Origin of the sequence: Methylophaga sp. UBA3603 (genome assembly GCF_002375335.1) — a bacterium.
Classification (GTDB): Bacteria; Pseudomonadota; Gammaproteobacteria; order Nitrosococcales; family Methylophagaceae; genus Methylophaga.
In genome coordinates this window covers 426205-483267 of record NZ_DFMC01000010.1, presented here as the reverse complement: position 1 = coordinate 483267, position 57063 = coordinate 426205, and the positions used below count along the sequence as shown (strand labels likewise).

Genomic DNA, 57063 nt, shown 5'->3' with positions numbered 1-57063 from the left:
CCAAGTTTGGAAAATGATTCAGACGGTCTGGGCGCAGTTGGTGCTTACAAAGCACTGTCTAGCTGGACTAACCTGGGTGGTGTTCTGAGCGTATTTAGCCTGTAATACAGCTAGCAAAAGTCTATAGTTAATAAATAGACAGTTAAGTAAAATTAAGAACCCGGCATCGTTGATGTCGGGTTTTTTTTTGCCTGAAACAAAGTTATCTTACTTTAAAAATCTAAAGTCACTTCCATCAAACAAAATCAGGCTATTTTTCCTGGCACCCATTCAGGAAAATCCTGAACCCCAAGGCGTCAATTGCTGACGCTACTTATTCCACATCACCGTAACATTCACCTACCGTCTGAATAGTTCAGACGGTTTTACTTACAATTAATAGAGAGGAAATTATTATGTGGACTAAACCAGAATATTCAGACATGCGTTTCGGTTTTGAAGTAACCATGTATATCTGCAACCGTTAAGATTTAACGACCAGATATGTGTCCGGGGTTTATCCCCCGGGCATCTTCAACCGACCAGCAAATCAGACTGCTTTACGTTACGATGACTATCTTTAATAAATCAGTGTGATTTGCTGAATAGTCGACAGGAAAGAGAAATATGCACATACATGTCATGGGATCAGGAGCCGGCGGAGGCTTTCCACAATGGAATTGCAACTGCAATAACTGTAAAGGTGTGCGTGAAGGAACAGTAAAAGCAAGCAGACGTACACAATCCTCAATTGCCATCAGCTCAGATGGTGTGGATTGGATTTTGTTTAATGCCTCACCGGATATCAAAAAACAGATGGATGATTTTCCGGCACTGCAGCCGGCAAGAGAAGTTCGTGATACCGCTATCAAAGCCATATTGATTACTGATGCTCAGATTGACCATGTAACTGGTCTGTTGACATTACGTGAACATAATAAACCATGGGATATCTACTGCACTGAAGCAGTACATGATGATCTGACTACAGGGTTTCCGGTATTTAATATTCTTGGTCATTTCCGCGGCATAAACTGGCATGAAATAAAAACAGATTTAGAATCATTTTCCATCCCGGCAGCACCAGGCCTGATATTTACTGCAGTGCCTTTAAAGAGTGAAGCGCCCCCTTACTCACCGCATCGCCATAACACCGTGCCAGGAGACAATGTAGGCATTCGGGTTGAAGATACCCGTACTGGTAAAAATGTATTTTATGCGCCGGGTCTTGGGGTAGTTGAAGATCACGTACTTGAATTTATGCGTAATGCTGATGTAGTTCTGGTGGATGGCACGGTATGGACCGATGACGAGATGTCAAAAGAAGGCATCAGTGATAAACGGGCTCAGGAAATGGGCCATATTAATCAGTCTGAAGATGGCGGCACCATCAGTTTTTTAAATTCGATGGAACGTCCCCGCAAGATTTTGATTCATATTAATAACACTAATCCGATCCTTAATGAAGAATCGGCAGAACGTCAGGTGCTGAACAACGCAGGAATTGAGTTGGCATATGATGGTATGGATATTGAGCTATAACAATCGGGAAAGGGCAAACGATGGCTGACAACACACCTTGGTCAAAAGAAGAATTCGAACAAAAGCTGCGTGATAAAGAGCAGTTCTATCACATCAATCATCCGTTCCATAAATTGATGCATACGGGTAAGTTGAATCAGAAACAGGTTCAGGGTTGGGTAGCAAACCGCTTTTATTACCAAACCGCGATTCCTATTAAGGATGCGGCGATTATGGCCAACTGTGAAGATGCCGAGGTACGTAAACATTGGGTACAACGCATTCTGGATCACGATGGTTTTGAAGGCCAGGAAGGTGGTATTGAAGCTTGGTTGCAACTTGGAGAAGCCGTAGGCCTGACGCGTCAGGAACTGACTTCCTATGAACATGTTTTACCGGGTGTGCGTTTCGCAATTGATGCCTATGTCAATTTTGCTCGCCGTGCACCTTGGCAGGAAGCTGCCGGCTCTTCTTTAACCGAATTGTTTGCACCAAAAATTCATCAGGCACGTTTGGACAATTGGCCGGAAATGTATCCGTGGATAGATGAGCGCGGTTACCGTTATTTCCGTAAACGGTTAAGTGAAGCGCGTCGTGATGTAGAACACGGCTTGCAAATCACGCTGGATTATTGTGATACACGCGAGAAACAACAGCGTGCGCTGGATCTGTTGCAGTTCAAGCTGGATATCTTGTGGACCATGTTGGATGCAATGTGGATGGCGTATATTGAAGATCGCCCACCTTATTGTATGGATGTTGAAAAATGACAAATCGCGTATTTAACGCAGACAGTGTGCCGGTACTGGCACTAGGTTACCGCTTTCAATGGGAGCCCATGCAGGATTGTTATGTTTTATTGTATCCCGAAGGTATGGTCAAACTGAATCCTGCGGCTGGTGAAATATTGAAACGCATCAGTGAGAAAAAACAAACCGTCAGCGAATTAATTGCTGAACTTAAAGTCGCCTTTGATGGCGCAGATTTAGACGATGACGTCTATCAGTTTTTGGAGGAAGCACATGGCAACGACTGGATCAGAGCAGAATAAAGCACCCGGCAGCACCGGTGGTGCTCTGGGGATGAATGTACGTGATGCTATCCGACAGCCTTTATGGCTATTGGCAGAGCTGACTTATGCTTGCCCTTTGCAGTGCCCGTATTGTTCAAACCCGATGGATTTCGCCAAAATCAAAAGCGAATTGACCACCGAAGAATGGATTGATGTATTCAAACAAGCTCGGGCAATGGGGGCAACACAGCTGGGATTATCCGGAGGTGAACCTTTGGTTCGTCCCGATATCATCGAATTGATTCGTGCAGCACGGGATTTAGGTTTTTACACCAACCTGATTACTTCCGGTATCGGGCTGGATGCCAGCAAAGCAAAAGCATTTAAAGAGGCGGGACTGGATCATATCCAGGTCAGTTTCCAAGCGAGCTCAGAAGATTTGAATAACCTGATTGCGGGTACTGATGCCTTTCAACATAAAATTGAAATGGCCAAAGCGGTTAAAGCGGCGGGTTATCCGATGGTTCTGTGTTTTGTTACCCATCGGCAGAATATAGATAAAATCGACGAAATCCTGGATCTGGCAATCAATCTGGATGCAGATTATGTCGAGCTGGCCACCACTCAATATTACGGCTGGGCGATGCATAACCGTGATCAATTATTGCCTTTGAAAGAGCAGCTGGTTCGTGCTGAGCGCATTGCGCATGAGTATCAGGAACAGCAAAAAGGCAACATGAAGATCTATTATGTTGTGCCAGACTATTATGAAGACCGTCCGAAAGCCTGTATGAATGGCTGGGGCAATGTATTCTTGACGGTCACTCCAGATGGTACTGCATTACCTTGCCATGCGGCACGTGAGCTACCTGGGATGACATTGCCAAATGTCCGCGATACTAGCGTGAAGGAAATTTGGGAAGATTCAAATGACTTTAATCGCTTCCGTGGTTTTGACTGGATGAAAGAGCCTTGCCGCAGCTGTGATGAGAAAGTAAAAGACTTTGGTGGCTGTCGTTGTCAGGCGTATATGCTGACAGGCGATCCCGCGATGGCTGATCCTGTTTGCAGTAAGTCACCTGATCGTCATGTGGTTGATGAAGCAATTGAACGTGGTCGCAGGGAGTCTGAAAAATCAACTGAAGTTGCCAAGCCATTGGTTTTCCGTAACCCGAAAAACTCGAAACAAATCAGTGGGTTCTGAGTTTGCGATAAAAACTAGCGGCCTGACCAAACAATATGGTCAGGCCGTTGTCGTTAATGGACTGGATCTGCAGGTCAAAGCGGGTCAATGTTATGGCTTGTTAGGCCCGAATGGCGCTGGCAAAAGTACTACCATCCATATGCTCACCACTATGACTTCTCCATCAGCTGGTGAAGCCTGGATTGCCAATCAGTCCATCTCGGCTGATCCGGTTGCAATTCGGGGGTTGGTCGGTTTAGTGTTTCAGGATTCTGCTTTGGATCGCACCATGACGGTGGATGAAAATCTGCAATTTGCTGCAGCGTTGTATGGCATGACTAAAAAACAGGCCAACGAACGTATCGAAGAATTACTTGCCGTCTTTAATTTAGGTTCACGTCGTAATGCCAAATTGCTGGCGCTTTCCGGTGGACAGCGTCGAGCCGTGGATATTGCCCGCGGTGTATTGCATCAGCCGCAAGTATTATTCCTTGATGAACCAACCATTGGTCTGGATCTGCCGAATCGACGTTCTATTTGGCGATTTGTCGAACAGTTGCGCAGAGATCATGGCATGACAGTCTTTTTAACTACCCATTACCTTGAAGAAGCCGTAGCCTGTGATCATGTTGATTTCATTCAGCGTGGCGTATTACAAAAAGGGGGGAAACCAGTTGATTTGATGCGTCAGTTGGCGGCTTATGTACTTGAAATTGAAACTGTCGATATTGAGCCGGTGGTTACCAAACTAACACCACAGTTTGGCAAACCCATTATTGAGGATGAACAGTTAAGCTTTCTCATAAAGGATGCCGAGACAGATCTTCATTCTTTACAACAATCCCTTGGAGACAGCATTACGGCGATGCGTTGGCGTAAACCCAATCTCAATGATGTGTATCTGTGGAAAGTCTGTCCCCCCGAACAGGAGCAGTCAGCATGAGTTGGTTACCAGTTAAAGCCGTTGTAGGTCGAGAGCTGACAAAATTATTTCGTCAAAAAGCCCGCTTATTCAGCTCAATGGTACGTCCGATGATCTGGTTACTGGTGATTGGTTCGGGTGTTGGCAGCATGCTTAGTGGTGCGCAGCAGGAGGGCTATCTACAGTTTCTGGTGCCTGGCGTATTGGCCATGACGTTATTATTTGCGGCATTGCTATCGGCCTTAACTTTGGTCTATGACAAAGAATTTGGTGTGATGCGAATGATGATGATCGCACCGGTTGCGCATTACTGGATCGTATTATCCAAACTGATTGCTGCGACAATTACTGCCATGGTGCAGGCTTTATTACTGTTAATTATTCTATTACTGATCGGCTTGATTGATTTACAGATTGCCCTATTATTAATTCCACCTGCTTTACTAACAGCAGTGGCCTGTGCGTCAATGGGCGGTTTGATTGCAGTATTTTCCAAAACATTGGATAACTTTGCGGTCATCATGAATTTCTTTATCTTCCCGGTGTTTTTCCTGAGCGGGGCGTTGTATCCAGTGAGTCAGCTGCCTGATTTCCTGCGCTATGTGGTGCTGGTTAATCCGTTCAGTTATGGCGTAGATCTTTTAAAACATGCGGTTCCCGGAGCCCAGTCTGATTTTTCGATTTGGACAGATATGACGGTTCTTGTTACATTTTCTGCGGCTGCGATTGCCATTGCCTGCTGGCGCTTTTCACGTGAATCAGTTCATGAACCGTTATTTCATCGGGCGACCAAGCGCAGTTAAAGTTAATACTCCAGCACTTCTTTTGCTTATAAACTTCGTTATCCATGAACAATCAAATTCTGCTTCGTATACCTTGCATACAGCAGTGGTCAGATAGCAATTAGCAGCGGGCATCTTCAATGCAGATGCGGTTGCACCGCTTTTGGAAAGGTCATATCCTAGCCGATTGATAAAAACAAGCGGCAACCACTTAGGAATTATCCATGACATTCACCATGAATTCAGCGCATTCCAATATGGTCTGGCAGCAAGTGCGGCCCAATGAAGTTTCCAATCCTGAAGTTTTGAAGGCATTACAGCAAATTGATCGGGCACAGTTTGTCTCGGATGATTACAAAGCGTTGGCGTATTCAGACACACGATTACCAATTGGCTGTGGTCAGTTTATGTGGACACCGCTGGAAGAGGGACGAATATTACAATTTCTGCAATTAAAACCATCTGATTCGGTGCTGGAAGTCGGTACCGGCAGTGGATTTTTTACAGCATTGATTGCACAACTGTCATTAAACGTCATTAGTATTGAATATTTTGCAGAATTGTCCACTTTGGCGGGTTCACGATTAAAAGCTGCAGGCTTACAAAATGTAAACTTGCAGTGTGGTGATGCCAGTCATGGCTGGAAATTGGCAGATCGCATTGATGTTATTGTCCTGACAGCCAGCTGTCAGCAGGTACCGGAAGATTACCTCCATGCACTCAAAGTCGGTGGCCATTTAGTCGCTATCACCGGGCAGGCACCTGCAATGCATGTGCAACGCATTACTCGCACAGGCGAGTGGCAATGGCAAACAGAGAATTTATTTGAAACGGTGGTCGCACCATTGGTGCATGCTGAAACAAAACCAGAATTTAACTTTTAACCCAGAGAGCTTGTTATGAAACAAATGTCAGCAACTCAATTAAATGAGTTTTTGCAGGAAAACGCACAGGAAGCGATTCTGATTGATGTGCGTGAAGCACACGAACTTGCCAATGGCATGCTGGAAAATGCGAAACATATGCCAATGAACAGTATTCCGGTACATGTTGAAGAACTTGAATCTGAAAAAGACAGTCCGATAGTGTTGATTTGTCGTTCAGGCCAACGCAGCGCACAAGTCGGTCAATATTTAGAACAATTGGGTTTTACCGACGTCATAAATCTCGAAGGTGGCATGAATGCCTGGGCAGCGCAGATCGACAAAAATATGAGAGTTTATTAAGGATAGATAATGAAAACGCTGTTTATTGCAGTTTTTTTCGCAGCAGTATTTTCCAGGCCGGCATGGGCGGTTCAGGATCTGGTCGATATATATAATTTATCTGTCCAGAGCGATCCGATATTAATGGCACAGGCAGCGTCGCTTCTTGCCACGAGTGAATTAGAAGATCAAGCTGATGCAGCCTTTTTGCCCCAAGTAGATATGGTCGCTAATAACAGTAAAGTATGGACAGACAGCTCTTCCCAACGTTTTGGTGGCTCCAGCGAATATAACGATCATGGTTATACACTGAGTCTGGTGCAGCCGATTTATCGACGTAACAACTTTGTACAATCACGGCAGGCAACTATTGCGATTGAAGGCGCTACGGCTGATTATCAATTTGTCGAACAGGATTTGATTGTTCGTGTGGCTGAGCGCTACTTCGCTGTTTTGGGCGCCGAAGATGATTTAAGTTTTGCTCTGGCAGAACTTGAAGCCATTGAAAAACAACTTGAGCAAGCTGATCAGCGATTTGAAGTTGGCTTGGCTACTATTATTGATGTCACCGAAGCCCGGGCGGCTTATGATCTGGCAACTGCCGCCGTTATTGAAGCTGAAAACTTATTGGCAAATGCTCGCGAGGCTTTACGGGAAACCGCCGGTCAATATCCCAGTGAACTGGCTTAATTAAAGGAAGAAACACCTCTGGTCAAGCCTGAGCCAGAAAATATTGATGAGTGGAGTGAGCAGGCAATCGTCATGAATCCGGTATTACTCTCTGCCAATAGTAATGTTGGACTGGCCAAGGAAAATATAGAATTTGAACGTAGTGGTCATTACCCAACGCTGGATTTGGTCGCGCAGAAGGGTTACACCTCTCAAAGTGACAGCAATTTGAGTGGTAGCAATAAAACGCATCAGAAAATTCTGGGGTTGCAGATCAATATTCCTATCTATGCAGGTGGTGTTGTTAATTCAAGGACTCGCGAAGCCAGTTTCAGGTTGGATGAAGCCATGCAAAATGAAGAAGAACAGCGGCGAGCAATTATACGTCAGACCCGTGCCGCCTATAACAGCGTCATGTCAGGCGTTAGCCGGGTCAATGCGCTGCAGCAGGCGGTATATTCCAATAAAAAGGCACTGGAGTCCACTGAAGCGGGTTTTGATGTCGGCACAAGGACAACCGTAGATGTTTTGAATGCGCGTCGAGAATTATTCAGCGCATTACGTGATTACTCCCGCTCCCGCTATGAATATGTCGTCAATACGTTAAGACTCAAACAAGCTGCTGGTATTGTCAGCGTGAATGATATCGAGCAAATTAACCAATGGCTGGTACCCTGAACCTGAGGAGTGGTTATTGCCATGATGGCAAATTCTGAAAACAGTGTTTTAGTGATAATTGATGTTCAACTGAAATTAGCTCAGGCCATGCCTGATGGAGTACGTGAGCGCCTTAATAAACAGATTAGAATTTTACTTTCTGCCGCCAAGGTGCTGAATATTCCTGTTATTGTGACGGAACAATACCCCAAAGGACTTGGACCTACAGAGTCAGATTTACAGAATAATTTGCCCGTCGGCACCAAAACGATTGAGAAAACCTGTTTTTCCTGCCTGCAATCTGAGGATTTCCGCTTTCAACTGGCTGCAACTAACCGTCAGCAGGTTATTCTGGTGGGAATGGAAACGCATATATGTGTATTGCAAACTGCTTTAGCGTTACAGGCTGAAAACTTCAGTGTTCATGTGGCGGAAGATGGCGTCTGCTCCCGTTCAAAATCCAATCAATACAATGCTATTCAACGCATGCGCCATGCCGGCGTGGTCATTAGTAATGTCGAATCGCTGCTGTTTGAATGGCTTGGCGATGCCAGCCATGCAGAATTTAAAACACTGGCCAAATTGATTGTCTAACGGTTGCGCTGTGCGTTAGCTCTACGCTGCCGCCTTTCTTTGCAGTTGATTACCGTTAGCTGCCTGTCCGCTTCACTCATATTTTCCCAACGTAATATCTCATCCATCGTCCGAAAACATCCCCGACAGATATCCTGTGTATCAAGACCGCATTTGCCAATGCAGGGGCTGGGAGTGAATGATTTATCTGATTCCATATTAGTGTCTGATCGTAGGTTGGCGCTGAGCTTGTGAAGCCCAACATTCAAGGGCAGGGCAGGTTGGGGTGAGGTGCGAAACCCAACATCTTAATTTAACTCATAACCAAATTTGATTGTGAAAACTCAAGCATGAAACCGCTGGCGTTTATTGGCCATACCGACTTTGGCAGGTTTGTTTAACGTTGGCAGCGCTTCATAATCCGGCTGGCCTTTAAGACCGGCACGGGCATAATCCAGCCGCAGATGATCTTTGACCAATTCAACCGGTTGATGCATATCTTCTGTCAGCACAACATAAATCAGTTCAAAAAGACGTTTCAAGGCAATTTTGGCAGTTTGACCAGTACGCTGATAAATCTGATCTGACAGGGTCATGAAATGCCAGAACGGTTGATCATCAAGCAGCAACGGCAGGGTATTGATGAACCGCCCTGAGTTCCCGATCAAATCCCAGTAACGGGCAAAACGATTGACCCGTTGCATGGTGATAAAGTCGATTTCACGGCTGCTGAGCAGGTTATACGGCGGCAGAGGATTAAAGCGTAAATCACTGGGTTCATTATGCCGGTTCAATGGCGCGCCACGCAGACGTTTGAGAATGCCGACCTGAATTTCATGAGGATTCAATGCGATTAATTGATCAAAGCTGTCAGCAAAATTTTCCAGAGTATCGCCGGGCAAACCGAAGATCAGATCGGTGTGTAAATGCGCACCGCTATGTTCACGCAACCAGCGAATATTGTCTTTGCTCTTATCGTTGTTCTGCTTGCGGCTGATTCGTTCCTGGATTTCGCTGTCAAAGGTCTGAATACCAATTTCAAATTGCAGGCTGTTGGGCGGAAATTTCTGCAAGACCGATTTCAATTTATCTGGCAGATTATCCGGCACCACTTCAAAATGCAGATATAAATCATCGCTCATGCGTTCCAGGAAAAACTCCAGAATGGCAATGCTGGTGGTGATTTTCAGATTAAAGGTACGGTCTATAAATTTAAAATTTCGCACACCACGCTGCCACAGCTGATCTATTTCAGCGAGAAATTCATCGAGTGGAAAGGCCGTCGCGGTTTTATCCAAAGCCGATAAACAAAACTCACATTTAAATGGACAGCCACGGGAAGCTTCAACGTAGATCAACCGGTTACGAATATCCTCATCGTTGTAAAAACGATAAGGCAGAATCAACTGTTCCAGTGGTGTTGCTCGGCCATTAATATATTTAGTTGCAGGATTTTCATTGCTCAGTAATTTTTCGCAAAGCTCACGAAAATCCTGTTCACCGGGTCCGGCAATCACATAATCAGCCAGCTCACAAACTTTTGGCAAATCAGGTGAATGACTGACTTCCGGGCCACCGAGAATAATGCGGATTTCAGGCTTAATCGATTTTAATAAGGCAACAACGGCTTCAATTTCACTGACATTCCATATATACACACTGAAACCGATAACCTCAGGCTGATAACTAAGCAATTTTTCAGCAATGCTCAGCGGTTGTTCCTGAATAGTGAATTCGATCAGTTCGGCGGCGGATTGATGCTCACCCAGATTGGCATATAAATAACGCAAACCAAATGCCGAGTGCATATAACGGGCATTCAGGGTGGTGAGCAGGATTTTGGCAGTAGTTGACATGCGCACATTGTAAATCAAACGCGGCTGTTCAATTAGAACTGTTCATTCCTAATGCGATTTGTTGCTCAGTGACATAACGTTGCAAGTCGTCCAAAGTTTGCTGTTGGGCTGCGGTGAGCTCTTGCTGCCGACACTCCGCTAAAGCAGCATTAAATTTTTCAAATGTAAGTCCAGGCGATGCAGTTGCGGTTAATTTGGTCCGACAGAATTGCTGCCATTGTTCTGCTTCACTTTCATTTAATGATTCGGGCCAGTTACGCGCTCGGTAGCGAAACAGCATTTCCGGTAATCGCGAATCGTTAAAAGGTATCGATAACGTGCCCAATTGATCAGGAGCCGCTTCGCGGATCAGGGTCATTTTGTTTTTATCGCTGTCATCAAAGAAACCGCCGCCATATAAGCTGGCATCAACATCGTCTATCTCATCAAATGATTTCTGACTGAAAACTTTCTGCAATTTTTGCTGTAATGATTCACCGGCCTCACGAAGAAGTTGCAGATGTTTATGACTTAATTCCCGATCAATCTGCAGCCGCTCGGCAGCAGCATCATCCAGCGTAGCTGCAGGAACAATGACCGGACATTTATTTATATGCACGGTTTTGATTGCCGGACGCGAAACACCCTCGGGGAGATCTTTGGTTGGGGTAAATAACCATTGCCGAATGGTATCGGCATCCTGCTCCAGTAACGCCGAAGGATCATGGCGCAGATCATAAACAATCACCCCATTATTGTTGTTTGGTTCTTTGGCTAGTGGCACTACCAGTGCCGTATTGCAATATTCAGAAGGGTACATGCGTGAGGTATGCAATACCGGATCCGCCTGATGTAGGTTCAATAACGGAGCGAGCTGCTGTTTTCGGCGTAACTGATAAATATAGTCATACAGTTTTGGCTGACGATCTTTAATCAGTTTTGCCAACGCGATTGTGGCATACACATCCACTAACGCATCATGCGCGCCCTGATGTTCAATACCGTTTGCAGCAGTTAAGGCTTCCAGACGAAAACTGGGCTGGCCGTCTTCACGATTAGGCCACTCGATTCCTTCCGGACGAAGAGCCCGGGTGAGACGCACCATATCAATAATGTCCCAGCGTGAATTACCGTTTTGCCATTCGCGGGCATAGGCATCGTAAAAATTACGAAACAGGGCGAAGCGGGTAAATTCATCATCAAACCGCAAACTGTTATAGCCCACACCGCAGGTACCTGGCTGTGACAGTTCATCATGAATTTGTTTAATGAATTCGGCCTCAGTCAGGCCTTCCTGTTGTGCTTTCTGTGGCGTGATGCCCGTTATTAAACTCGCCATTGGATGCGGTAATACATCGGCTGCCGGTTTGCAGTAAATCATCAATGGTTCACCGATGATATTCAGATCTTCATCGGTGCGCACGCCGGCGAACTGTAGTGGCCGATCAAATCGTGGATCGGTGCCAGTCGTCTCATAATCGTGCCAGTACAGCGTATTCATTTATAAGCTCGCCAAAACCAGCTCTGCTGCTGCCAGAGTGGCTTCAATTTCATCATCACCATGTGCAGCAGAGACAAAGCCTGCTTCAAATGCTGAAGGTGCAAGATAGACCCCACGATCCAGCATGCCGTGATAAAACTTTTTAAAACGTTCCTGATCACATTGGGTGACCTGCTCAAAAAACTCAATGTTGGCTTCTTCGGTAAAGAAAAAGCCAAACATGCCACCCACATAATTGATACTCATCGGAATACCGGCCGCATCGGCTTTTTGTTTCAAGCCATTAGCTAATTTAGCTGTCTGTTGACTGAGGTGATCATGAAAGCCGGGTTGTTGTACCAGCTTCAAAGTTGCAAGGCCAGCTGCCATTGCTACTGGATTCCCTGATAATGTACCTGCCTGATATACCGGACCAAGCGGTGCAATAGAATGCATCACATCTTTACGTCCACCAAAAGCTCCAACCGGTAAACCACCACCGACTACTTTACCCAGCGTAGTGAGATCAGGCTTGATTCCATAATGTTGCTGCGCACCGCCCAAAGCGACCCGGAAACCGGTCATGACTTCATCAAAAATCAGCAGACTGCCGTATTGATCACAGACTTCGCGCAAACCTTTGAGAAATCCCGGAATCGGTGGAATACAGTTCATATTTCCGGCAACCGGCTCGACAATAATGCAGGCAACCTGATCACCGATTTCAGCAAAACATTGTTTGACTGAATCCATATCGTTGTAGCGTAAGGTAATGGTGTGCTCGGCAATCGCTTTAGGCACTCCAGCAGAAGAAGGTTCTCCTAGGGTTAATGCACCACTGCCAGCTTTGACTAATAACGAGTCTGCGTGACCGTGGTAACAGCCTTCAAACTTAACGATTTTGTCACGACCGGTATGGCCGCGAGCCAGACGAATGGCACTCATGGTCGCTTCAGTACCGGAGCTGACCATACGCACCATTTCCATTGAAGGCACTAATTCACAGAGTAAATCCGCCATTTCAGTTTCAATTGCTGTGGGCGCGCCATATCCCAGACCGTTTGCACACATTAGCTGAACGGCCTCAATAACTTGCGGATGCGCATGACCGGCAATCATCGGTCCCCATGAGCCGATATAATCAATATAATTTTTACCTTCAACATCGGTAAGCCAGGCGCCTTTTGCGCTGCTGAAAAATACCGGATCACCGCCGACACCTTTGAATGCACGGACGGGTGAATTGACGCCACCCGGGATATGTTTTTGAGCCTGAAGGAAAAGTTGTTGATTGCTTTGCGCTTGCATTTACAGAGTCCTGATTTGATGATGTGCGATAATTGTAGGTCAATTTGATTTCTCATAGTCGCAACAAACAATGTCGGCTATGAAAGTTCAATAGGCCTTAGCCTATCACAGCGAGATAACTGACCCGACATGAGCCTGAAACTGCGTTTATTGATCATTGTAACCTTGATCCTGGTATTCAACTTTGTCGCCGCTGGCTATTTTATGATTCAGAATGCCCGTCAGGCAGTCGCGGCCGAAATGGCATCCAGTACTCAGTTGGCACGTGGATTATTGATCAATGCCTTGCCGACCTTACGTTTTTCCAACGACTTGAGCGAGCGGGTAACCCTGATTGTTGACAGTGTGCGTCATACAAGACACATCCGCGCCTGGTTTGAAGACATGAACGGCCAACCGTTAATCGGCCATGAAGAGGGAGTACCGTTTACCAACCGGCCTGATGCGCCGGACTGGTTTATCCGTTTGATGGAACCTGAAGCGGTGGCGTTCCGACGACTTATTACCCGCGGCAGTCAATCGTATGGTTATCTGGTGGTTGAGGCCGATCCAAGTGATGAAGTCACTGAAGTATGGCGGGATATGGAAACCCTGCTATTGCTGGGACTGTTTTTTCTGACGGTAATATCCACTCTTATTTATATGGCGTTATTACACGGTTTAAGGCCATTGCAGCAATTAGCCGATGCATTGGGCAGGCTTGAGAAAGGTGATTTTCATGCGCGCGTTGATACAGGAGGCGCCAAGGAGTTAAAGCCGATTCAGATTCGTTTCAACCATATGGCTGATGTGTTGGATACCACAATGGCTGAAAACCATGCTTTGGCGGGCAATATGCTGACCTTGCAGGAATCTGAACGGCGTGATCTGGCGCGTGAACTGCACGATGAGTTGGCCCCATGTCTGTTTGGTATTCGAGTGGATCTTGCAGAAATTGAACGCATTGCCATTGAAAACAAATTGCCGGACGTCGAAGAAAAAGTCAGCTCGGTCAAATTAATTACCAGCCATATTCAGTCTTTGGTTCGTAAAATGCTCAGCCGCTTGCGGCCCATGACGCTTGATGATCTGGGGCTGGCAGAAGCCTTACGTGATATGTTGCACAACTGGCGGGATCGTCAGCCAGAAATTGATTGGGAATGGGATTTTATTGGAGATTTCACGGGACTCCCAGACACTCTGCAAGTGACGGTTTATCGAGTGGTGCAGGAATGTACCACCAACTGTGTCCGCCATGCTGAAGCCAGCCATGTGCGGGTTGAAGTGAAGCGTGAGAAACAACATATAAAAGTAACGGTTACCGATGATGGTAAGGGTTTGGATACTTCTGCAGTCAAAGGTTTTGGTTTAATCGGAATGCGTGAAAGGGTCTCGGCATTAGGTGGTAAGATTGCGTTTGATACTGCCGAAGGCCAGGGTTTGCAGGTACGGGTAATGATCCCTTTGAAGAGTGAAAATAAAAAATGAAACAGAACATCACAATCCTAGTGGTAGACGATCATCCGATTGTCAGAGCGGGCTGTCGGCAATTGATTCAGCAAATTCCATCGGCCAAAGTTGTAGAAGCTGAAACTGGAGAAGAAGGCTACCGACTGTTTCAGGAGTTGTATCCCGATATGGTATTACTGGATATCACACTTCCTGGTGTCGGTGGCTTGGAAGTATTACGCCGCATCCGGGCGAATCGCGACACGGCCAAGGTGTTAATGTTCAGCATGCATGAAGATCCGGTTTTTGCTTCCCGTGCCATGCAGGCTGGAGCACGCGGTTACATCACCAAGAACAATGCCGCTGATCATCTGGTCGAAGCGGTCAGTAAAGTGCTGGAAGGTAAAATTTATCTGAGCCCTGATATGGCGCAGCAGCTGGCGATGTTGAATATTGATGCCGGTACCAGTGCCTTAAGTGATCTTTCCCGTCGTGAACTGGAGATATTACGTTTACTGGGTGAAGGTAAAAGTATGAATGAAATTTCCGACGTGTTAGGTATTAGTTATAAAACTGTCGCAAATAACCTGACACAGATTAAAGGTAAGCTGGATATCAACAAAACAGCTGAGTTAATGCGCTTTGCAATAAGCCATGGTTTATCGTCGTAAAGCCCTGCTTTTGCTTGTATGTTTTTGAAAAGGAACATATTCCCGTTTTAATAGGAGAAGTCGCTCATGGCGAATGGTCTTGCGTTCAGTACTATTTGTAACAAGTCCATAGGAATGTTCAGCTTCTATAGTCTTATATTTCTCTCTCCTTCTATGAAGGTTTTAGCCAGACCCTTGGGTCTGGCTTTTTTTTGCCTGTCATTTGCACTTTTTTCCAACTTATTCGTCTAAATGATAAGAGATCGCATTTAGGCTTCCCACTGTGCGTATTCTCTTGATAAGATGTCGCTTTCATTTCCACCGCCGACATCCGGTAACACAAGGAAAATTTTATGCAATTTAATTTCTGCCGACTATGCTGCCTGCTGGGCATCTGGTTGGTGCCTTCATTCACCTATGCTGGCGCATTGGATCAAGCTGTTGACCAACAGGTTCAGACTGATATTGCCGCCCAGCGTACTCAGCAGCAAATTGATAGTCTTGATGATGAAACCCGTGAACTGCTGGCGGAATATCGCAGTGTGCTCAATCAGAAAGAAAGTCTGGCGGCTTATAACAGCCAACTTGAACAGCTGGTTTCTTCTCAACAGGACGAACTGGTATTAATCGAAGAGCAGTTAGCGAATATTGATACCACCCAACGTGATATCACGCCGTTGATGATTAAAATGGTCGAAGTGCTTGAACAATTCGTGGAATTGGATACGCCATTTTTACCTGAAGAACGTAACAGCCGCGTAGCACAGTTGAAAGAGATGATGGATCGCGCGGATGTGAATCTGTCAGAAAAATACCGCCGTATTCTGGAAGCCTATCAGGTGGAGACAGAATATGGTCGTACCCTTGAAGCCTATCAAGGTGAACTGGATACCGAAGATCGAAATCGTACCGTGGATTTTCTCAGAGTTGGCCGTGTCGGCTTGTATTACCTGACATTGGATCAAATGGAAGCCGGTATGTGGGATCAGGAAACTCAAAGCTGGCAGCAGCTTCCACGTGATTCTGTTCAATCTGTTATTCAGGGTCTGAAAGTGGCACGTAAACAATTGCCACCTGATTTATTAACCCTGCCGGTCAAAACGCCAGAGGCAAACCAATGAGAAGCATGTCTATTTTTATTATTTCCTTAATGGCCTTGCCTCTTACTGTCATGGCCGCTGATAAACCAGCCAATCTCGATCAGTTGCTTGAACAGGTCAAGCGTGAACGTGTAATAGAACAGGAACAGAATCGCATTCGTGAAACAGAATTTCTTGAAGCACGTGATCGTCAGGCCGAGTTGTTGCAACAAGCCAAAGCAGACTTAGCTGCCGAAGAACGTCGTACCGAAACATTGAATGAACAGTTTGAAGAAAACGAATTCAAATTAGCGGAACAGGAGTCCTTATTACAAGAACGTTCCGGCTCACTGGGTGAGTTGTTTGGTACGGTTCGCCAAATGGCCAATGACAGTCGTGCAGTGATTGAATCTTCAATGACCAGTGTGCAATATCCAGAACGAATCGCTTTTTTGACGGAATTAAGTGAACGTAAACAACAGCCTAGTATCGATGAGTTACGTGAGCTGTGGTTAGTGTTGCAACATGAAATGACGCATTCGGGCAAAGTAGTACAGTTTCCCGCTCAGGTGATCACGGCAAATGGTGAAGTTGCTGATCGTAATGTGACTCGGGTAGGTGTGTTTACTGCCTTCAGTGACGGCAAGTTTCTGCGTTATATGCCAGAAAATCGTAATCTGGTGGAATTAGCCAGACAACCAGTTGAGCGCCTTCGCGATCTTATGGAAGAGTTTGAAACCAGTGAAGCCGGAGCTTTAAAAACTGCTGTAGTAGACCCGACGCGGGGTGCGATCATGGCCTTGCTGGTGCAAACACCTAATTTGCAAGAACGCATTAAACAAGGCGGCTGGATTGGTTACATCATTCTGATCCTGGGAGCAATTGGGTTGTTGATTGCACTGATTCGTTTCGTAACGTTGATGCGTATGGAACGGGGGGTCAGTAAACAACAGAAGACCCAGGAATTGAATATGAAAAACCCACTGGGACGGATCCTGTCGGTTTACAGTGACAAGATTGCTCAGGATGTGGAAACTCTTTCACTTAAGCTGGATGAAGCTATCCTCAGAGAAACGCCAAGTATCGAGCGTGGCCTGATTACCTTGGCGATTTTGGCCGCAGTCGCGCCGATGCTGGGTTTATTGGGTACAGTTTCCGGCATGATTGAAACCTTCCAGTCGATTACGCTGTTTGGTACCGGTGATCCGAAACTGATGTCTGGTGGTATTTCACAGGCTCTGGTCACCACGGAACTTGGTTTGGCCGTTGCGATTCCTATGCTATTAATTCATAGCGCTTTATCGAGCAAAAGTAATCGTTTGATTCAGATCCTTGATGAAGAAAGTGCAGCAATCGTTGCTCGTAACGCTGAAACAAAAACTTTGCAACGCGATGGATAATCTATTTCAGATACAACTGCTGATGGAAAGCGGCGGCACCGTGCTTTGGCTTATTCTGCTGGCGTCTATTCTGATGTGGACGTTGATTATCGAGCGCTATGTGTTTATTTGGTTTCTGCATCCGCGTGAAGTTCGCAAGATGATGGATGAGTGGCATCAGCGAGATGATCTGGCCAGTTGGTATGCCCAGCAAATCCGTCAGGGCATGATTGCTGAAAGTCAGGTGATGCTGGAGCGTTTTCTGATTCTGATTCGTACCCTGACAGTGGCGTTACCGATGCTGGGATTGCTGGGCACGGTAAATGGCATGATTCAGACCTTTGATGTCATGACTGTATTTGGAACCGGCAACACACGTGGTATGGCCGGTGGTATTTCAGTGGCATTAATAACAACGATGGGTGGTTTGCTGACCGCTTTATCAGGGCTCTATTTCATTACTCAGCTGGAACAGCGTGTTGCCAGAGAAGTAAATAACGTGGCTGACGCCCTACGCAGAGATTAGGAAAGTTTATGCGAAAACGACATTCCCGCCGTCAAAGTGGCGGTATAGCTGAAATCAACATGACACCATTAATTGATATGGTGTTTATCCTGTTGATCTTTTTTATTGTGACCACTTCTTTTGTGAAAGAAACCGGGGTGGATGTAAACCGCCCATCGGCAAAAACAGCAGTGGAGAAAGAACGCGCTAATATCCTGATATCGATACGTGAAAATGATGAAATCTGGATGGATCAACGACAGATAGATCGTCGTGCAGTGCGTGCCAATGTAGAGCGTATGTACGCGGAAAACCCGGAAGGTTCAGTCATTATTCTGGCTGATGAAGAAGCCAAAACCGGCTTATTGATTGAAGTCATGGATCAGGCACGTTTGGCGGGAGTTGCGAATGTCTCAATTGCTGCTGAACGAGACTAGTCGCGGAGAATCACCTTCTATGCGTATCTTTATTGGGTTATTGCTGGCGATTTTGGTCAATTATGGCTTGTTCACCTTGATGAAAGAAATGACCACATCAGATAGCAGTCTTTATCGGGATGATAATGAAATACTGGTGCTGGACTTTGTGCGTTTGAAACAGGAAGAAACCCAACCTGAAACAATCAAGCGTGAAATCCCCAAAAAACCACCACCGCCGGAAGAGCCGCCACCACCAACGCCGACTACTGCTCCTAAAATGACGCAGCCGGATGTGCAGCAACCGCAGATGGATATGCCAAAAATTGATGTCCCATTGAATATTGCCGGTCAGCCTTATCTGGGGGATTTCAGTGCTGAACCGGCACCCGCGCCGTCTCCTACGCCGGTGCAGGGACCGCAGATGGATGATGAGGTCGTGCCACTGGTTCGAATTCCGCCGAACTATCCACGTGTCGCGCAGCGGCGGGGTATTGAAGGCGTGGTGACAGTAGTATTCACCATCACCCGTGATGGCCGGGTAAAAGATCCTGAAGTGGTTTCTGCCAGTCCTGAGAATGTATTTGATAATGCAGCGAAGACGGCTATTCTCAAATGGAAATTCAAGCCTAAAGTTGTCGATGGTGAGCCGGTTGAACGCCGAGCAACCCAGGAAATCGAATTTAAGTTGGCCAGGTAAACATGAAGAAACTTACGCAAAAATTCGCTTTGATGACGCTGGTTGCCTGTCTTGCATTGCCATTAACCTCAATGGCTGAAGATGAATACCTGCTCAGTGAAGCTACCTACAAATCGCTTAATGCTGCTCAGGAAAAAATGGAACAGCAGCAATATCGTCAGGCAGAAGCGGATTTGAAAAAGCTGGTCGGTGAAACCGATGCAGGAAGTTACGAAAGAGCAGTCGTTTTGCAAACTCTGGGGTATTTATACTCTGAAACCGAAGAGTACAAACTGGCAGCAGAACAGTTTGAAGATGCCCTCGCACTGAATGCACTGCCGGAGGATGTCACCCACAATCTGCGCTATAACCTTGCCCAGTTATTAATCAGCGATGGTGCGTATCAGAAAGGCATCGACCTGCTGACACAATGGTTGAACAAAGAACCTCAGGCGAACAGCAGTGCCTATGTGTTACTGGCAACGGCCTATTACCAGATAAATCAGTTTACCAATGCCGTTGAGGCCATTCGTACTGCTATTCAGCGTGATAATTCCCCGAAAGAAAATTGGTACCGACTGCAATTGTCTGCACATATGGAAATGCAGCAATACAACCAAGCCATTAATGTACTGGAGATTCTGATTGAACGTTTTCCAGTCAATAAAACTTATTGGGACCAATTGGCAGCTCTCTATGCCCAACAGGAAAAACGGCTGACCTCGCTGGCCGTACAGATGCTGGCCAAGCGGCTGAATCTTGGTGACAACGACACCGTATTGCGCCTGGCAAATATGTATCGCTATCTGAATATCCCTTATAAATCGGCCCAGTTACTGCAGAAATCTATGGATGATGGGGTGATAGAGCGTAATTTTAAAAATCTTGAATCACTGGCTGACAGTTGGTTAGCTGCCAGAGAAAATGAAAATGCCACTCAGGTGTTAGCCCAAATGCAATCAATGGATTCCTCAGGCGAAACCGACCTGAAACTGGCTAGAGTATTTATCAGCATGGAACAGTGGGATGAAGCTGCTGGACCGCTTCAGCAAAGTCTGGAAAAATTACCTGAAGCAAAACGCGGCCAGGCCTGGATGCTCTCTGGTATGGTCAACTACCATTTGGGCAATATGCAGCAGTCAGAGCAACATCTTAATCGTGCACTGGCTTACACCGAAGTCCGTAATCAGGCTTCGCAATGGTTAAGACATCTGCAAAATACCCGTAAAGATAACGAAGATGCCTGAAACTTCATTGGCCGAACTCAAAACCCAACTGGTTCAACATTACCGTTGGCTGCGTCAATACGGTTGCAACGATTCACATAGTGGCAATGCTTCTTTTCGCTGGCATAATCAGATTTGGGTGACGCCTACAGGCTGTTGTGCCGATACCTTGACACCGGAAATGCTGGTGCCCTGTGATATTGACGGCCAATGCGGGGAAGGCGCCTCACTGGATGCTCCGCTGCACCTGGCAACTTATCAGCATAATCCCAATACTCGAGCCGTTATTCATAGTCATGGGCCGCATGCGATTGCGATGACGATGAATGGTGAAGATTTTATCCCGGTGGATTTTGAAGGGCAGTATTATTTTTCGACCATCCCGGTTATTTCAATTGACTATGCCGAGTACATAGAGAAATCACCAATGGCAGTGGCGCAGGGGCTGGCCCGTCATAAAGTTGTCATTGTTCGGGGGCATGGTGTTTATGCCTGCGCGGAAACCATCAATTTGGCCTATAAATGGAGCTGCTCGGTAGAGCTTTCTGCCAAAACGGCCTGGCTTGCTGCCCAGCTATAATCTGCTTTAACGCGAAACCTATTTGTCCAAAACAAGTCAGATTAAATTCTTACAGCTATCCTCAAAGGGATTTTTGACCAATGACTGCCGAAAAAGCCGTATCTTTTTCCCACTCAGAACATAGATATTTACGTACACCACGATTGAATGCAAAAGAGCCGGAAGCTATTCGCAACGAACTCGCTGCCTATTTCAATGCAAATTTTGAGCGTTATGAATCGCTGTTTGATAACTTGAAATCAGAAGAAGGCTATTATCAGAAAAGTATTCCGCTTCGCCATCCGTTAATTTTTTATTTCGGCCATACGGCGACTTTTTTTGTTAATAAGCTTTTATTAGCCGGGTTATTGACTCAACGCATCAATCCTCGTTTTGAATCAATGTTCGCGGTTGGTGTGGATGAAATGAGCTGGGATGATCTTAATGATGATCATTATGACTGGCCTTCAGTAGCGGAAGTAAAAGCCTATCGGCAACAAGTGAAAAAAGTCGTTAATCAACTTATTCAAAAAGCCCCTCTGCAATTACCTATCAACTGGGACAACCCATGGTGGGCCATCATGATGGGGATTGAACATGAACAGATCCATCTGGAAACTTCATCAGTATTAATTCGTCAGCAGCAATTACAGTGGGTACAACCGCATTCGGCGTGGCCGGCATGTGATATTTCCGGAGCAGCTCCTGAGAACACAGTTTTGCCAGTGGATGCTGGTCAGGTAAAACTGGGCAAGTCCTTTGATGATGAGTATTACGGCTGGGATAATGAATATGGTCAACATCAGGCAGAAGTACCAGCCTTTCAATCTGCCAAATATCTGGTCAGTAATCATGAGTTTTTAGCCTTTGTTGAAGCGGGCGGATACCAGAAGTCACAATACTGGCAGCAGGAAGGGCTGCAATGGCGGGAATTTACACAAGCTGAATATCCCACATTCTGGCTAAAAACCGATCAGGGCTGGCAATTGCGGTTAATGGCTGAGGTTGTGCCAATGCGCTGGGATTGGCCTGCAGAAGTAAACTATCATGAAGCCAAGGCATTCTGTGCATGGAAGTCTGAACAAACCGGTGAAACTGTACGCCTGCCTACCGAGGATGAATGGTATCGTCTGGTTGATGTTGCTGGTATCGAAGAACTGGACGAGAATGCAGCCCCCGCCAATATTCATTTGGATCATTTTGCCTCCTCCTGTCCGGTAAATCATTTTGCGCAGGGCGATTTTTATGACGTCAGAGGCAATGTCTGGCAATGGACTGAAACGCCGATTTATCCATTCGATGGATCACAGGTTCACCGCCTGTATGATGATTTCACCACGCCGACATATGATGGAAAACATAATCTGATAAAAGGTGGCAGCTGGATTTCCTGTGGCAATGAAAGCCGTTTATCATCCCGTTATGCGTTCAGACGTCACTTTTTTCAGCATGCAGGATTCCGTTATGTGGTGTCGGATGCGCCAGTGGTGAATCTGGATTCTAACTATGAAACCGACAAAATGTTGTCGGAATATGCTGAATTCCACTATGGTGAAAGTTACTTTGATGTGCCTAACTTTCAAAAAGCCATCGCCCGGATGGCTATTGAGAAGATGGGGGATAAACCCGCAAGACACGCGCTTGATCTTGGCTGTGCGGTTGGTCGTGCCAGTTTCGAATTAGCCAGGCATTTTGATCGGGTCACAGGGGTTGATTTCTCGGCACGGCTGATCAATCTCGGTGTCCAGCTCAAGCGTGATGGCGTCATCCGTTATGCCATAGCCGATGAAGGTGATTTATTACTGTATCGCGAACAACGGCTGGAAAACTTTGGTTTGGAAGATACCGCGCATAAAGTTGATTTTATGCAGGGCGATGCCTGTAATTTAAAAGCGGTCTACCAAGGCTATGATTTGATTTTAGCGGCTAATTTACTAGACCGCTTGTATGACCCGATATTATTTTTAAAACACATACATGAACGAATTAATGTGGGGGGCTTGTTAGTGTTAGCCTCGCCCTATACATGGCTGGAAGAACACACGGATAAAGCCAATTGGCTGGGTGGATTCAAAAAAGACGGAGAAAGCTTTTCCACACTGGATGGCATCAAAAGCGTGTTGGAAAATCACTTTCAATTAATTGATGGGCCATTTTCGCAACCATTCGTACTCCGTGAAACCCGACGTAAATTCCAGCATACTCTGTCAGAGGTGACTATCTGGGAACGTCGAAATGTCGAAGATTGATTTTGATCAGCAAATAGATCGCAGCGGCACGTATAGCCTTAAATACGATGCCCGCCAGCGATTGTTTGGCCGCGAAGATGCCATTCCGTTATGGGTGGCAGATATGGATTTTGCTGCCCCTGAGTCGGTAACAAAAGCGTTGACTGTCAGGGCCCAGCATCCACTTTATGGCTACAGTGAATATCCTGAAGCGTTGTATCAGGCCACCCAGGAGTGGTTTTTACGACGTCATCATTGGCATATTGACGCTGAACATATCCTGATTTGTCCGGGAGTCGTGCCATCATTGCATGCCACCATCATGGCGCTAACCGAAAAGCATGATCAGGTCATAGCCCAGCCACCGGTATATTTTCCCTTTTTCTCGGCGGTGACTGAGACCCAGCGGAATCTGCTATTAAATCCATTGCAGCTGGTGGATGAGTATTATCAGATTAACTTTGCTGAGTTGGCCGAACAGGCTGCAGCAGGGGCCAAAATGCTGTTGCTTTGCTCACCACATAACCCGGGTGGTCGGGTGTGGAGCGAGTCTGAACTGCAACAGCTGCTGGATATTGCCAGGCAATATCAATTGATTATTGTCAGTGATGAAATTCATGCCGATCTGGTCTTATCGGGTCAGAAGCATATTCCGTTGGCAACACTGGCGGATGATGTGCCCATGGTGACCGCTGTATCGGCCAGCAAAACATTTAATATTGCCGGGCTTGGGATGTCGATGTTGATAGTCCCTGATAATCAGCATAAAAAAGCGATTGAATCGGTGTTTAACTCCTGGCATGTCAGTGCTGCCAATCCGTTCAGTATTGAAGCAACGATAGCCGCCTACCGGCATGGAGATCAGTGGCTGGATGAACTGTTATTGTATCTGCAGCAAACCTACCACTGGGTACAGCAATTTTTTGCTGAAAAGCTACCGAAGATACGAATATTGGATTTACAATCAACCTATCTATTATGGCTTGATTGCCGTGAACTAATGCTTAATGACAAACAACTCAGAAGCTTTTTTGTTCAACAGGCGGGTGTGGCGATGAACCCCGGTGTGATGTTTGGCGATGCCGGCAGTGGTTTTATGCGAATGAATATTGCCGCGCCAAGGGCAATGATTGAACAAGCCTGTCAGCAAATCGTTTCTGCCTGGGAAAGCGCGAAATGAAGCTTTACTAAGAACAGTAGAACTTAACAAAAGATTTTACTTCAACGCGATGAGGTTTGTGATGCAACAGACTATTGGGGATGCCGCAGGCAAAATCTGGCAATATTTACAAAAAAATGGGGCGACCAGCATTACCAAGCTGGCTACCGAGTGTGGTCTTGATATCAAAGTGGTACAAAGAGCCATTGGCTGGCTGGCGAGGGAAGATAAACTGATCTCAGTGCAAAAAGGCCGTAGCGAAATTATCAGTCTTAAAGAAAGTTAATTATCCGTCAGGTTCTGTTTGACACTAAATGCGCCACGAACGCTACCCACGCTAAATCCCGTGGCCTGATCATCAGGATAGTGTTTTTTCAACTTGGCCTGGATAGGCTCCGGTATCTTTTCACCGTGGCAGGTGACGCAGACTAAATCGGTACCAATCGCTTTCATCATGCGCCATTGTTTAACGCCGTCTGTTTCCACCTGCTCACTGAAACTGAGCTTTTTAATGATTTCACCTTTTTCCAGGCGTTTTTCAAAACTTCTTAAAACAGTTTTTTCCCATTCATCAGGCTGATTCTCAGGGTTACGGATCTTCAGAGCGGTACGACTGACATCAAGATTGTATTTGGTGGAAACCTGTTGGGCCACTTTGGGAGCAATATCCTTACAAACAGCAATAGTTTTCACTGAACCATCTGTTTGCATGGATAACATTAATGCTGATTTGAGTGTTTCGGCAAATTCTTTTATCGCCGCATTGGCCTGGGTTTCAAACTGTTTAGCGTTATCAGCCTGAACTGAAAAGGCAAATAACAAGATTGTGATAAAAAAAACTGGCCGAATATTCATCTTCGTGCTCCACACTGAGTCGATAAAATAGATGTCCTTGGATAACGATAACTTTCTCCTCCATGGCGGGAGAAGAAAACCTTGTTCGCGAGGTTCAGAGAATCAAAATGCTTTTTGTCAGTGAACCATAGCCGTTATTTAATATGCAACATTGATCATCCCCTCAGGCATTCATAACGACACTTTATTTAGCCCTAAATTGAAAATGATAAGTAAGGTTAAATATTAGCATCTAATTATATGTGATGGGGGCTGCGTTATTTTGTTCCAATCGCCAGGATGCTTGTACATCCTGCTTTTATCCTGCTAACCTTCGGGCAACTTGATTTTTTTGACTAAGAGAAAATGACCAATATCTACGACGCTTCGGCAATTGAGGTTCTAACGGGATTGGATCCGGTCAGAAAACGACCCGGCATGTATACCGATACCACAAGGCCGAATCACCTGGCTCAGGAAGTCATTGATAACAGTGTCGATGAAGCCATTGCCGGTCACGCAACAAATATTGAAGTCATCCTGCATCCCGATAACTCGCTTGAAGTCATTGATGATGGACGGGGGATGCCGGTGGATATCCACCCTGAAGAAGGTGTGCCTGGGGTTGAGGTAATTCTGACCCGGCTGCATGCCGGGGGTAAATTTTCCAATAAAAATTATCGTTTCTCAGGTGGTTTGCATGGCGTCGGTGTCTCTGTCGTCAATGCCTTATCCAAACGACTGGAAGTGAATATCCGTCGTGATGGCATCAGCTACAGCATTGCTTTTGAAAATGGTCTGTTAGTTGAGCCTTTAACTGAAACCGGGACAGTCGGCAAAAAAAATACCGGTACCAGCGTCAGGTTCTGGCCAGATACCAGTTTCTTTGATGCACCAAAGTTTCTGGTCTCACGTCTGCGCCATGTTTTGCGAGCCAAAGCGGTATTATGCCCCGGTTTAGTGGTTACCTTTGAAGATTTAAGTGGTGCCGAAAAACAAAATGATCGCTGGTGTTATGAAGATGGCCTGAACAGTTATCTCGCCAATGCGATGACTGATGTACCCTGCGTCCCAGCCAAACCGTTTGTTGGTCATTTTGCTGATGAAGATCAGGAAGTCGACTGGGCCCTGATGTGGCAGCTTGAACCGGCAGAGGTGATTGCAGAAAGTTACGTCAATCTTATCCCGACCGCACAGGGGGGGACGCATGTAAACGGTTTACGCTCAGGTCTGCTAGATGCTTTGCGTGAGTTTTGCGAGTTTCGCAGCCTGTTGCCACGCGGCGTAAAACTATCGGCCGAAGATATCTGGGAACGCTGCAGTTACGTATTATCAGTCAAATTGCAGGATCCCCAGTTTTCCGGCCAGACGAAAGAACGTCTGTCTTCCAGGCAATGTGCCGGGTTTGTTGCCGGTGCAGTAAAAGATTCGTTCAGCCTATGGCTCAACCATCATATTGAAGATGGTGAAAAAATAGCCGAGCTGGCCATTAACAATGCCCAATCACGTTTAAAACAGGCAAAAAAAGTTGTACGTAAACGGGTGCAATCCGGTCCGGCACTTCCCGGTAAACTGGCGGACTGTACTTCTCAGGATCCATCTCGCACTGAACTGTTTCTGGTGGAAGGGGATTCTGCTGGTGGCAGTGCCAAACAGGGCCGAGACCGTGTATTTCAGGCTATCATGCCGTTACGCGGTAAGATTCTGAATACCTGGGAAGTCGAAGCCTCACAGGTGTTGGCTTCACAGGAAGTTCATGACATCGCTGTTGCAGTAGGTGTTGATCCTGGTTCGGATGATCTTACCGGACTGCGTTACGGCAAAATCTGTATTCTTGCCGATGCTGACTCGGATGGTGCGCATATCGCCACATTGTTATGTGCGTTATTTGTCCGACATTTCCGGCCACTGGTCGAAGCCGGACATATCTGTGTGGCGATGCCACCGCTGTATCGGATTGATGTCGGCAAACAGGTGTTTTACGCACTGGATGATGAAGAGCGACAAATCATTCTGGACCGTATCGAACGAGATAAAATTAAAGGCAAAGTCAGTACCCAGCGTTTTAAAGGTCTGGGCGAGATGAATCCTTTGCAATTACGTGAAACTACCATGGCTCCCGATACACGCCGGCTGATTCGACTCACCATTGACGCCGATGATGATACGTTTATGACGCTTGACAAACTGCTGGCTAAGAAACGTGCTGGTGATCGAAAAGTCTGGCTGGAACAGCATGGCGATTTAGCTGATGGTTTAATCTGAACTGAGAATTTTGAATGAGCACTATAGTTGACGATCTGGAACAGCAACCGCTTCGGGATTTTACCGAAAAGGCCTATCTGGGATATTCCATGTACGTCATTCTGGATCGTGCCTTGCCGCATCTGGCTGATGGTCTTAAACCGGTCCAGCGACGCATTGTTTATGCGATGTCCGAGTTAGGCCTCAGTGCTGTATCCAAACATAAAAAATCCGCTCGTACCGTCGGTGACGTATTAGGTAAGTATCATCCGCATGGTGATTCGGCCTGTTATGAAGCCATGGTGCTAATGGCTCAGCCATTCTCCTATCGTTATACCCTGATTGACGGTCAGGGTAACTGGGGCTCAATGGATGATCCCAAATCGTTTGCTGCCATGCGTTATACCGAAGCACGTCTGGCACCTTACGCCCAAACATTATTAACTGAGCTGGGGCAGGGCACGGTCGAATGGATGCCCAATTTTGATGGCACCATGGATGAACCACAACTGTTGCCTGCACGACTCCCTAATGTATTGTTGAACGGTGCCACCGGTATTGCCGTGGGCATGGCAACAGATATCCTGCCGCACAACCTGCGGGAAGTGGTAAATGCCTGCCTGTTACTGCTCAAATCACCGAAAAGTACGCTGGATGATCTGTTAACTGAAATTCAGGGACCGGATTTCCCCACCGGCGGTGAAATCGTCTCGCCTCAAGCTGAAATCCGTCGCATCTACGAAACCGGTCATGGTTCGATTCGCCAGCGTGCCGCTTATAAAGTCGAAGACAACGAAGTTGTGATTCATGCGCTGCCATATCAGACTTCTGGTGCCAAAGTGCTGGAACAGATCGCCGCACAGATGAATAACAAAAAGCTGCCAATGGTCGCAGATTTACGCGATGAATCTGATCACGAACAGGCAGTGCGTCTGGTGATTGTGCCGCGTTCTAATCGGGTGGATATTGAAAGTCTGATGTCGCATCTGTTTGCCACTACTGATCTGGAGCGCAGCTACCGCGTCAATATGAACATGATCGGCCTTGATGGTCGGCCGCAGGTGAAAAACCTGCTGCAGATGCTCAGCGAATGGTTAACCTATCGAATTCAAACAGTACGCCGCCGCTTACAGTATCGTCTGGATAAAGTGCTGGATCGCATGCATGTGCTGGAAGGCCTGCTGGTTGCTTATCTGAATATAGATGAAGTCATTGCCATTATCCGTTATGAGGATGATCCCAAAGCCGAGTTAATGGCCCGATTCAGTCTTAGTGATCGCCAGGCCGAATCGATTCTCGAATTGCGTTTACGTCATTTGGCCAAACTGGAAGAAATGAAGCTCAAAGGCGAAATGGATGAGCTCAGCAAGGAACGTAAATCTCTGGAATTATTACTGAGTTCGGAAACCCGTTTGAAATCGTTGATCCGCAAGGAACTGACAGCTGATGCCGAAAAATATGGTGATGACCGTCGTAGCGAAATCAAACAGCGTGATGCGGCCAAAGCACTCAGCGAAACCGAGTTATTACCCACAGAACCCCTGACAATTGTGTTATCGGCCAGTGGCTGGGTGCGGGCGGCTAAAGGCCATGATGTAGATCCGGGATCATTAAATTACCGAACCGGCGATCGCTATCTTGCATCGGTCAAAACCCGAAGTAACCAGCAGGTCGTTTTCCTGGATGAAAGCGGCCGTAGTTATTCACTGGCGGCGCATACCTTGCCATCAGCAAGAGGCCAGGGAGAACCGCTCAGTGGTCGATTGCAATCCGCGCCGGAAGTACGCTTTATTGCGGTGATTGCGGCTGAGAATGATCAGATGGTGTTGTTATCCAATACTGCTGGTTATGGTTTTGTCACTCGCTTTGATAACTTACTGGCTAAAAACAAAGCCGGTAAAGCTTTATTCAATCTGCCGGAAAAAGCGGCGTTATTACCACCATTGGTGGTCGATACAAAAATGCCGCAACAACTGGCGGTTGCTGCGGGCGATGGTCGGTTATTAGTCTTCCCAATCAGTGAAGTGCCAGAACTCAATAAAGGCAAAGGCGTCCGTTTGATCAATATTCCGCAGGCACGTTTCACCAGTGGTCAGGAATGGTTGCAATCGGTCACGCTGGTTCCGGAAAATCACAGTCTGACGCTGCACGCCGGACGTCGTCATCTCACGCTGAAAACCGCTGATTTGCAACACTATGCCGGAGAGCGCGGTAAACGCGGACATAAGCTACCCAGAGGATTGCAAAAAGTCAGTTCCGTTGAAGTAGCCGAGTAAAAAGCTCGGTTACTTGGTATCCTATTAGGCTGAATTCACAATGCCTGATAGAGATGCTGGATATACCTTCTGATCATTTTTCCGTTACCGCTGTATTGCTGAAAAAAGTCAGTCAACACCGCTGGGCCAGACATTCCTGGTCTTTGCTGGGTGTGATTCCTGGTCTCAGCGAAACACAATTGTCCAATGCGCAGACCGAAGGTGAGCTGCATTATTATCCCGATCTGCATCTGCGTTTATTTCGGCATTATTGTGATAGCTATTATCAAAATCTGATGTCAGAACAGGCCAAGATTTATTTTATCGGCCGCTTGGAAAATGATCTGTTCACCCCGGTTGTACTAACCGTGGATTTCGATGAAGCCGCTTCCTATATGGAAGCTGGCGATCACGTGATGGAAGCAGCTTTGCCAGATGAATTATGTGTCTGGCTGGAACGCTTTCTGATCTATCACTATGCACCGGAAGCTCCCAAAAAGCGCCGTCGTGAACGGTGGAAAGATAATGATGGAGGCGCTCGATGAAAGAAAAATCGGTATCCGAAAATTTTTTATCGCGCTGGTCCCGCCGTAAGCAGCAAACCAATATTGAAGAAGAAACGGCAACTGAAAAATCAGCGCCTACCGAACAAAACCTGACAGATGAAACTGCACCAGCCAAAGAGTCAGCTGATTTGCCCCTTTGGCAACGTGAGAATGTTGATCCGGAAACCAAAAAACAGGCATTACGCGATTTATTTCGTAAACCGGGCTTTAATCAGACTGATGGGCTTGAAGAATACGAAAATGACTATAACTATCATGCTTTTGCTGGATTGGGCTCTGTAGTAACCCATGAAATGAAACGGATGCTGGAACGTCAGCTGGCGCCAGATGAAACAGCTGAACAGCCAGCAGCGGCTGATCCTGTAGAAGATTCTGAACAGAATAACGACACAAAACCGCGAAATAATCGCGACGAGGAGGATAACCCCATTGCATAACGTGGTTTTGGAAGCAGGCCGAATTGAAATTCATCCGGTGCAATTGATTGAGTTTGAATCCCGTGGTCGTTTACTGATTATTGGCAGTGCCGAGGCTGTTTCTGCCGTGGCAGCACATTGTCAGCCATTAACTATCAGTGCATGTGTGACCGACTCATCAACTGTTACAAGCGATGATGTGACCTTGCTAGCAGGTGAACTGGATAGCTTAACCGGCTGGCTGGGTGAATTTGATGCCGTAATTGCAGGGCAAACATTACGCTTTGATTTGGTATTGGATTTAACTGATTCGCCAATTCTCAAACAAAAAGTTTCGCCTTTAGGTTATTTCGCCCCCGGTGAAAATCAACAAGCTCTGGCCGAAGCCATACAGCAATTGCCCGATCTGATTGGTATTTTTGATAAACCGCGGTATTTCCAATACAAACCGAATATCTGTGCCCATTCGCGCCGTGGTATTCAAGGCTGTAATCAATGTCTTGAAGCCTGTCCCGCTGAAGCAATAAGCCATGCAGGTGACGAAGTTCGGGTAGATCCCAATTTATGCCAGGGCTGTGGCAGCTGTGTGGCCGTTTGCCCATCCGGTGCAATGAATTATGCGTTGCCATCGCTGGACGTTAGCCTTGAACGGTTACGTTCAATGATGCAGCAATATGACGAACTGGAAACCCAGCCACCGCATATTCTGATTCATGATGAATCCAATGCTCAAACCTTGTTGGAAATGCGCGGTCATGAACTCACTGACAACGTTATTACCTTCTCGATTGAAGAAATTGGCGCATTGAGTATGCCATTCTGGCTGGCGGCGATGGCCTATGGCGCTGCTGGTGTCACGGTTTGGGATGCGCTGACCCATAGTGATCATGATTGGCAGGAATTGCAGCAGCAAATAACCTTAACCAACGAATTATTGAACGGCATGGGCTATTCAACCGCCATTCACTGGCATCAAGGCAATGATTTTACGGCCTTAAAATCCCACATCCAGCAGTTACCCAAAACAGAGGCTGCCACTCCAAGCCGCTTTGCCGGTATGGATAACAAGCGGCGGGTCAGTACCATGGCTTTGTCGCATCTGTATGAAAAAGCCCCCTCACCTCAGGCAGAAATCACACTGGAAAAACCGGCTCCCTTTGGGGAGATTCTGGTCGATAAACAAGCCTGTACATTATGTATGTCTTGCGTATCGGTCTGCCCGGTTGGGGCGTTGGTTGATGGCGTCGATAAACCGCAACTCAATTTTATTGAAGATTTATGTGTGCAATGCGGTATTTGTGAAACGGCCTGCCCTGAAAATGCCATCAGTCTGGCACCACGTTATTTGTATCAACGGGATCAGGCACGGCAAAAGCGTATTTTGCATGAAGAGGCGATTTTTCATTGCATCAGTTGTGCAAAACCGTTTGCCACTCAGAAAATGATCGACACGATTACCGCAAAATTAAAAGATCATCATATGTTTCAGGGCGCGGCGCTGGAACAGCTGAAGATGTGTGAGGACTGTCGTGTCAAAGCCATGTTCAAAAAAGGTTAACAAACGTGGAAGAAATTGAAGAAACTCAGTGGCGTGCCCAAACCTATGCGCTTTTAGCCAATTTGCTGGCAACGCCACCAGAGCAGGACTTGCTTGATAATATCAGCCGTTTGCAAGTCACTGAACCGGAAAGTCCTCTTGGTCAGGGCTGGCAGGCTTTGATCGATGCGGCAGCACACAACAGTGCTGAACAAATCGCCGATGAATATCAATTATTGTTTATCGGACTGGCTCAGGGAGAGGTGATTCCATACGGGTCATATTACCAAAGCGGTTTTTTAAATGAAAAACCCCTGGCAAGATTACGTGTTGATCTCGGAAAACTGGGGCTGGAGCGGCAAGAGGATAAAGCTGAACCCGAAGATCATATCGCCGGTGAGTGTGATGTGATGCGACTTATCCTGTCAGCCAATGGCATCCCGGTCATTGACGATAAAGCCTTTTTTAATGCGCATTTACGCCCCTGGGCAGCCAAGTTCTTTACGGATTTGGCCAAGGCAAAAAGTGCCGTTTTTTATTCAGCCGTCGCATTATTGGGCAAACATTTCATAGAAGCGGAACTTCAACGACTCGAACAATGACAGATAGTTTGAATTTGCAGGCGAATCTCCTTGAACAGTAACCTCGTCTGCGCGATAATTAGGGCTCAATTTGTTGTCAACGTTGACAACCCCTTGCGTGTCACTGCACTGAATTTCATTCGGAGAAATCCATGACTGCAAAGCCATCAAATAGCCGCAGAGAATTTCTGCACAAATTGACCGCCACAATTGGTGGCACGGCAACGTTGGCTTTAACAGCAAATACGTTGCAAGCTGCTCCGCAAAAAATTGTACAAACTCCCGCCGAACCCGCTCCTGCTGCAAAAGGTTATCAACATACTGAGCATGTTGAAACTTACTACCAGCGTGCTGACTTTTAAAAGACTGACGTTATGAAACTGACTAAACGTGATCCGGCAGCCATTATCAGTGGTATCTCTGGCGTAAATCGTAGAACCTTTCTGAAAGGTTCAGGTATCGCGGCAGGTGGCGCAGCCTTTATGAGTTTGCTGCCTAATGCAATGATTCAGAAAGCCGAGGCAGCTGAAGGGCGGCAACCCGCATACGATGAAGGTGAAATCACCCGGGTTCGCAGTGTTTGCAGTCATTGCAGTGTAGGCTGCGGTGTCACCGCTGAAGTACAAAATGGCGTGTGGATTGGTCAGGAACCCAGCTTTGATCATCCTTTTAACCTTGGCTCGCATTGTGCCAAAGGTGCTTCGGTTCGTGAACATGGTCATGGTGACAAACGACTCAAATATCCAATGAAAAAAGTCGATGGCAAATGGCAGCGTGTGTCATGGGAACAAGCCATTGATGAAATCGGCACCCAGATGCTGAACATTCGCGAAACATCTGGTCCGGACTCAGTTTACTGGCTGGGGTCAGCAAAATTCAGCAATGAACAGGCTTATCTGTTCCGCAAATTTGCCGCGTTCTGGGGCACCAATAACGTTGATCATCAGGCGCGGATTTGTCATTCCACCACAGTTGCCGGTGTTGCAAACACCTGGGGCTACGGGGCAATGACTAATTCCTATAACGATATTCATAATTCCAAAGCAATTTTTATTATCGGTGCTAACCCGGCCGAGGCACACCCTGTTTCATTACAGCATATTTTCCGCGGTAAAGAGCGTGGTGCACCGGTTATCGTGGTTGATCCGCGTTTCAGTCGTACTGCTGCCCACGCCGATCAATTTATTCGTATTCGTAGTGGTTCGGATATCCCGTTTGTCTGGGGCATGCTCTGGCATATTTTTGAAAATGGCTGGGAAGATAAAACGTTTATCGAACAGCGTGTTTACGGAATGGACGAAATCCGTAAGGAAGTGGCTAACTGGCCACCTGCTGAAGTTGAAAAGGTTTCCGGAGCCAAAGAAGCCGATGTTTATCAGGCGGCTAAAACCATGGCCGAACATCGTCCCGGCACTGTCATCTGGTGCATGGGCATAACTCAGCATACCGTTGGTAACAGCAATACCCGTGCTTTATGTATCCTGCAACTGGCGCTCGGTAATATGGGTGTTTCCGGTGGCGGGACCAATATTTTCCGTGGTCATGATAACGTTCAGGGTGCCACTGATTTTGGTGTGGTTTCTAATAGTCTTCCGGGTTATTACGGACTGGCTGAAGGTGCCTGGCAGCATTGGGCTCGTGTCTGGGATGTTGAGCTGGACTGGCTGAAACAAAAATTTGATCAGAGTAAATACGAAGAAATCGATGGCACGGCAGTGTCACCAATGTATACCAACGGTATAACAGTCTCTCGCTGGATCGATGGGGTGTTAGAAAACAAAGATAACATCGATCAGAATGATGCCATTAAAGCCATGGTGTTATGGGGACACGCACCCAACAGTCAGACGCGTGGCCCTGAAATGAAAAAAGCCATGGAAAAACTGGATCTGCTGGTAGTGGTTGATCCGTATCCTACTGTTTCAGCGGTAATGAACGATCGTACCGACGGTGTATACCTGTTACCGGCTGCAACACAGTTTGAAACTTATGGTTCATTGACGTCATCAAACCGCTCAGTGCAATGGCGTTTCCAGATTATCAAACCGCTGTTTGAGTCTTTGCCTGATCATACGATCATGTATAAATTCGCCAAAAAATTCGGTTTTGAAAAAGAGCTTTGTAATCAGATTACCGTGAATGGTGAAGAGCCATTAATTGAAGATATCACCCGTGAATACAACAGAGGCATGTGGGCAGTTGGGTACACCGGTCAATCACCAGAACGTCTCAAACTGCAATCGGAAAACCTGCATACCTTCAATACCACCACTTTGAAAGCTGAAGGCGGACCCTGTGATGGTGAGATTTATGGTCTTCCATGGCCATGCTGGGGACCACCGGAAATGAAACATCCTGGCAGCCATATTCTGTATGACAACTCGACACCGGTAGCAGAGGGTGGTGGTCCATTCCGTGCCCGCTTTGGTGTGGAACGCGATGGCGTTAATCTGTTATCCGAAGAAGGTTCCAGTACTGTGGGCGCTGAGCTTACCGATGGTTACCCTGAATTTACCGATGCGATGCTCAAAGAGCTGGGCTGGTGGGATGACCTGACCGCTGAGGAAAAAGCTGAAGCTGAGGGTAGAAACTGGAAAACTGATTTATCCGGTGGTATTCAGCGTGTAGCGATCAAACATGGCTGTGCACCCTATGGAAATGCCAAAGCGCGTGCCATCGTCTGGCAGTTCCCGGATCCAGTACCGATTCACCGCGAACCGCTTTATACAACACGTCGTGATTTGGTAGAGAAATATCCTACTTACGAAGATCGCCGCAGCTTCTATCGTCTGCCGACTCGCTATGGATCAATTCAAGCGACGGATTTTAGCAAAGACTTCCCATTGATTATGACCAGTGGTCGTTTGGTTGAATACGAAGGTGGTGGTGAAGAAACCCGCTCCAATCCATGGCTGGCTGAATTGCAGCAGGATATGTTTATTGAAATCAACCCGGTTGATGCGAACAATGCAGGTATCAGAAATGGTGAACAGGTTTGGGTCGATGGACCTGAAGGTGGCTCCATTAAAGTAATGGCCATGGTGACTGAACGTGTTGAACGGGGCGTTGTGTTTATGCCGTTCCACTTTGGTGGTCATTATCAGGGCAAGGATTTGATTGATAACTATCCTGAAGGCACTGTGCCACATGTTCGAGGTGAATCGTGTAACACCGTATTCACGTATGGTTATGACTCCGTAACGGCAATGCAGGAAACCAAAGTTTCTCTCTGTCGTGTCCGTGCTGCCTAATTAAGGGGATTGCTAAATGGCTCGAATGAAGTTTTTGTGTGATGCCGAGCGTTGTATTGAATGCAATGCCTGTGTCACTGCCTGTAAAAATGAACATGAAGTACCCTGGGGAATTAATCGTCGTCGTGTCGTCACCATTGATGATGGTATTCCAGGTGAAAAATCTATCTCAGTCGCCTGCATGCATTGTACCGATGCACCTTGTCAGGCGGTCTGTCCGGTTGATTGTTTCTACACCACCGATGATGGGGTGGTATTGCATGACAAAGATATCTGCATCGGCTGTGGTTACTGCTTTTATGCCTGCCCGTTTGGCGCTCCGCAATATCCACAGGAAGGTGCCTTTGGTGCACGTGGCAAAATGGACAAATGTACTTTTTGTGCTGGTGGTCCTGAAGAAGATAATTCGGCTGAAGAAGTTGAAAAATATGGGCGTAATCGTTTAGCCGAAGGTAAATTACCATTGTGTGCTGAGATGTGTTCGACCAAAGCATTGATTGCTGGTGATGGTGATATCGTCGCTGATCTGTTCCGCAGCCGCGTTGTTCGTCGTGGTGGCCGTCCGGATAACTGGGGTTGGGCAACAGCCTACAAGGATTAATCATGAGACTGCTTGTTTTAATGCTTGGCGCCTTACTACTGACCGCTTGTTATGAAGATACTGACGTAACCATGCATAAAGCTGGGGTGTATAAAGGTAGTGAGGACAATCATGCTCTATCAGCAGAAGAACGCGCAGAAATATTGAAGCAGCGTTTCAACAGCGTACAAACGGATCGCTAACGGAGAAGGCATGTCTGCAACTGCTGCTATGAATAATCGTAAAAAAACATCGCTCTGGGCGATGTTGATCATTGTGCTGGCAATCCTGATATTGCCGTTAACCGGTTATCTGTATGTCAGTATGACGGACCAACCGGCAGCAGATGAGCAGACCAACCCTCGTTCTGATACCTGGCGACAAGTGCGTGAAAATCAAGAAGGTTATAGCGCTGTTAAAGGTCAGGAAACCAATGAACTGATCCAGGGAGCAGGTCAAAACTGGCGTCAGCTGCGCAATGGTCCGATTGCGACCTATGGTGCATGGTTGCTCAGTGGTGTTCTGGTTATTCTTGCTGCATTTTATTTGTGGCGAGGCAAGATCAAATTAACCCATCCGCGTACCGGTAAAACGGTACAGCGCTGGACGTTGAACGAACGTCGACTGCATTGGACAACAGCCACCTTATTTATCTTGCTGGCCATTACTGGGCTCAGCCTTTTGTATGGGCGTTTTGCCTTAATTCCATTACTGGGGTATCCGGGCTTTTCAGCCTACGCTACTGCAGCCAAATGGATACATAACGTGCTTGGCCCGGTGTTCATGGTGGCGTTATTTATTATCCTTATCAAATGGTTCAAAAATAATCTGTTTACCAAAGTTGATATTGAATGGTTTAAAGCCTTTGGCGGCATGGTAGGGGATAAACATCCTTCTGCAGGCAAGTTCAATGGTGGTGAAAAAGCCTGGTTCTGGACGTTGGCCACAGCCGGTGTGGCATTGTGTTTCTCAGGCCTGGTTTTGGATTTCCCCAATTTTGGACAGGAACGTGAAGTCATCATTGGCGCGCATCTGATCCATATCCTGACCGCGATGTTACTGATGGCATTTTCACTGGGCCATATCTATATCGGTACCCTCGGAACCGAAGGTGCTCTGGAAGGCATGACCACCGGTCATGTTGATGTTGCCTGGGCCGAACAGCATCACGACCTTTGGCTAAAAGAAGTCGAGGAACAACAGCAAAATACGCCTCAGTAATTTGCGCAAATCAGATACCTGTTATCAGCCAACTCGCAAAAACGGGTTGGCTGTTGTTTTTTTGATGCCTTAGAAAAAAAATTTTCATGATCCATATTGGATCATTTTTCCTTTATGTGATGCACGAGAAACGTGCCGGCTCAGGCAATGTGCATTTATTTAGTGCATTTTTGAACTCTCGCAAAAGCTCCCCATCTTATCTTTAAACAAAAGCTTGATTTCGCTTTGATTTTTGCTCGTCATCAGGCTTCACATCGGCCGTTAGCCATGATAGTTTTGACTGGATTTTTATTATAAAAAGCCAAAGCAGGCTACGAAGTGAGAGAGGCAGTTCATGACCGAGCAAACCATCAATGCTCAAGCAATTGGAAAAAAGACCAAGCGATCACGTATTACCAGTAAAGGTAGACAGATTGAGCCGAAAGCACTGGCAGAAGTGCGTGAATTACTCGGTAATGCATCCAGACAAAAAGATTTACTGATAGAGCATCTACATAAAATCCAGGATTTCTACAAACATATCTCAGCAGCACATTTAGTCGCGCTGGCGTATGAAATGAAACTGTCTCGCGCTGAAGTCTATGAGGTTGCCACTTTTTACCATCATTTTGATGTGATTAAAGAAGGTGATGCTGTTCCAGCCGATTTAACCGTTCGCGTCTGTGACTCAATGAGTTGTGAAATGGCCGGAGCTGAAGACCTGATTGGTTCTCTTGAAACCGCCATGGGCGAAAAAGTCCGTGTTCAGCGGGTTCCCTGTATTGGTCGCTGTGATAAAGCACCGGTTGCAGTTGTAGGTATGCATCCTGTCGAATTCGCTGATGTTCAAAAAGTCGACAATCTGGTCGAGCAAGGTATCACCGAGCCGGAAACCCTTGCACCGATTTTGTTTGAGCAATACGTAGCAAACGGTGGTTATTCTATTTATCAACAATGTATGGCGGGCCAGCATAATGTCGATAAAGTGCTCGACATGATGGATGACTCAGGACTACGTGGTCTGGGCGGCGCGGGGTTCCCGGTCGGTCGTAAATGGCGCATTGTTCGTGATCAACCTGCCCCAAGATTAATGGCCGTCAATATCGATGAAGGCGAGCCGGGTACATTTAAAGACAAATATTATCTGGATCGCGATCCCCACTGTTTTCTGGAAGGTATGCTGATTGCTGCCTGGGCTGTAGATATCAATGAAATTTATATTTATCTGCGTGATGAATATGCTGCCATCCGTGTAATGCTGGAACAGGAGCTTGCTAAATTGCGCTCCCACCCTCCGGTAACCAATCTGCCGACGATTCATTTGCGTCGTGGTGCCGGTGCCTATATTTGTGGCGAAGAGTCGGCGATGATTGAGTCTATTGAAGGTAAACGTGGCATGCCACGCTTGCGACCACCATTTGTTGCTCAAGTGGGTTTATTCGGTCGGCCGACTCTCGAACATAATATGGAATCGCTCTATTGGGTTCGCGATATTCTTGAAAAAGGCCCAGAGTGTTTTACCGATCATGGACGTCACGGCCGTAAAGGTCTGCGTTCATTTTCCGTTAGTGGCCGTGTCAATAATCCGGGAGTGCATCTGGCACCTGCAGGTATCACCATGCGTGAACTGATTGATGAATATTGTGGCGGCATGCTCGAAGGGCATAAGTTTTATGGCTATTTCCCCGGCGGTGCATCAGGCGGGATTTTGCCCGCGTCGTTAGGTGATGTGCCATTGGATTTCGACACCTTGCATGAATATGGCAGTTTTATCGGTTCGGCTGCAGTGATTGTCTTTTCCGATAAAGACAGAGCACGCGATTTGGCTGTTAATGCTATGCGTTTCTTTGAGGATGAGTCCTGTGGCCAATGTACGCCATGTCGTGTCGGCACCGCCAAAGCGGTTACCTTAATGAAACAGTCTAAATGGGACGAACCATTGCTCGAAGAGTTGTCTCAAGTAATGGTAGATGCATCGATTTGTGGTCTGGGGCAGGCTGCTCCAAATCCGCTGCGTAGCGTCGTCAAGTATTTCCCTGAGGAGTTGAAATAATGGCCACTCAATTACAAGATAGCGTTGAAATGGTCGAATTTACGCTTAACGGCCAGAAAATCAGTGCCCGTGCCGATGAAACGATTTTAAAAATTGCCGAGCGCGAAGGCATTGAAATCCCGCATTTATGTTATTCCGAACGTGAAGGGCAGGATGGAAACTGCCGCTCATGCATGGTGGAAGTTGAAGGTGAGCGTGTTTTAGCACCTTCATGCTGCCGTTATCCCGGCAATGATATGAAAGTGCAGACCAATAGCGAACGTGCTTTGCATTCGCAAAAAATGGTACTGGAACTGCTCAAATCTGATGTTTCCGAAAAGCCGCATACCCTGCATTCCGAACTCGATTACTGGGCAGGTAAACTTAAAATCAGTACGCCAAGATTTCAGCCTCGCAAACAAGTTGCTCCGGATCTTTCGCATCCCGGTATTGCCGTCAATATGGATGCCTGTATCCAATGTACCCGTTGTGTTCGTGCCTGTCGTGATGAACAGAATAACGATGTAATTGGTCTGGCAATGCGCGGCAGCCACACCGAAATTGTCTTTGATCTTGACGACCCGATGGGGGAAAGCACCTGCGTCGCCTGTGGCGAATGTGTGCAGGCTTGCCCAACCGGTGCATTGATGCCTGCCAATGAAGTGGGCATGGTGGAACCGGACCGTCAGGTTGAATCGGTTTGTCCTTATTGTGGCGTGGGTTGTCAGCTTACCTACAATATTAAAGACGATAAAATTCTCTACGTTGAAGGCCGTGATGGCCCGGCGAACCATGGTCGTTTGTGTGTCAAAGGCCGTTATGGGTTTGATTATGTTCATCATCCACATCGCCTGACCAAACCGCTTATCCGCCGTGAAGGTGCACCGAAAACCGGTGAATTTACGATGGAACCCAACGATATCGACAAAATCTTCCGTGAAGCCACCTGGGAAGAGGCATTGGATATGGCCGCTCAGGGGTTTTTGAAGATCCGCGATCAAAAAGGCCCCAATGCATTAGCCGGTTTTGGCAGTGCCAAAGGCAGCAATGAAGAAGCTTATCTGTTCCAGAAACTAATTCGTACCGGCTTTAAAACCAATAATGTCGATCACTGTACGCGTCTTTGCCATGCCTCATCGGTTGTAGCCTTGCTTGAATGTCTCGGCTCAGGTGCCGTATCCAACCCGGTTGCAGACGTCGATAAAGCAGATGTAATTGTATTGATCGGTGCAAATCCGACAGTGAATCATCCGGTCGGTGCGACGTGGATGAAAAATGCGTTGCGTTCCGGCACCAAATTGATTCTGCTGGATCCACGTACTACTGAACTTTCTCGTGAAGCTACGCATCATCTGGCCTTTAAGCCAGGCAGTGACGTGCCAATGCTCAATGCCATCATGCATGTCATTGTCGAAGAGAATCTGGTCGATCAAAGCTTTGTTGCCGAGCGTACGCAAGGCTTCGAAGATATGAAAAAACACCTGCAGAAATACACACCGGAATTGATGGAACCGATTTGTGGCATTCCTGCACAAACCTTAAGAGAAGTCGCGCGGCTCTATGCTAAAGCTGATGCGGCGATGATTCTGTGGGGCATGGGTGTTTCGCAACATGTTCATGGTACTGATAATGCCCGTTGCCTGATTTCACTGGCATTAATGACGGGTCAGATTGGCCGTCCGGGTACCGGTCTGCATCCACTGCGTGGACAGAATAATGTTCAGGGGGCATCAGATATGGGGCTTATCCCGATGCGTCTGCCGGATTATTACAAAGTAACGGATGATGATGCCCGGCATAATCTTGAACAGTTATGGGGTTCGGAGATTGATTCAAAACCGGGGCTCACCGTTGTAGAAATCATGGATGCCATTCATGCCGGTAATTTGAACGGCCTGTATATCATGGGGGAAAACCCTGCGATGTCGGATCCGGATGCCAATCATGCCCGTGAGGCTTTGTCTGAGCTCGATATTCTGGTGGTACAGGATATCTTCCTGACCGAAACCGCCTATCTGGCAGATGTTATTTTGCCTGCATCAGGCTTCCCGGAAAAAACCGGTACCTTTACCAATACGGATCGATTGGTACAAATGGGACGTAAAGCGATTCCAATGCCGGGAGATGCCCGTCAGGATTTATGGATCATTCAGCAGATTGCCCAGAGAATGGGGCTGGATTGGCATTATGATGGCCCGAGAGAAGTCTTTGACGAAATACGTAAAGCGGTTCCATCCATGGGGGGAATCACCTGGGAACGTCTGGAACGTGAACATGGCGTGGTTTATCCCTGTGAACAGGAAGGTGATCCGGGTGAACCGATTATTTTCACCGATCGTTTCCCGACAACGGATGGGCGCGGTCTGTTTGTACCAGCGGATATTGTCGAACCGGATGAACGTCCTGACGAAGAATATCCGTACATCTTAATCACTGGCCGTATGCTGGAACATTGGCATACCGGTTCAATGACCCGTCGTTCCAATGTGCTGGATGCACTGGAACCTGAAGCCGTCGCCACCATCCATCCGCTGACTCTGGAAGAGATGAATGTCAGACCGGGTGAAATGGTGACCTTGTCTACACGTCGCGGTGAAGTTTCTGTAGTCGCACGGGTCGATGAAGCGGTGCCAACTGGGGCGATATTTATGGCCTTCTGTTATTACGAAGCGGCGGTAAACAAACTATCCAACGCAGCTTTGGATCCGGCGGCAAAAATTCCGGAGTTCAAATATTGCGCGGTTAAAGTCACGCCAGGTGGACAACCACTGCAATTCCACAGTTATGGTGGTGGTCAAGCAGTAAATAAACTCAGGCAGTGATTGAGGGTGGTATCACAAAAGGGCATGTTTTCATGCCCTTTTTTATGTCATAAGCGCGCATTCTTGCTAAGATAGCGGCGAATAATCTCTTGACGCAACAGGTCAAAAAAATAAATGAAAATCCTCATAAGTAACGACGACGGCTACATGGCAAAGGGTATCCGTACGCTGGCACGCTCGCTTGCCGGTCTGGGGGAAATCACAGTGGTTGCGCCAGATCGTAACCGCAGTGGTGCCAGTAACTCGCTGACATTGGAAAATCCCTTACGACTGGACCGGATGGAAGACGGTGTTTATCGCGTAGAAGGTACGCCGACAGACTGTGTACATCTGGCCATTACCGGTTTACTGGAAGATGAACCCGACATGGTGGTTTCAGGCATTAATGCGGGAGCCAATCTGGGTGATGATGTGCTGTATTCAGGCACCGTGGCTGCCGCGATGGAAGGACGCTTTCTGGGATTGCCCGCGATTGCTATTTCGCTGGCGAGCTTCGAAGGCAAACATTACGAAACAGCAGGCTGGGTAGCCCAACAGTTAGTCGAAAGACTTAAATCTGTAGCATTACCCGCTGATACTATTCTGAATGTGAATGTGCCCGATCTGCCAATTGAAGAAATTATTGGTTTTGAAAGCACCCGTCTTGGTCATCGGCATAAAGCCGAACCCGTGATCAAAGAAATAGATCCGCGTGGCAGACCCATGTATTGGATTGGTCCCGCCGGAGCAGAGCAGGATGCGGGGCCCGGAACCGATTTTGATGCGATTCGCCGTGGTGCGGTATCGGTTACACCGTTACAAATTGATTTAACCCGATATGATGCAATTGATGGCGTCTCAAGATGGTTGGAAAGCACTTTGCCATGATCGCCGATCCACGTGGAATAGGGATGACATCGCAAAGGACTCGGGATCGACTGATCCAGCGTCTGCAGGAGCGTGGTATCCAGAATATTCAACTGTTAACGGTGATGCGGCAGTGCCCCCGGCATTTATTTGTCGACGAGGCTTTAGCCAGCAGAGCGTATGAAGACACGGCATTGCCAATCGGCCTGGGCCAGACCATTTCGCAACCCTACATTGTGGCGCGAATGACCGAAATTCTGTTGCAGGGTGGCCCGAGAAACAAAGTATTGGAAATCGGCACTGGCTCTGGCTATCAGACGGCAGTGCTTTCTGCATTAGTGCCAAGAGTCTTCAGCGTTGAGCGTATTGCACCATTACTCAAGCAGGCCAGAGAACGTTTTTATCTGTTAAAGCTTAATAATATTCGCCTCAAACACAGTGATGGCAATTGGGGTTGGCCGGAAAATGGCCCCTATGACGGCATTATTGTCACCTGTGGTGCAGAACACATACCTCCCACGTTGTTGGAACAACTTGCACCCGGTGGACGATTGATAATTCCAGTCGGTGGCAGCAAGGGACAGATCCTGAAGGTGATAGATCGGGTCGGTGGTAAATTTGAAGAGACGGAATGGGACGCCGTCAGTTTTGTCCCGCTTTTAACTGGACAGATTGGATGAAATTATTTTCAGGGCTTTACGCAAAAGTCATGCAATGGGCCAGGCATAAACACGCCACCTATTGGCTGGCATTAGTCAGCTTTACCGAATCATCCTTTTTCCTGATACCACCCGATGTGATGCTGGCGCCAATGTCGCTGGCAAGACCTGATAAAGCCTGGTTTTATGCCGGATTAACCACGATAGCTTCCGTTTTAGGCGGTTTATTGGGCTACATTATTGGGGTGTTTGCTTTACAGATGGTTGAGCCCTTGATTGTTCAGTTTGGCTATACTGAAGCCTATGAAACTGCCCAGCAATGGTTTGCCGATTATGGTTTCTGGGCCATCTTTTTAGCGGGCTTTACACCGATACCTTACAAGATATTTACCATTGCTTCCGGTGCGGTGGGGATGTTGTTATTACCCTTTATTCTGGGTTCTTTGATTGGTCGTGGTATGCGGTTTTTCCTGGTCGCCGGTTTAATGAAATGGGGTGGTCAGCCGTTTGAAGAAAAATTACATCTGTGGGTGGATCGACTCGGCTGGATCACGGTCGGTCTGTTGGTTTTGGCTTATTTGATATTTGTCTGATATGAAACGGCTGTTCATTGTGCTGATGGTTACGTTGACTGCTTGCAGCGGTAACAATGCGTTAGCGCCGATCGGCAGGGAAGATTCGGGTAGATATCAGCAACGTCCTGCCCCGGCGCCAGCACCTAACAGCTATACCGTCAGAAAAGGCGATACGCTGTATTCCATCAGCTTCCGCTATGGCATGGATTATCGTGATGTTGCACGTATCAACGGCATTCGGCCGCCTTATACCATTTATGTCGGACAAAAAATCAAATTCGATGGTCAGCGTGTTACTACCGCATCCACCACCCGTCCGGGAACTGTAACACCAAGCCCTAGTAGACCTTCATCACCTTCGGTCACGCGTCCTTCAACCACGACTCAACCGTCACGGCCTTCAACCGCCACTCAAACACCGCAGGTGAAACCATCCACGCCTAAACCAACGTCATCACCAGCGTTGACCTCAGGCAGTGAAAGCCTTATCTGGCGTTGGCCGACTGAGGGCCGGGTAGTGTCGACATTTTCAGAATCTGCCGCGGGTCGCAAAGGAATTAACATTATCGGCAAACCCGGACAGCCGATTTTGGCAGCAGCGGATGGCAAGGTGGTCTACAGCGGTGATGGCTTGCCGCGCTACGGCAATCTGCTGATCATCAAACATAATGATGTCTATCTAAGTGCATATGCCCACAATGATACGTTGCTGGTGAAAGAGGGCGATACAGTGAAAAGTGGTCAGCGTATTGCCACACTGGGTCGGTCCGGCACCCAGGTCGAACAATTGCATTTCGAAATTCGTCGAAACGGTAAACCCGTCGATCCAATCCGCTTTCTGCCTAAACAATAAGCGGCATTATCCGTTACAATAACGGGTTTGCTGCGGCAGCTTTATCAACTAATTTCAATGAGGTACTAGCGTGGAACTCGGCGCGACGATGCAACGAATTAAAACTCTCCGTGATCGCAGTGACGATCTCAGGGGGTATCTTTGACTTCGATACTAAAGCAGAACGCTTAGTCGAAGTCACCCGTGAGCTGGAAGATCCCAATGTCTGGAATGATCCGGAAAACGCCCAAAAATTAGGCCAGGAACGCTCAAGCCTGGAGCGTATTGTCAAAACCCTGTCATCGCACAGTGAAGTTTTAGACGATGCCAAAGACCTGCTCGAACTTGCTGTTGAAGAAAACGACGAAGACACCTTTAATGCCGTCAACAATGATTTAGACGAGCTGGAAAAAGGTCTGGAAAAACTCGAATTCCAGCGCATGTTCTCCGGCAAGCTCGACGCCAACAGCGCCTATCTGGATATCCAGTCCGGCTCTGGCGGTACTGAAGCACAGGATTGGGCCAATATTATTCTGCGCATGTATCTGCGTTGGGGTGAAGCCCAGGGCTACAAAGTCACGCTGATGGAAGTCTCCGAAGGTGAGGTTGCTGGTATCAAGAGCGCCACCGTGCGTTTTGAAGGCGAATACGCCTTTGGCATGTTGCGTACCGAAACCGGTGTACATCGTCTGGTACGTAAATCGCCATTTGATTCCGGTGCTCGTCGTCATACCTCATTTGCTTCGGTATTTGTGTATCCGGAAGTGGATGACACCATCGAAATCGATATTAATCCGTCTGATTTACGTATTGATACCTACCGCTCAAGCGGTGCCGGTGGTCAGCACGTGAACACCACCGACTCAGCGGTACGTATTACCCACGTACCGACCAACACCGTGGTGCAATGTCAGATGGAACGCTCACAGCATAAAAACCGTGACCAGGCGATGAGCCAGTTACGCGCCAAACTGTATGAGCTGGAATTACAAAAGCAAAACGAAGTCAAACAAGCCGCCGAAGAATCCAAATCGGATATCGGCTGGGGCAGTCAAATCCGCTCCTATGTACTCGATCAATCACGCATCAAAGATTTACGTACCGGTGTCGAAACCGGAAACACGCAGGCGGTTCTGGATGGCGATCTGGATCAATTCATTGAAGCCTCACTCAAATCAGGTTTATAAGCGAATCCAACATGACCCAAGAAACAGAATTTGACGAAAACCGACTGATTGCCCAACGTCGTGAAAAACTGGCGACCATTCGCGAACAAGGCAATGCCTTCCCCAATGATTTCCGTCGCAATGTAATGAACGGCGAGTTGCAAACCGAATATGCCGAATGGGATGGCGATCAACTCAAAGCCACACCACGCCGCGTTGCCATTGCCGGTCGGATGATGACCAAACGGGTGATGGGTAAAGCCAGCTTTGCTACTGTGCGTGATATGTCCGGTGATATCCAGCTGTATGTCGCGCGTGATGAATTACCCGAAGGCGTCTACCCACAATTCAAAACCTGGGATAACGGCGATATCATCGCTGCCGAAGGTACCTTGTTTCGTACCCAAAAGGGTGAATTGTCGATACATGTCGAAACCATCAAATTACTGACCAAATCACTGCGTCCATTACCAGAAAAATTCCACGGTCTGTCCGATATGGAAACACGCTATCGCCAGCGTTATGTCGATCTGATCATGAACGAAGCCAGCCGTGAAACCTTCCGTATTCGGACTAAAGTCATTGATGGTGTGCGTCGTTACCTAATGGACAAAGACTACCTCGAAGTCGAAACGCCAATGATGCAAGCCATTCCCGGTGGTGCCACAGCCAGACCGTTCACCACTTATCACAATGCGTTAGATATGGATCTGTTTCTGCGTATCGCACCAGAACTGTATTTGAAACGACTGATTGTCGGTGGCTTTGAACGGGTGTTTGAAATCAACCGTAATTTCCGTAACGAAGGTCTGTCCACCCGTCATAATCCTGAATTCACCATGGTCGAGTTTTATCAGGCCTATGCTGATTTTAATGATCTGATGGATCTCACCGAAGACATGCTGCGTACTGTGACCCAGAATGTACTCGGCAGCAGCAAAGTACATTACCAAGGTCTGGATATTGATTTTGCCAAACCATTTGATCGCATGACCGTTAAAGATTCTATCCTGCACTTCAACCCCGATCTGAAAGCCGAACAACTCGACAGCATCGAAGCGGCCAGAGAAGTTGCTCAAGGCTTGGGCATTCCATTAAAAGACAGCTACGGCCTTGGCAAAGTCCAAATCGAAATCTTCGAGAAAACCGTCGAACATCAACTGATGCAACCAACCTTTATCACTGCCTACCCAACTGAAGTTTCCCCGTTGGCAAGACGCAGTGATAACGACTCGTTTGTCACAGACCGCTTTGAATTCTTCGTCGGTGGCCGTGAAATCGCCAATGGCTTCTCGGAATTAAACGATGCCGAAGACCAGGCCGAACGCTTCAAAGCCCAGGTGGCTGAAAAAGATGCCGGTGATATCGAAGCCATGCACTACGACGCTGACTATATCCGTGCTCTGGAATACGGTATGCCGCCAACAGCGGGTGAGGGGATTGGTATTGATCGCTTAGTGATGTTGTTGACTGACTCACCGTCAATTAGAGACGTGTTGCTGTTTCCGCATATGCGGCCTGAGTAATTAAACACTGCCATTCTCGCGAATGCGGGACAAAAGTGCGGAGCGCGTTGAACAGCCGATAGGGTGGCCCTAAGTGTGTGCGAAGCGAATAATCCAGAAAACGGGCTTAACAGCCCGTTTTTTTATGTGACATAGCAAGGGAAGTGGAGACACTTTTATATTGTCACTTATTTGAAAGAGAGCTATGGTGAATCAAAAACACATGGAAGTTATGCTGCAATGATAATAATCCTAAAATCAATCAACTTTGACCATTACGATTATTTTGTTTATGAGTAATTGTCTTAAATCGTTAATGCCCGAGTTTATGGGAGTTATTTGTGGGTTCTTGGCAATATCCTTGGTCGGATATCTTGGCTATCTGATGTCTATAGAGCCACTTATGGAAGTCGGTGATTATATTCAGCTACTTGTCTTAATAATAATTGCTAGCACCTTAGTATTTTCGCTTCATGTGCATCGTCAAAAGGAAAAGTTAGACGAATCTCAAATATATCTTGAGAGCTCAATCAATTTGATAAACAAAGCATATGATGTATTAAATTCCCAAGGTAACGGTCTAACTTCTGATCGAATCTCTTGGGTCACTGCGGCTCGTTTGCTGACAAGATCCGGCTTCATTGCATCAAAAATATCATTGCCTTCGCATAAAATAATTTTCGAATCAGAGCATGATTTTCAGCGCCACAAATTTGGGAATCTATTGAAACTAGACGGAAAGCCTCTGCCAGTTGAATTCTTTTTTGGAACTGATCATTTGGCTGGTGATATAGGACGGAGCGCTTTGTCGACTATCTCGGTTAGTGGGACACAATGGATTCCTGTTCGAATATTAGCCACTGTATACAGGTTTAAATCGTTTCCAGGTGGGTATGAAGATCCTTTGGAGACTTCAAGTGAGTTCAACAATAATGAGCTAGAAAGACTTTGGTTATTCGATGATAAAGGTGCTTACGATTACATATTGTTTAGGAAAATGTTTATCCCTGCGGGTAAAGACATTTTCTATAGCGATGGAGAAGACAAACCAAGGAAAGTCTCGCAAGAAGAAATCAACACACTAGTCCCAAATCTCTCTGGATTAGACTTTGAATGAATCTAAATCAATGAGAATCAAGGGGGCAGTGGCTGACCCCTTGATTATTGGTGGATCGCTATAAACAAGATCACGGCTTTGTATGCAGCCCCTAACAAGTCGCTCAAATCGCTCACTTCGTTCGCTGGGACGGGCTAACCTGCCCCTTAGCTTAATCATTAGCAAAACAAAGGACTAAACATGTACTCATTGGACGACCTTGAAAAAGCCAAGGCAGAACTCCAAAAATGGGATGATAGCTTTGCCAATGACAGCAGCAACAATCCAAACAAGCATGAATCGCAACGGAAATCAGCACGCGCTAAAGTCAGGCTTATCACTGAATCACTAAAAAGTAGTGGACTTATAAAGCTATCGCCCAAAGAGCAGACAGAAAAAGAACTAGATGCTGCATTTCCAAACGCTAAAAGCAACGAAATTGTTGATCTCAATGGTGTTAAGTATCAGCGAAAATTCTTCCCCCTAGAAAAAAGTCGATCCCGTAAATCAGTAACCGTATGGGGTAAAACCTGGAAGAATTTAGTTGATTGCTAACAATGCGCTCAAATCGCTCGCTTCGCTCACTGGGACAGGCTAAAGCCTGCCCCTTAGCTTAATCGTTATAAGACAAGGTAGGTTTCGTGCACGAATTCATCAAATTGATAAAATCACGTTCAGATGAACACGAGATCGCGTTCTCACGTATACACGACCTGCCCAGCTCAATGATGTCGATTCTTAAATATCAAGGGGTCAGCCAACTTGATTTGGTTTAATTCCGTAAACTGATGTTATAAAGTAACCAAAATCTTATCGCTACAAGGATGTAACGACATGGCAAGACTCCCTCGATTGGTTCTACCCAGTCAGCCTCTACACATCATGCATCGAGGCAATAATCGTCAAAATATATTTGAAAATGAAGAGGACATGACCCGGATCCTCAGTGATATTGCAGAATCGCTTCATAAAGCAGATTGTCATCTCCATGCGTACGTCATCATGACAAATCACCTGCACTTACTCCTTACTCCCAAAGATAAACATGAACTTGCTGTATTTATGCAGTCTATGACGAATCGTTATGTGAGATATTTTAATGCCGGCCGAAAACGCACTGGCACCATTTGGGAAGGGCGTTTCAAATCCTTTCTGATAGACAGCGATGGTTATCTTTTTAGGCTATACAACTATATTGAAATGAATCCAGTAAAAGCCGAAATGGTAAAAGAAATCCATGAATACCCTTGGTCCAGTTATCATCACAATGCACTTTGCGAAAAAGATCAGCTTATAACAGAGCACCCACTTTATCTTGAATTGGCAGCTACCAAAGAAGAAAGAGCTACCCGATATAAATTAATGATGGACAAAATGGCGTTAGGGAAAGAGAATCAAAAAATTACTGATGCTACTCTTAGGGGAGAGGCACTGGGCAATGAAAACTTTCAATATTGGGTCTGCAAACAAACTGGAAGACCAGCGACGTTAACATCTCACGGAGGGGATAGGAAAAGTGCGAAATATCAAAATCAAGTTGGCTGACCCCTTGATTTCTTTGATTTCTATTGAAGATTGTTCGCTCTTATTCACTGGGACGTCACTATCGCGGCGCTTTTTATAAGCAATCGGTTATTTTCAGCGGATGACTCATTAAACCATGTCAATTACAAAAGTACAGAAATGGAAATTTCATATGAATAAGTCCCAAAAGATCGATCTATATTTACAGCGACTAAGCCATATAACTCAGTTTTTCCTTTTTCTATTCACGGTTCTTGGTTTTTACTTTGTTGTTTTACCAATTTACCAAAAGGATGTATTACAGGAATCAATCGCAAAAAAAGAATTAGAACTTGAAAAAGTAAATGAATCTCTTCTTCAAAGTTATTCGACAATACGAAATTATACTGTAAGACGTTTTATTACCTCAGCAGGGGCAAAATGTTCTGGGTTATTAATACCCATTCCCATTCTATCGAGTTATCGGGAATCTAAAGGTGAGCTGATTAATCTCACGGAAAAAATTCTCAATATTGAATCAACGAAATGTTTAACAGAATCATTTGATGCGGTAGATGATATGCAACTATTAAATACAATTGATTATTTGTATTTTCAAGATAAAGTCGCAGTCATATCGCGAAAACTTGATAAAGAGCGATTAATTCTACTAAATGAATATAATGAACTAGAGAAATTATCCATCGACAAGATGGAACGGAGTTTATCTAAGTATGATAGAGAGACGCTTCTTGATCTTGAGGGTATGGGAGCTTCGAAAGATGAACTTAATCATTATGAAAACCAAATGATTCGTAGGAATGCGAGTGATGGTTTATCAGATAAATTTTCAGAATTAGTAAGAAATGAAATCGACGGTCTTAAAGATTTATCTTGGCCTTAAGTAATTCATTTAACAAGTAAGTGTAATCAGTCGGAAAAATTAATTGCTCAAGCTCTCTATTTTCCGCTTTTGCGTGCATTATCAATCCAAGAAGCTTTAGGGAGTTAGTTTTGGAACCAATTAAAATTTACGTCGAGCTCCTTAGTCAGGTAGCCAAGGATGTCCATCCCCTTAAAAAATATTTTGAGAATGAAAATACAGGTTCAGAAGAGTGCCATAAGGAGGCTGCATTGATAAGAATAATGGCAGAAGATGGTCTGATAAATCTCGAAGACGATAAGGTAAATACGAACAATAAAATAACGATAACCCCAAAAGGCGCTCTTGCACTTTTTGAGTGGAAAGATGGGCTGCAGAAGAAAAGCTTTTTACATAGACTTCAGGAGGCCTCTTTCAATCTTTTCTGGTTGGTGGTTGGTGCGGTTCTCACGTTTCTAGTACGACTGAATTCGTAACCAGGGAATCAAGGGTTCAGCCACTGGCTGATCCTGAATCAATGGGGTCAGACTCTGACCCCATTGATTTCATTTTTCCGTATAGTTTAGGACTGACATGGAACTAAAAGCTATAGACGAAGCGTATCGACCTTATATTGATCGGATTATAAAGGAGTCATGCGGTATCAAGTATGAGGCTATGTTTCTTGAACCGAATCCTGCTGTATTAAATCCTCATAATGCTCTTGAACTATTTCAGAACATGCATTCGGTATATGTTCTCGGGATACTTGAGCGATCACACTTATCATGCATCACTTCATTGGTAAGAACGTCTCGGTGGCTTTCATCAACTCTCAGTTCAGTTGATGATGGCAATGCGCTCTCATTTTCTAGCTCTTTGCGCGGATTGCTGGAATCATCTTCTGATTCCTTTCATCTAATGCAGAATCTTTTCCCGACTTTAAAATCTACATATAAGTATGTGTACATTGCCCTCAATTATCCCAACGATATTGAGCAGAACTTCCTAACCTTTGAGAGTCTAGAGAATCTTCTGATTCATTATGCTTATGCCAAGCATTGGAAGAGAGACGAAGAACCGCTTCCGCACCATCGGAATAAGTCCAATTCAGAGTATATTCAATGCTTAGAAAATTTTGGTGTCTCTGGACTATCTGATCTTTATGCTGAGTTATGCCAGTTAACGCATCCGGCTTCTCCTTCAGTTTTTTGTTTTGTAGAAGAGAGAGAAAAGGACCTTACCTTTAACCCAAACCAGGACTCACTATTAATTAATGATATTTTGCACCGATATCAAAGTACGATTGCTGGTCTTATACAGTATCCATTAAATTCGGCGCTAATGGCGCTTGCACTACTGCACCGTCTAATACCCGACTGGCCGTCAATGTCTGACGAAGGTATGAGTACTATCGGTAATACTGCTGAGACCCTCAAGGATTTCGATGATTTTTGTAATAAATATCATCCAGGTAAAGGACTTTCACATTCGGAATTCAGATCGGCGAGTGGTCATTGATCTCTGGAATATCAAGGGTTCAGCCAACTTGATTTAGTTTGATTCCCTAAACGTTTTTACAGCAATGCAAGAAAGTTTACTTTGCAGACGATAATACCTATACATTTCTAACCAATAGCTCAAGCACGGAGTTTGTAAGGCGCTAGGCTTACTTTAAGCCGTGGAGGACACACATGAAAAAAGTTTTATTGTTAGCGTTTATTTCGATCCTGTTCAGCACCAACGTCTACTCTGAAGACTTGTGTGAAACACACGAAAGAGTTTCCTTTGCTTGTGACTTTAAATCCAAAAGTGTTTCGGTGTGTCGTAATGATAAAGAAACCTTAATTTATCGGTTTGGTTCACAGCAAAAAATCGAGCTTGAGTTAACGTCAGACATTCACTTTAGTCGTGTTGCATATAGTGGTGGTGGAGAAGGTAATTTAACTTTCTTTAATGGCAATTACCGGTATGTGGTTTATTCCAGTATCAGTAATGGGGCTTGGCTTGATGATGGATCCAGAGAGAAAGTTGAGCGTGCTGGTATATATGTGGTTAAAGGCGATAAGTTACTTAAAGATATTGAATGTCAAAGCTACCCAGGCAAGTCCTTTATTCATGACTTACCAGCATTTGAAGAGAAAGAGTTTCGATACTATAAGTGATTCTCAACCACAAAGCATTTAAGGGTGATTACAAACTCTTGAGGAAATCAAATGGTCAGCCAATTTGATTTTAAAGTTATGTAGCTTTTAGCAACCGATAAAATTTTAGGGGGCACACTCAATTTATTCTTCGATTTCGGTCGCTTATAAGCAAACGCCAGAGATAACGCATCAGGTTTCTGTGTCGGCGTTTTCTGAATTAACGTTTTCACTACCCCGTGCAGAAAGAAAAGTACCAAATGCCTGCAATCTGGGGATATGCTCACAAAAGGTGCGAACAGCAACCAATAACGGCACCGCTACCAACATGCCCACAATCGACCACAGCCAGGCCCACAGTGCGACCGAGAGAAAAATCACGACGGGGTTCATTTCTAACCGCCGACCTACGAAATATGGCGTGGCAAACTGTCCTTCAATAATAGTTAAGGTCAAGTAAGCTAGGGCCGGCAGCAGCGCGGCACCGGTATGGTCAAAGGTCAGCAAACCCACGAGGGCCGCTATCGCAACGCCGACAATAGCGCCGAGATACGGCACAAAATTAAAGGCGAACGCTAACACACCAAATAAGATGGGGTTTGGCATGCCCAGCAGCCACATCGATACACCAATCGCTATACCAAGCACAGCGTTAATAAGGGTAATAGCGAACAAATAATTCGACAACTTGCGTTCGATGTCATAGCTAATTCTGATCGCGTTTCGTTTATCTTTGAACGTTGGCATGATGTGAACAAGCTTTTCGTAAAACATATCACCGGAGGCCAGCAGAAAGAACAGCAACACTAGGGTAAACAACATTTGCGCCAGAATTTCAGGCACCGAGGTGGCAAGTTTTACAAGCACACCAGGCTCGCGTGCTGAGACCTTCTGAACTTGCTCCCCATCGTTTTCTACGGAGGCGAGCTGATCGATCTGTTTTCCGGCGTCTATTACCGCTTTCGCCGATTCGTTGGCACCGCGGAGTTTTTGCTCTAATTTAGAGCCGATTGTGGGCGCTTCTTTAATCCAACTCTGCACGGGATCAGCCAGCGAGCTTACCCCTAAGCCTATAAGCGTGATCAGTCCTCCCACAATAATCAGCGCAGAGACGACAGGTGGTAGCTTGCGGCGCTCAAGGAAACGCCGTACAGGACTGAACACCAGTGCCAACAACACGCCAAGCGCCACAGGCACGAGAAAAGAACGAGCGTAGGCAATACTGGCCAGTAAGAGCAGTAAAAATATACCGATTACTGCCCAGTGCGAATTCGCCTTAGAAAGGGCGCTGGTAGGCGTATCGTTTGGCACTAACACGGGGCTGGCATCTGGCTTAGTGTGGTTATTTTGTATATCTTCTGACATATAAGCTTTGCCTCTAGTAAATTACTCTTTTATTGTTTTGATTCACTATATAGACAAAATCTTATAATCGATATTTTAATGCCAGCTGAAACCGCTCAGAAAGTATTTAGGATGTGAGTTTATTTACGATCGTGTCATGTTAATCTTGAATTCCATACTATTCTCATCAGGTCTTACTGTGAATCGAATAAACCCAGCTAAGTTACACCACAGTAAATGGACAGCAGTGAATCCGATAAAGCGAGAAAAGCATTTCCTGGTATCGGACATCGAGTTTGACGAAGATGGCTCGGTTACTTCATGTAAATTGGAAGCGATTATCTCTAAGCAGCTCTATTCAATCGACTGGACGGAATTAAAAAACCAAGAAAAATGGATTCAGGGTTGGAAATAGCTATTAGCAGTGGAGGGACCAAAAGGGGCAGAGTATTTGGTTTTGAGATACTTTACCCCTTGATCCCTTGAAAGCCGAGAATAAAACTGGCTTAAAAAATCAACGCAAAAAGGCCGATCACGACAAGCAATCCGATAATAAAAATAATCCCTGCTACACTGCCTAAAAATTTAAACATGAATCTCTCCTCGTTATTTTCAATGGATGTGGGCCGATTTTTTCTGGCTCACTAACAACTCATACTTGCATGCTTCTCAAATAGTGAGCGATAACATCAGTTAACTTGTACCTTCCACAACGAGTAAGGTTCTACTACTTTTTTACGGGCTGTTTGGCTAGATGTAATCAAAAGAAATTAGTAGGGCCAGTTTCTTATTAATAGTAATTTTTTAATTAGTAAAAATTACTTTTTCATGCTGTGAAAACGCCTGGACGACCAAGACTGAATATCTGCATACATGATTGTTTCTAGATATAAACATACAGATTATGTTTGTGGCAGAAGATAGTTATTTTTTTAGCTTGGGCTTCTTTATGAAGCGCCATCAAAATATAGTTGTAGTCTACATTCATAGTGGGGAGTAAATGTGATGAACGATATTGGTTCTAACTCTGATTACGCAGAAGAATCCTTTACACCTGAACAAATTAGCGAGTTGTCCGGTGACACGTTACTGGAGTTTGGCGCACCCTGGTGTGGTCACTGTCAGGCGGCAAGTTCGGCGATAAACGAAGTCGTATCTGAACATTCAGAACTGCGTCATCTAAAAATATATGATGGAAAGGGCAAACGATTGGGCCGTGCGTTCAAGGTAAAGCTTTGGCCGACGTTGATACTGCTGCACGATGGTCATGAAGTGGATCGTCTGGTGAGGCCATTACGTTCGGATGAAGTTCGCGAATTAATGTCGAAACTCAACTAAAAGTGGCTAATAGGTTAAGGCATCTGACGCACTCAACGTTGTCGCTTCTAAGAACATCCCCTTTCGCTGCTCTTAAACGCAAAACCTTCGAAATCCCTTTTTGGAATAATCTTAAAGACCTGGAACAGCCGAATTGAAATGGCTGGATATCGCGAAAAACTGACTTCAAATTTGATGAGCGACGGCAGCCTGGCAACGCCATTAGCCTTGATGACCGATCCTTGCAATTCATAACACTTGTCAAAAAAGATCGGCATAATATTGCAGGCCATTATTAGGCTCGGGTCCCTGACCCGGAATCACGTCGCTTTAACCTTTGGAACATCGCATGAAACATATTGGATGGCTGCTTTTCGTCTTGTACAGTTCGAACGCGCTGTCTGCGGGCGAAGTTGAAATCCCTTTGCTGGCTGAAACTGCGCATCTCCAGACAGCGATCAG

At 46.2% G+C, this 57063-nt stretch carries 60 protein-coding genes (1 of these 60 only partly in view); 53 read left to right on the top strand and 7 right to left on the bottom strand.

Features of this window, described 5'->3' with window-relative positions; all coding sequences use genetic code 11:
• Positions 1 to 395 precede the first annotated feature (395 nt).
• The 12 genes from pqqA to B4F66_RS13105 all read left to right on the top strand — a co-directional run bounded on the left by pqqA (position 396) and on the right by B4F66_RS13105 (position 8524).
• Complete coding sequence (gene pqqA / locus B4F66_RS13160; RefSeq protein ID WP_081443609.1) at positions 396 to 467, top strand: pyrroloquinoline quinone precursor peptide PqqA; 72 nt, start codon at positions 396 to 398, stop codon at positions 465 to 467.
• Positions 468 to 606: 139 nt separating this feature from the next.
• Positions 607 to 1521, top strand: a complete 915-nt coding sequence (gene pqqB / locus B4F66_RS13155) for a pyrroloquinoline quinone biosynthesis protein PqqB (RefSeq protein WP_292353449.1) — start codon at positions 607 to 609, stop codon at positions 1519 to 1521.
• Between the two features lie 20 nt (positions 1522 to 1541).
• Entirely contained in the window at positions 1542 to 2270 is a 729-nt protein-coding gene (gene pqqC / locus B4F66_RS13150) for a pyrroloquinoline-quinone synthase PqqC (RefSeq protein WP_292353450.1), read from the top strand.
• A complete protein-coding gene (pqqD, locus tag B4F66_RS13145) occupies positions 2267 to 2551 on the top strand; it encodes a pyrroloquinoline quinone biosynthesis peptide chaperone PqqD (protein WP_292353451.1) in 285 nt (94 codons plus the stop codon). The genes pqqC and pqqD overlap by 4 nt, the downstream gene beginning before the upstream one ends.
• The gene (gene pqqE / locus B4F66_RS13140) at positions 2523 to 3716 is read left to right on the top strand and encodes a pyrroloquinoline quinone biosynthesis protein PqqE (RefSeq protein ID WP_292353452.1); all 1194 of its coding nucleotides are present in this window, start codon (positions 2523 to 2525) and stop codon (positions 3714 to 3716) included. The genes pqqD and pqqE overlap by 29 nt, the downstream gene beginning before the upstream one ends.
• On the top strand, positions 3706 to 4638 hold the full coding sequence (locus B4F66_RS13135; protein WP_292353453.1) for an ABC transporter ATP-binding protein: 933 nt from the start codon (positions 3706 to 3708) through the stop codon (positions 4636 to 4638). The genes pqqE and B4F66_RS13135 overlap by 11 nt, the downstream gene beginning before the upstream one ends.
• Positions 4635 to 5420 (top strand): ABC transporter permease, encoded by a 786-nt coding sequence (locus B4F66_RS13130; protein ID WP_292353454.1) that lies wholly within the window; start codon positions 4635 to 4637, stop codon positions 5418 to 5420. Before B4F66_RS13135 ends, B4F66_RS13130 begins: the two co-directional genes overlap by 4 nt.
• A 203-nt stretch (positions 5421 to 5623) precedes the next feature.
• Complete coding sequence (locus B4F66_RS13125) at positions 5624 to 6283, top strand: protein-L-isoaspartate O-methyltransferase family protein (RefSeq protein ID WP_292353455.1); 660 nt, start codon at positions 5624 to 5626, stop codon at positions 6281 to 6283.
• 15 nt (positions 6284 to 6298) lie between these two features.
• Positions 6299 to 6625: a rhodanese-like domain-containing protein gene (locus B4F66_RS13120; protein WP_292353456.1), complete on the top strand. Its 327-nt coding sequence runs from the start codon at positions 6299 to 6301 to the stop codon at positions 6623 to 6625.
• Between the two features lie 9 nt (positions 6626 to 6634).
• The gene (locus B4F66_RS13115; protein WP_292353457.1) at positions 6635 to 7294 is read left to right on the top strand and encodes a TolC family protein; all 660 of its coding nucleotides are present in this window, start codon (positions 6635 to 6637) and stop codon (positions 7292 to 7294) included.
• 18 nt (positions 7295 to 7312) lie between these two features.
• Positions 7313 to 7951: a TolC family protein gene (locus B4F66_RS13110; RefSeq protein ID WP_339640313.1), complete on the top strand. Its 639-nt coding sequence runs from the start codon at positions 7313 to 7315 to the stop codon at positions 7949 to 7951.
• A 21-nt stretch (positions 7952 to 7972) separates the two neighbouring features.
• Entirely contained in the window at positions 7973 to 8524 is a 552-nt protein-coding gene (locus B4F66_RS13105; protein WP_292411181.1) for a hydrolase, read from the top strand.
• On the opposite strand, the gene B4F66_RS13100 is transcribed toward B4F66_RS13105, so the two are convergent.
• The 4 genes from B4F66_RS13100 to hemL form a co-directional block, all read right to left on the bottom strand.
• A complete protein-coding gene (locus tag B4F66_RS13100; protein WP_292353459.1) occupies positions 8521 to 8721 on the bottom strand; it encodes a DUF1289 domain-containing protein in 201 nt (66 codons plus the stop codon). The two genes, B4F66_RS13105 and B4F66_RS13100, sit on opposite strands and share 4 nt — an antisense overlap.
• A gap of 126 nt (positions 8722 to 8847) precedes the next feature.
• Positions 8848 to 10359, bottom strand: coding sequence for a B12-binding domain-containing radical SAM protein (locus tag B4F66_RS13095; RefSeq protein ID WP_292354090.1), 1512 nt, complete (start codon positions 10357 to 10359; stop codon positions 8848 to 8850).
• Between the two features lie 28 nt (positions 10360 to 10387).
• A complete protein-coding gene (gene sbcB, locus B4F66_RS13090) occupies positions 10388 to 11839 on the bottom strand; it encodes an exodeoxyribonuclease I (protein WP_292353460.1) in 1452 nt (483 codons plus the stop codon).
• Entirely contained in the window at positions 11840 to 13126 is a 1287-nt protein-coding gene (gene hemL / locus B4F66_RS13085; RefSeq protein ID WP_292353461.1) for a glutamate-1-semialdehyde 2,1-aminomutase, read from the bottom strand.
• A gap of 129 nt (positions 13127 to 13255) precedes the next feature.
• Between hemL and B4F66_RS13080 the strand changes: the two genes are divergently transcribed.
• From B4F66_RS13080 to B4F66_RS13025, 12 genes are all read left to right on the top strand, one after another.
• Positions 13256 to 14593 (top strand): ATP-binding protein, encoded by a 1338-nt coding sequence (locus B4F66_RS13080; RefSeq protein ID WP_292353462.1) that lies wholly within the window; start codon positions 13256 to 13258, stop codon positions 14591 to 14593.
• Positions 14590 to 15225 (top strand): response regulator, encoded by a 636-nt coding sequence (locus B4F66_RS13075; RefSeq protein WP_292353463.1) that lies wholly within the window; start codon positions 14590 to 14592, stop codon positions 15223 to 15225. The genes B4F66_RS13080 and B4F66_RS13075 overlap by 4 nt, the downstream gene beginning before the upstream one ends.
• Before the next feature lie 332 nt (positions 15226 to 15557).
• Entirely contained in the window at positions 15558 to 16325 is a 768-nt protein-coding gene (locus B4F66_RS13070) for a DUF3450 domain-containing protein (RefSeq protein ID WP_292353464.1), read from the top strand.
• Positions 16326 to 16330: 5 nt separating this feature from the next.
• Positions 16331 to 17683 (top strand): MotA/TolQ/ExbB proton channel family protein, encoded by a 1353-nt coding sequence (locus B4F66_RS13065; RefSeq protein ID WP_292353465.1) that lies wholly within the window; start codon positions 16331 to 16333, stop codon positions 17681 to 17683.
• Positions 17676 to 18188, top strand: a complete 513-nt coding sequence (locus B4F66_RS13060; RefSeq protein WP_292353466.1) for a MotA/TolQ/ExbB proton channel family protein — start codon at positions 17676 to 17678, stop codon at positions 18186 to 18188. The genes B4F66_RS13065 and B4F66_RS13060 overlap by 8 nt, the downstream gene beginning before the upstream one ends.
• Before the next feature lie 8 nt (positions 18189 to 18196).
• On the top strand, positions 18197 to 18604 hold the full coding sequence (locus B4F66_RS13055) for an ExbD/TolR family protein (RefSeq protein WP_226074860.1): 408 nt from the start codon (positions 18197 to 18199) through the stop codon (positions 18602 to 18604).
• The gene (locus tag B4F66_RS13050) at positions 18576 to 19283 is read left to right on the top strand and encodes an energy transducer TonB (RefSeq protein ID WP_292353467.1); all 708 of its coding nucleotides are present in this window, start codon (positions 18576 to 18578) and stop codon (positions 19281 to 19283) included. Before B4F66_RS13055 ends, B4F66_RS13050 begins: the two co-directional genes overlap by 29 nt.
• Positions 19284 to 19285: 2 nt before the next feature.
• Entirely contained in the window at positions 19286 to 20509 is a 1224-nt protein-coding gene (locus tag B4F66_RS13045) for a tetratricopeptide repeat protein (protein WP_292353468.1), read from the top strand.
• Positions 20502 to 21068, top strand: a complete 567-nt coding sequence (locus B4F66_RS13040) for a class II aldolase/adducin family protein (protein WP_292353469.1) — start codon at positions 20502 to 20504, stop codon at positions 21066 to 21068. The genes B4F66_RS13045 and B4F66_RS13040 overlap by 8 nt, the downstream gene beginning before the upstream one ends.
• 80 nt (positions 21069 to 21148) lie before the next feature.
• Positions 21149 to 23296: a 5-histidylcysteine sulfoxide synthase gene (gene ovoA / locus B4F66_RS13035; protein ID WP_292353470.1), complete on the top strand. Its 2148-nt coding sequence runs from the start codon at positions 21149 to 21151 to the stop codon at positions 23294 to 23296.
• Positions 23283 to 24455 carry a MalY/PatB family protein gene (locus tag B4F66_RS13030; protein ID WP_292353471.1) on the top strand — a complete coding sequence of 391 codons (1173 nt, stop codon included), beginning with the start codon at positions 23283 to 23285 and terminating at the stop codon, positions 24453 to 24455. Before ovoA ends, B4F66_RS13030 begins: the two co-directional genes overlap by 14 nt.
• 61 nt (positions 24456 to 24516) lie before the next feature.
• Positions 24517 to 24720, top strand: coding sequence for a winged helix-turn-helix domain-containing protein (locus B4F66_RS13025; RefSeq protein WP_292353472.1), 204 nt, complete (start codon positions 24517 to 24519; stop codon positions 24718 to 24720).
• Here B4F66_RS13025 and B4F66_RS13020 read toward each other — a convergent pair.
• Entirely contained in the window at positions 24717 to 25289 is a 573-nt protein-coding gene (locus tag B4F66_RS13020) for a Tll0287-like domain-containing protein (protein WP_292353473.1), read from the bottom strand. The genes B4F66_RS13025 and B4F66_RS13020 overlap by 4 nt on opposite strands.
• 345 nt (positions 25290 to 25634) lie before the next feature.
• Here B4F66_RS13020 and parE point away from each other — a divergent pair, with 345 nt between their 5' ends.
• From parE to B4F66_RS12890, 26 genes are all read left to right on the top strand, one after another.
• Positions 25635 to 27533 (top strand): DNA topoisomerase IV subunit B, encoded by a 1899-nt coding sequence (gene parE / locus B4F66_RS13015; RefSeq protein ID WP_292353474.1) that lies wholly within the window; start codon positions 25635 to 25637, stop codon positions 27531 to 27533.
• 14 nt (positions 27534 to 27547) lie between these two features.
• Positions 27548 to 29788, top strand: a complete 2241-nt coding sequence (gene parC / locus B4F66_RS13010) for a DNA topoisomerase IV subunit A (RefSeq protein ID WP_292353475.1) — start codon at positions 27548 to 27550, stop codon at positions 29786 to 29788.
• Positions 29789 to 29841: 53 nt separating this feature from the next.
• Positions 29842 to 30312, top strand: coding sequence for a DUF3305 domain-containing protein (locus B4F66_RS13005; protein ID WP_292353476.1), 471 nt, complete (start codon positions 29842 to 29844; stop codon positions 30310 to 30312).
• Positions 30309 to 30770: a DUF3306 domain-containing protein gene (locus B4F66_RS13000; RefSeq protein WP_292353477.1), complete on the top strand. Its 462-nt coding sequence runs from the start codon at positions 30309 to 30311 to the stop codon at positions 30768 to 30770. Before B4F66_RS13005 ends, B4F66_RS13000 begins: the two co-directional genes overlap by 4 nt.
• 1 nt (position 30771) lies before the next feature.
• Positions 30772 to 32307: a 4Fe-4S binding protein gene (locus B4F66_RS12995; RefSeq protein ID WP_292354092.1), complete on the top strand. Its 1536-nt coding sequence runs from the start codon at positions 30772 to 30774 to the stop codon at positions 32305 to 32307.
• Positions 32308 to 32312: 5 nt separating this feature from the next.
• On the top strand, positions 32313 to 32888 hold the full coding sequence (locus tag B4F66_RS12990; RefSeq protein ID WP_292353478.1) for a TorD/DmsD family molecular chaperone: 576 nt from the start codon (positions 32313 to 32315) through the stop codon (positions 32886 to 32888).
• 131 nt (positions 32889 to 33019) lie between these two features.
• Positions 33020 to 33229: a Tat pathway signal protein gene (locus tag B4F66_RS12985; protein WP_292353479.1), complete on the top strand. Its 210-nt coding sequence runs from the start codon at positions 33020 to 33022 to the stop codon at positions 33227 to 33229.
• Between the two features lie 12 nt (positions 33230 to 33241).
• Entirely contained in the window at positions 33242 to 36118 is a 2877-nt protein-coding gene (locus B4F66_RS12980; RefSeq protein ID WP_292353480.1) for a formate dehydrogenase subunit alpha, read from the top strand.
• A 16-nt stretch (positions 36119 to 36134) separates the two neighbouring features.
• On the top strand, positions 36135 to 36719 hold the full coding sequence (gene fdh3B / locus B4F66_RS12975) for a formate dehydrogenase FDH3 subunit beta (RefSeq protein ID WP_292353481.1): 585 nt from the start codon (positions 36135 to 36137) through the stop codon (positions 36717 to 36719).
• A 2-nt stretch (positions 36720 to 36721) separates the two neighbouring features.
• Complete coding sequence (locus tag B4F66_RS12970; protein ID WP_292353482.1) at positions 36722 to 36901, top strand: hypothetical protein; 180 nt, start codon at positions 36722 to 36724, stop codon at positions 36899 to 36901.
• A 10-nt stretch (positions 36902 to 36911) separates the two neighbouring features.
• Complete coding sequence (locus B4F66_RS12965; protein WP_292353483.1) at positions 36912 to 37919, top strand: formate dehydrogenase subunit gamma; 1008 nt, start codon at positions 36912 to 36914, stop codon at positions 37917 to 37919.
• Between the two features lie 334 nt (positions 37920 to 38253).
• Complete coding sequence (locus B4F66_RS12960; RefSeq protein WP_292353484.1) at positions 38254 to 39951, top strand: NAD(P)H-dependent oxidoreductase subunit E; 1698 nt, start codon at positions 38254 to 38256, stop codon at positions 39949 to 39951.
• Complete coding sequence (gene fdhF, locus B4F66_RS12955) at positions 39951 to 42752, top strand: formate dehydrogenase subunit alpha (protein ID WP_292353485.1); 2802 nt, start codon at positions 39951 to 39953, stop codon at positions 42750 to 42752. Before B4F66_RS12960 ends, fdhF begins: the two co-directional genes overlap by 1 nt.
• Before the next feature lie 114 nt (positions 42753 to 42866).
• The gene (gene surE, locus B4F66_RS12950; protein ID WP_292353486.1) at positions 42867 to 43619 is read left to right on the top strand and encodes a 5'/3'-nucleotidase SurE; all 753 of its coding nucleotides are present in this window, start codon (positions 42867 to 42869) and stop codon (positions 43617 to 43619) included.
• Entirely contained in the window at positions 43616 to 44278 is a 663-nt protein-coding gene (locus tag B4F66_RS12945) for a protein-L-isoaspartate(D-aspartate) O-methyltransferase (RefSeq protein WP_292354093.1), read from the top strand. The genes surE and B4F66_RS12945 overlap by 4 nt, the downstream gene beginning before the upstream one ends.
• Complete coding sequence (locus B4F66_RS12940; RefSeq protein ID WP_292353487.1) at positions 44275 to 44850, top strand: YqaA family protein; 576 nt, start codon at positions 44275 to 44277, stop codon at positions 44848 to 44850. Before B4F66_RS12945 ends, B4F66_RS12940 begins: the two co-directional genes overlap by 4 nt.
• A gap of 1 nt (position 44851) precedes the next feature.
• A complete protein-coding gene (locus tag B4F66_RS12935) occupies positions 44852 to 45685 on the top strand; it encodes a peptidoglycan DD-metalloendopeptidase family protein (RefSeq protein WP_292353488.1) in 834 nt (277 codons plus the stop codon).
• 88 nt (positions 45686 to 45773) lie between these two features.
• Positions 45774 to 46851, top strand: a protein-coding gene (gene prfB / locus B4F66_RS12930) for a peptide chain release factor 2 (protein ID WP_292353489.1) whose coding sequence is annotated in 2 segments (ribosomal slippage) — positions 45774 to 45827 and positions 45829 to 46851 — 1077 coding nt in all. Because the reading frame shifts where the segments join, the coding sequence is not laid out codon by codon here.
• A gap of 11 nt (positions 46852 to 46862) precedes the next feature.
• Positions 46863 to 48356, top strand: coding sequence for a lysine--tRNA ligase (lysS, locus tag B4F66_RS12925; protein WP_292353490.1), 1494 nt, complete (start codon positions 46863 to 46865; stop codon positions 48354 to 48356).
• A 364-nt stretch (positions 48357 to 48720) separates the two neighbouring features.
• Positions 48721 to 49452, top strand: a complete 732-nt coding sequence (locus tag B4F66_RS12920; RefSeq protein WP_292411471.1) for a hypothetical protein — start codon at positions 48721 to 48723, stop codon at positions 49450 to 49452.
• Between the two features lie 180 nt (positions 49453 to 49632).
• Entirely contained in the window at positions 49633 to 49986 is a 354-nt protein-coding gene (locus B4F66_RS12915) for a hypothetical protein (protein ID WP_292353492.1), read from the top strand.
• Between the two features lie 279 nt (positions 49987 to 50265).
• A complete protein-coding gene (locus B4F66_RS12910) occupies positions 50266 to 50976 on the top strand; it encodes an REP-associated tyrosine transposase (protein WP_292411470.1) in 711 nt (236 codons plus the stop codon).
• A 151-nt stretch (positions 50977 to 51127) separates the two neighbouring features.
• On the top strand, positions 51128 to 51838 hold the full coding sequence (locus tag B4F66_RS12905; protein ID WP_292353494.1) for a hypothetical protein: 711 nt from the start codon (positions 51128 to 51130) through the stop codon (positions 51836 to 51838).
• Between the two features lie 110 nt (positions 51839 to 51948).
• Positions 51949 to 52293, top strand: a complete 345-nt coding sequence (locus B4F66_RS12900) for a hypothetical protein (RefSeq protein ID WP_292353495.1) — start codon at positions 51949 to 51951, stop codon at positions 52291 to 52293.
• A 97-nt stretch (positions 52294 to 52390) separates the two neighbouring features.
• Positions 52391 to 53317: a hypothetical protein gene (locus B4F66_RS12895; protein ID WP_292353496.1), complete on the top strand. Its 927-nt coding sequence runs from the start codon at positions 52391 to 52393 to the stop codon at positions 53315 to 53317.
• A gap of 173 nt (positions 53318 to 53490) precedes the next feature.
• The gene (locus B4F66_RS12890; RefSeq protein ID WP_292353497.1) at positions 53491 to 53961 is read left to right on the top strand and encodes a hypothetical protein; all 471 of its coding nucleotides are present in this window, start codon (positions 53491 to 53493) and stop codon (positions 53959 to 53961) included.
• Between the two features lie 171 nt (positions 53962 to 54132).
• Here B4F66_RS12890 and B4F66_RS12885 read toward each other — a convergent pair whose 3' ends face one another.
• The gene (locus B4F66_RS12885; protein ID WP_292353498.1) at positions 54133 to 55305 is read right to left on the bottom strand and encodes an AI-2E family transporter; all 1173 of its coding nucleotides are present in this window, start codon (positions 55303 to 55305) and stop codon (positions 54133 to 54135) included.
• A gap of 136 nt (positions 55306 to 55441) precedes the next feature.
• On the opposite strand from B4F66_RS12885, the gene B4F66_RS14400 reads away from it, so the two are divergent.
• Positions 55442 to 55699 (top strand): TIGR02450 family Trp-rich protein, encoded by a 258-nt coding sequence (locus B4F66_RS14400; protein ID WP_366652718.1) that lies wholly within the window; start codon positions 55442 to 55444, stop codon positions 55697 to 55699.
• A gap of 91 nt (positions 55700 to 55790) precedes the next feature.
• On the opposite strand, the gene B4F66_RS14405 is transcribed toward B4F66_RS14400, so the two are convergent.
• A complete protein-coding gene (locus tag B4F66_RS14405) occupies positions 55791 to 55877 on the bottom strand; it encodes a small membrane protein YohP (protein WP_463671358.1) in 87 nt (28 codons plus the stop codon).
• A 412-nt stretch (positions 55878 to 56289) separates the two neighbouring features.
• On the opposite strand from B4F66_RS14405, the gene B4F66_RS12880 reads away from it, so the two are divergent.
• Together B4F66_RS12880 and B4F66_RS12875 are read left to right on the top strand one after the other, a co-directional pair.
• A complete protein-coding gene (locus B4F66_RS12880) occupies positions 56290 to 56622 on the top strand; it encodes a thioredoxin family protein (RefSeq protein ID WP_292353499.1) in 333 nt (110 codons plus the stop codon).
• 328 nt (positions 56623 to 56950) lie between these two features.
• Positions 56951 to 57063: the 5' end (the start) of a lytic transglycosylase domain-containing protein gene (locus B4F66_RS12875; protein ID WP_292353500.1), read on the top strand. It continues 1735 nt past the right edge of the window; only the first 113 of its 1848 coding nucleotides appear in the window; it begins with the start codon at positions 56951 to 56953; its stop codon lies beyond the right edge, outside the window.

What these genes read in the sequence shown, in the direction of transcription:
- B4F66_RS13045 (WP_292353468.1), top strand. Translation starts at nt 19,286, where the DNA reads ATGAAGAAACTTACGCAAAAATTCGCTTTGATGACGCTGGTTGCCTGT.
- B4F66_RS13070 (WP_292353464.1), top strand. Translation starts at nt 15,558, where the DNA reads ATGCAATTTAATTTCTGCCGACTATGCTGCCTGCTGGGCATCTGGTTG.
- B4F66_RS12895 (WP_292353496.1), top strand. Translation starts at nt 52,391, where the DNA reads ATGGAACTAAAAGCTATAGACGAAGCGTATCGACCTTATATTGATCGG.
- B4F66_RS12940 (WP_292353487.1), top strand. Translation starts at nt 44,275, where the DNA reads ATGAAATTATTTTCAGGGCTTTACGCAAAAGTCATGCAATGGGCCAGG.
- B4F66_RS12905 (WP_292353494.1), top strand. Translation starts at nt 51,128, where the DNA reads ATGAATAAGTCCCAAAAGATCGATCTATATTTACAGCGACTAAGCCAT.
- parC (WP_292353475.1), top strand. Translation starts at nt 27,548, where the DNA reads ATGAGCACTATAGTTGACGATCTGGAACAGCAACCGCTTCGGGATTTT.
- B4F66_RS12965 (WP_292353483.1), top strand. Translation starts at nt 36,912, where the DNA reads ATGTCTGCAACTGCTGCTATGAATAATCGTAAAAAAACATCGCTCTGG.
- B4F66_RS13115 (WP_292353457.1), top strand. Translation starts at nt 6,635, where the DNA reads ATGAAAACGCTGTTTATTGCAGTTTTTTTCGCAGCAGTATTTTCCAGG.
- B4F66_RS13095 (WP_292354090.1), bottom strand. Translation starts at nt 10,359, where the DNA reads ATGTCAACTACTGCCAAAATCCTGCTCACCACCCTGAATGCCCGTTAT.
- B4F66_RS13000 (WP_292353477.1), top strand. Translation starts at nt 30,309, where the DNA reads ATGAAAGAAAAATCGGTATCCGAAAATTTTTTATCGCGCTGGTCCCGC.
- B4F66_RS12960 (WP_292353484.1), top strand. Translation starts at nt 38,254, where the DNA reads ATGACCGAGCAAACCATCAATGCTCAAGCAATTGGAAAAAAGACCAAG.
- B4F66_RS13130 (WP_292353454.1), top strand. Translation starts at nt 4,635, where the DNA reads ATGAGTTGGTTACCAGTTAAAGCCGTTGTAGGTCGAGAGCTGACAAAA.
- pqqE (WP_292353452.1), top strand. Translation starts at nt 2,523, where the DNA reads ATGGCAACGACTGGATCAGAGCAGAATAAAGCACCCGGCAGCACCGGT.
- B4F66_RS13100 (WP_292353459.1), bottom strand. Translation starts at nt 8,721, where the DNA reads ATGGAATCAGATAAATCATTCACTCCCAGCCCCTGCATTGGCAAATGC.
- B4F66_RS12910 (WP_292411470.1), top strand. Translation starts at nt 50,266, where the DNA reads ATGGCAAGACTCCCTCGATTGGTTCTACCCAGTCAGCCTCTACACATC.
- B4F66_RS12970 (WP_292353482.1), top strand. Translation starts at nt 36,722, where the DNA reads ATGAGACTGCTTGTTTTAATGCTTGGCGCCTTACTACTGACCGCTTGT.
- B4F66_RS13025 (WP_292353472.1), top strand. Translation starts at nt 24,517, where the DNA reads ATGCAACAGACTATTGGGGATGCCGCAGGCAAAATCTGGCAATATTTA.
- B4F66_RS13105 (WP_292411181.1), top strand. Translation starts at nt 7,973, where the DNA reads ATGATGGCAAATTCTGAAAACAGTGTTTTAGTGATAATTGATGTTCAA.
- ovoA (WP_292353470.1), top strand. Translation starts at nt 21,149, where the DNA reads ATGACTGCCGAAAAAGCCGTATCTTTTTCCCACTCAGAACATAGATAT.
- B4F66_RS13125 (WP_292353455.1), top strand. Translation starts at nt 5,624, where the DNA reads ATGACATTCACCATGAATTCAGCGCATTCCAATATGGTCTGGCAGCAA.
- B4F66_RS13005 (WP_292353476.1), top strand. Translation starts at nt 29,842, where the DNA reads ATGCTGGATATACCTTCTGATCATTTTTCCGTTACCGCTGTATTGCTG.
- B4F66_RS13030 (WP_292353471.1), top strand. Translation starts at nt 23,283, where the DNA reads ATGTCGAAGATTGATTTTGATCAGCAAATAGATCGCAGCGGCACGTAT.
- parE (WP_292353474.1), top strand. Translation starts at nt 25,635, where the DNA reads ATGACCAATATCTACGACGCTTCGGCAATTGAGGTTCTAACGGGATTG.
- B4F66_RS12890 (WP_292353497.1), top strand. Translation starts at nt 53,491, where the DNA reads ATGAAAAAAGTTTTATTGTTAGCGTTTATTTCGATCCTGTTCAGCACC.
- B4F66_RS12945 (WP_292354093.1), top strand. Translation starts at nt 43,616, where the DNA reads ATGATCGCCGATCCACGTGGAATAGGGATGACATCGCAAAGGACTCGG.
- B4F66_RS12885 (WP_292353498.1), bottom strand. Translation starts at nt 55,305, where the DNA reads ATGTCAGAAGATATACAAAATAACCACACTAAGCCAGATGCCAGCCCC.
- surE (WP_292353486.1), top strand. Translation starts at nt 42,867, where the DNA reads ATGAAAATCCTCATAAGTAACGACGACGGCTACATGGCAAAGGGTATC.
- fdh3B (WP_292353481.1), top strand. Translation starts at nt 36,135, where the DNA reads ATGGCTCGAATGAAGTTTTTGTGTGATGCCGAGCGTTGTATTGAATGC.
- B4F66_RS13050 (WP_292353467.1), top strand. Translation starts at nt 18,576, where the DNA reads ATGTCTCAATTGCTGCTGAACGAGACTAGTCGCGGAGAATCACCTTCT.
- pqqC (WP_292353450.1), top strand. Translation starts at nt 1,542, where the DNA reads ATGGCTGACAACACACCTTGGTCAAAAGAAGAATTCGAACAAAAGCTG.
- B4F66_RS12880 (WP_292353499.1), top strand. Translation starts at nt 56,290, where the DNA reads ATGAACGATATTGGTTCTAACTCTGATTACGCAGAAGAATCCTTTACA.
- B4F66_RS13120 (WP_292353456.1), top strand. Translation starts at nt 6,299, where the DNA reads ATGAAACAAATGTCAGCAACTCAATTAAATGAGTTTTTGCAGGAAAAC.
- pqqD (WP_292353451.1), top strand. Translation starts at nt 2,267, where the DNA reads ATGACAAATCGCGTATTTAACGCAGACAGTGTGCCGGTACTGGCACTA.
- lysS (WP_292353490.1), top strand. Translation starts at nt 46,863, where the DNA reads ATGACCCAAGAAACAGAATTTGACGAAAACCGACTGATTGCCCAACGT.
- pqqB (WP_292353449.1), top strand. Translation starts at nt 607, where the DNA reads ATGCACATACATGTCATGGGATCAGGAGCCGGCGGAGGCTTTCCACAA.
- B4F66_RS14400 (WP_366652718.1), top strand. Translation starts at nt 55,442, where the DNA reads ATGTTAATCTTGAATTCCATACTATTCTCATCAGGTCTTACTGTGAAT.
- B4F66_RS12935 (WP_292353488.1), top strand. Translation starts at nt 44,852, where the DNA reads ATGAAACGGCTGTTCATTGTGCTGATGGTTACGTTGACTGCTTGCAGC.
- fdhF (WP_292353485.1), top strand. Translation starts at nt 39,951, where the DNA reads ATGGCCACTCAATTACAAGATAGCGTTGAAATGGTCGAATTTACGCTT.
- B4F66_RS13040 (WP_292353469.1), top strand. Translation starts at nt 20,502, where the DNA reads ATGCCTGAAACTTCATTGGCCGAACTCAAAACCCAACTGGTTCAACAT.
- B4F66_RS12920 (WP_292411471.1), top strand. Translation starts at nt 48,721, where the DNA reads ATGTCTATAGAGCCACTTATGGAAGTCGGTGATTATATTCAGCTACTT.
- B4F66_RS12980 (WP_292353480.1), top strand. Translation starts at nt 33,242, where the DNA reads ATGAAACTGACTAAACGTGATCCGGCAGCCATTATCAGTGGTATCTCT.
- B4F66_RS13020 (WP_292353473.1), bottom strand. Translation starts at nt 25,289, where the DNA reads ATGAATATTCGGCCAGTTTTTTTTATCACAATCTTGTTATTTGCCTTT.
- B4F66_RS13065 (WP_292353465.1), top strand. Translation starts at nt 16,331, where the DNA reads ATGTCTATTTTTATTATTTCCTTAATGGCCTTGCCTCTTACTGTCATG.
- B4F66_RS13060 (WP_292353466.1), top strand. Translation starts at nt 17,676, where the DNA reads ATGGATAATCTATTTCAGATACAACTGCTGATGGAAAGCGGCGGCACC.
- sbcB (WP_292353460.1), bottom strand. Translation starts at nt 11,839, where the DNA reads ATGAATACGCTGTACTGGCACGATTATGAGACGACTGGCACCGATCCA.
- B4F66_RS13075 (WP_292353463.1), top strand. Translation starts at nt 14,590, where the DNA reads ATGAAACAGAACATCACAATCCTAGTGGTAGACGATCATCCGATTGTC.
- B4F66_RS13055 (WP_226074860.1), top strand. Translation starts at nt 18,197, where the DNA reads ATGCGAAAACGACATTCCCGCCGTCAAAGTGGCGGTATAGCTGAAATC.
- B4F66_RS14405 (WP_463671358.1), bottom strand. Translation starts at nt 55,877, where the DNA reads ATGTTTAAATTTTTAGGCAGTGTAGCAGGGATTATTTTTATTATCGGA.
- B4F66_RS12915 (WP_292353492.1), top strand. Translation starts at nt 49,633, where the DNA reads ATGTACTCATTGGACGACCTTGAAAAAGCCAAGGCAGAACTCCAAAAA.
- B4F66_RS12985 (WP_292353479.1), top strand. Translation starts at nt 33,020, where the DNA reads ATGACTGCAAAGCCATCAAATAGCCGCAGAGAATTTCTGCACAAATTG.
- hemL (WP_292353461.1), bottom strand. Translation starts at nt 13,126, where the DNA reads ATGCAAGCGCAAAGCAATCAACAACTTTTCCTTCAGGCTCAAAAACAT.
- B4F66_RS13080 (WP_292353462.1), top strand. Translation starts at nt 13,256, where the DNA reads ATGAGCCTGAAACTGCGTTTATTGATCATTGTAACCTTGATCCTGGTA.